Below are 57,671 nucleotides of genomic sequence, written 5' to 3' on the forward strand. Positions count from 1 at the left end.
TCTCTCTGTCAGTGTCGCTCCGTATTTGCGAGTGCAAAAGTAAAACTTTATTTCTTAATGACCAAATGTTTCTAAAGAAAATTTTAAAGTTTTTTAAGTAACCTTAATTCCTTTACCAAACCTCAATCATCCTACTCCTGCGCTCCCTTAATTGGGACTGCAAAGATACAAACTCTTTTTTATCTCGCAACTCTTTTTTAAAAAAAGTTTTAAAGTTTTTTCCGTCTGTTTCCTTTTTGAAGTAATAATGTTTTTGCCCATCTAAAGGCTCTTCTGCGCTACTGATCTACTCTCGTTTTCAGTGGGGCAAAGATAGTAACTTCATACAACGCAAAACAAGTTTATTGAACTTAAATTTTATATCAAATAACCTATTGTGGATAAATTAAAGATTTAACTAATTGTTTTATTTATACTTACATAATTACCAACACTTATCCACAATAGGGAATTGTCTCTTTGAAAGAACTCCGGCAGGGTTTGGGCATAATATAATAGGTATTTTGATATGTGTTAGAGGTACTATTATATATTGCATTGTGCTTTGTAAGTTTGGGCTGAAGCCAATGAAGATATTTAATTCATTTGATTAGACTCAAGAGAATAGAGTGAGGACAGGCCTTCTGCTTATCATATATATTATAATTACAGAGGAGAACAGCTATTGCTTATAACAATCACCCACCATTGTAATATTGGCCCCCTGCCCTAGCCCCGATAGAAACGGTTACCCCGCAACAGGCGATGGACTCTTAGGCTACGCCAGGTAACAGCATTGGCGTGAGGAGTATGAGTGGATAGCGGGAAACAGCTCCTGATAGAGTTAAAGGGTTTGAGAGTGGAAATGGAAAGTTTATATTGACAATAATATGAAATGACTAACTGTTCTCAAAGGAATGATCAGAAAAAACGTCTGACGAATATCTTATAAGCATAGTAGCCTAGGAGACACCCGATGGTATCTGCTACGATATCCAGTGTTTCCATAGATCTGCCTAATCCCATTTCTTCCTGTAGAATTTCGGTAAGGAAGGCATAAAGAAGGATGGTCTGAAAAAAGTATGCAAATTTTATTTTAGGGAATGTGGCAATAAAAAAGAAACCTAAGGCTGCAAATATACTTAAATGCAGAACTTTGTCGATACCGGTGAACATAAACCAATATTCATGGTTTTCTTCTCCGGGCTTGAGAAGCATATAAGTAAGAAATGCCCAATAAATGGGCAAAATCTTACTGAATATTTTTGAAATCTTATCCAATGATCGCTTTGTAATCATCTGCAGAAAGTAACTCTGACTGATCTGCTCCATCAGCAATTTCCAATTTGATAATCCATCCGTCTCCATAAGGATCTGTATTCAACAATTCAGGCTGGTCTTCCAGGTCTGAATTGAATTCAATAACCTTCCCTGAGATAGGCAAGAATAGATCTGAAACAGTCTTTACCGCTTCTACACTTCCGAAAACGTCTCCTCCATTAAGCTCATCGTCTAGAGTATCTACGTCTACATATACGATGTCTCCAAGTTCTCCCTGAGCGAAGTCTGTAATACCGATTGTAGCAACGTTACCTTCGATCCTGATCCATTCGTGATCTTTGGTGTACTTTAATTCTGATGGTGTGTTCATTTTTTAATTTTTATTTTGTACAAATGTATTCAAAAATATAGTAGCTTCAAATATTGGATATAAAAAAAGTCCTTCAAAACTGAAGGACTTTTAGGTTTGTATTATTTTTAGAATCCACCTCCGGATTCACCGAATGTGAATGTGGCTGAAATACCTGCTCTGATCGTAGACAGCGGGAATGCTGTGGAAATCTTATACTTTGAGGTCATCTGTTCGTAGAATACCCTCAGATTCAGATTCTCAGAAACATTGTAGTCTGCTGAAAGTTTGATATTCATCAGTCTTTGCCCTCCTGTCACCTGTGCATCATTCAGCAGGATATTCATAATGGATGTTTTACTGTCTCTTAATGAAATATCTCCTCTGATGTTAAGATCACTTCCTTTTCCTCTTGTTCCTCTTCCTCTGATATTGGCAGTTCCTAATCTGAAGTTTCGTACAATATATCCCAGTCTTACTACATATTCTGTATTGGCATCTTCGGTAAGCGTCTGGTTTACCAATCCCAACACCATCATTCTGGTTCTGTTATACTGTATCCCAAACTGCATATTATTTCTCATGGTAACATCCACTCCAATAAGCGGTGAGAAAGATTCTACATATCCCACCTGTGCAAAGGTATATGGGTTGATTTTATCCCCTGCATTTTTGATTACATTTCCAGCGCCATCTACCGTCTGATAATACCCGTTTGGATTGTCATGATAATCTACATTGCTTTGGATACCCGTTGCAGTATAGGTCGCGGTATAAGCATGTAAGATGTCAAACTTCGTAAACTGTCCGCTGATCATCGGGATATTTTTTAATCCTGAATACGTAATTCTCCAGTTTGGTAATGGGAATCCTGATTTTTTAGGATTGGTCATCGGTGTCACAGATTTTCCTTCCATAGCTGCTCTAAAGGCAGGAATCAAGACATAGGCATTTCCGATGCTATAATGCTGAGCAAATCCATTGTTATCCAATACAGCTCCCGAACCTCCTAACTGTTGAGAAAGTGCTCTTGCATTTTCTCTGATTGCCTGGTAAACTGCCTGTCCATCTTTAAATGACGTACCAAGAAGCATTGTTGTATTAGAATAGGTTGTCAGTTCACTGGCAAATGTAAAGTCAGGATCCGGAACTCCGTTATTGGTATAATTGAATCCTGTATGTGAGAAGTTACTGTTAAAGGTATGCAATACATTAAGGTCAACCCTTAAATCATTCATAGGCATCACCTGTAAGTCTGCTCTCAATTCTTTGGTAGACATTCTTACGTATGGGTCTGTCATGTAATTGGAACCACTTACCCATCCGTTTTCCATTACAGTTCTTCTGATATCAGCCTGCGATCCTAAAAGGAACCCGATTGTTGGTCCTCCCAGTGTCTGTCCGTATCCATACCAGTTCGGAGCTGATATTAGCCCCGGAAGCACTGTTCCGTTCGTTTCATTGTAACTTACATTCAGCTGTTTGAAAGAAGTCAGGAAGAATGCTGCACTTTGAAGTGGAGTAAGTCTGTTTTTAAATTTATATTTCTTATACCTGTATCTGTTCTTCTCCCACTGCTTTGAATATACATTATTCAGAGAGTCCATCTCCTGTCTGCGTTTCTGAAGTTTGGCATTGATGTTTTTGAAATAGCTAAACTGGCCGAAGAACTTAGGAAGATCTGCTGAAGCTGTTGCCTGAATAACGTTTGTATTCTGACCAACAGACCCTAAACTTGCCGGCTGATTCGTGTTAGGATCTACAAATCCAAGCAATGAGGTAGATCTTGCTGCCCAGTTATAAGTAAATCCATATCCTACTTCTGCATCAATGAAATCCAGATAAGGCAGATACTGGAACGGCAGTTTATAATTCAGCTGAGCTCTGTGGTTGTACAATACCGGTCTTCCTGCTCTGAATACGTTTCCGAAGATCGACTTATTATCCATTGAATTTACATCCAGATTATCATTAAGGGTTCTGGTTGCAGAATTGATTTCCAGTTTTAATGATTTTGTGAAATTGAATCCTAATCCGTACTGCCATCCAAAGAAGAAATTTCTGTTTCTAATGGCATCGAAATTACTGTTCATGTCACCATTCAGGATCGCTTCCACATTTCTGAACTCAAGCTCGTTATAATTTCTGTCGATTTCAGTTCTGAAAGAGATTCTTGTAGGTATTGGATTAAAGTTGAATTCCTTCACCCATCTCAGATACTTTGTAGATTTCGCCGTATCACTGATCATTTTGTTGAACGGCTTGATCACCCATGGTTTAAATGTATAGTTGTAATCAATATACCCTCTCAGATACTGTCTGTAGTTTCTTTTGGTATAAATATCTCTGTAATAGTCATCATTATAAACAGCCGTTACAGAAACGTTTTCGATATCATAGAATTTAGGCTTCTTATTTGGATTTACTCTTTCCTTATGCATATTCACAACTCCTATACTTCTCTGCTGAGTATAAGTTCTCGCGACTTTTTTCAGCTGATCTTTATTAGGAGCCTTGCTGAATTCCACATCGGTGTCCAGAGGATTGTATTTCGGATCTTCGATAGTCTGTGAATAAGAATAGTTTAACGGAATTTTCACTCCGGTTTTTTCAGGAAGGAATTTGTCTACATTGATCGCAGTATTAATACTGAATGCTGATTGGGTAGACTGGGTTCTTTCCGCAGGTTTTGAATCGATATTCCCAAAACCAACAGATGTATAGGAAGCATTGGCATTCACGGTTGCCAAATCTCCCATATTAAAGTTTAAGCTGGCATTACCTGCATATCCTCCATCATTCTCAATTTCAGAAAGACGGATTTCGTTAACCCAAAGAACTCTTGTTATAGTAGAGTTTCCTCTTGGATCAGCATTTCTTACCCCAATCATAATCGTGGTAATATTTCCTAAACTTGGTCTACCTTTGATATAAATATTTTTATAGGGCTCCTGATATACAAGGTCTTTTGTTCTTTCAGTAATTTTCACTCCAGACTTATCTCTTCTGATTTTCGCATCTACAAAATTCTGAACATCAAAATCAACTTCATTTTCCATTGGCCAAATCTCCATAGGAGCCGTAGCTGTAGTAGGAGTCATTTTTAAAGATGATTCATATTCATAATAGTTATCCGTAGCATCGCTTCCGAAACGGATAAAGAACTTTGTTTTCTCTTCTATACCAGTAATGGTATTTGATGGATCATGAGCATGTACAAACAGTTTCAGTTTTTTATATCTTCTCATATCCAAAGAGGTATTTTTGAACACCCCTCTTGCCTCTGTATTAAGGTCTTTCACTTTCATGTAAAGTGAAGCTTCATTCTGTCTCTGAGCTCCGGCATTTCCACTTAATACCTGTCTGTCAATTCCAGGAGGCAGTACATATGGAGGCTGGTTCAATGCATTTTCTTCAATATTAACACTTCCTACTTCAAAATTTGGATCTGTGACAATACCTGTTCCCTCTTCTGAACCAGAAACAATTGTACTGGCAATTTTACTGGTATATTTTCTCCAGTCTGATCTTACAAGATCCATTGTTCCGAATCTTAAAGTAGAGGTTTGATCAAATCCTGTCAGCATTAATCTTGCAAATCTCACATTATTCAATACAGCATCTTCGTGCGTTCCTTCAGCTTTATCATAATTCGCCACAGGAATTCTGAACAAATACCATTTAACATCGGAAGTCTGCCCATTTTGGAATGTTGCCTTTACTGTTTTTACATCTACAATATTATTAGACCCAAGTGATAAACTTGGCTGGTCAAGCTTTATAACATATTGGTTATAGTTTTCAGTCTGATCAAGGTTATAATCTTTGTTGATATCTTCAGCATCCGGAGTTTGTGAAGCTACATTCAGAGAGTTTGCTTCTGAGTTTCCTTCAGGGTTTCTGAAGTATTTGTAACGTTCTACAATTGAGGCTGCCTGGCTTCCTGTAAACTTATCAGACATATAAAATACAAAGTCATCTACCGCAGGGTCTGCAATATTGGTCACCGGGTTTACGAATGTATTTCCGAATCTCATGGCTTCCTGATCAGAGGTAAGACCATCATATCCGGCATCCTGTATTCTTCTGTCATCTCCTTCTGTAGAAAATGCATATAAAATCGGAGGCTGTTTTGGCTGAGTTCCCCAGTTTGAATTCGTAGTGGAAGAAGGGGTCCCCGGCGTTGGCAGTCCGTTTTCATACTGCATTTTTCCATCTTTCAGAACATCTTCGGAAACATTTCCTAAATGAAGTAAAAGCTTTGGATCAGTCCCCAATGTTTTACCATCAGCATAAGGATCCATCATCCAGAATTCAACGTATTCAATGTTTGAAGTAACAAAGTTCGGAACACTGATGGATCTCATAATTCCAGCCCATCTGCTTTGTGCCTGTTCAGTTACCGGATTTACGTTGTATGGTCCTTTCTCTTTAGGGAAATAGGAAATATCGAAAGTATTTGTAAAGGTTTGTTCTCCTGCTACGAAATCCCTGTTGTTATAAATTTCGGAATATTGCACCCTTCTGGAAGCGTGATTGGATACAGACTGTGGTGTAATACCTGCAGGAGCTTTTCCTCCGACACCCCAGAATCTTGGATCGATATTATACCATGTCAGTAATCCTCTTCCGTATCCACTTGTTATATCATCATTTGCCGGCACCGTATTAAATGGTGGCAATGTATTTTTTTCCGGTTTTGAAGCTAGGCTCCATGCTGCCGGTTCTTTTAGTGATATTTTAGAAGTTGTCTGTTCAAAATCGTCAATATAAGACTGGTTATTGGTTCCTTTATTTAGTCCTGGTAATAAGTAGGCCGCTTCCATCTTGAAGTTTAAGTTGGATGGAGCTTCGGTTTTTACCATTGGAATTTTATTGGTAAGTCTTGTAAGATAAGGAGCCTGATTGTTGTACATCAGGTTGATCCCTGCCATGGTATTGTTTACTGCTTCCTGCCCGAAATTTACTTTCTGCGTCAATGGAGATTCGGAGTAATTGATTACTGTTCCACCTAAGATAAAGTTTTCACTGAACCTTCTTTCTAAGTTTAACCCTAAGAATCTTTTTCTTTGGGTATTAAATGTCAGTTGGTTTTCCAGTGAAATATTGATCGCCTGTCCGGACTGCTTTACATTTTCATTGATGATGGTCACCGTTCCCAGCATATAGTCTACGGTATAGTCTACACCTTCCGTAAGCTGTACTCCGTTTGCAGCAACTTTCACCGATCCCTGAGGAACATTTACTGCACCCAAAGAAATACCTTGCCCCTGCACGCCTTTATAACGCCCTTCCATGGTATACCTTTGTGAAAGGTTACTTGAGAGCGCCTGTTGTTTCTGTTTAGTATAAAGATCCTGAAATACATATTGAGGATCACTTGTACCCAACTTTGATTCCAGATATTTACCGAAAGGCTGTACTTTGGTAAAGATGACTCTTCCGGTTTCCGGTCTGATAGTAAGACCATTGACAAAGTCGAAGATACCATCTCCTTTACTTCCGTCTTTATTGTTCTGAATATCGCCATTCATATTAAGGCGGTCCCAGTTAAATAATTTCAGTAAGTTCTGATCTTTTACAGGAGTGTCCGGAAGATAGTTTACCTTACCTCCTGTTTTGGGATCTCTGTAATATACGTTAAGGATAAATCCATCCGGCGCTACCTGTCCGGCGTCAATAGAGTAGATATTCTTCATCATCAGATCCCACATCGGAGACTGAGTGTTTACCTTGTTATTTACTCTCAATACTTTAGTTACCAGTACAGGGCTTTCTTCAGAAAATTCCCCTACTTTGTAGACTTTATTACTTCCGTTAACCGTATAAGAGTATGAAACGGCTAAAAGCTGCTGGTCGTTAAGTTTTTGGTTTAATGAAATATATCCAAGTTGCGGCTGAAAAATATATTCATTAGCACTCAGCTTCCTGGCTTTTGTATTGTATATGAACTGTTCTCCGTTGTCATAAGGAGTAGGATCTCCCGGAAGCACTTGTCCCTGGAAAATAGTACCATAATTTTTCCCAGCTTCTCTGGTACCGGCTACTTCTGATACTTTATCATATAATCCGTTCAGAGAGTTATCTGGTAAAGTAGCTCCTCCCGCTGCTTCTCCCAGATCTCTTATACCGATAATGCTTTTCTGGTAAGCCAGGTTACTGTTCCCTTGATCCAATACCCAAACTTCTAATCTGGTGATGTTGATTGTAGAATTAATTTGTGGATAATTAATCAAAGCATCGTCGTACTTATTCAGGAAATAGTGCCCTAAAAAGAAATGCTGATTTTCTTCATAGTCAATAGCATTGACCTTAAAGTTATTCATCACACCACCACCTTGTACTACAATATTTCGAGCTTCACCCTGCTGTTGGGAAAGGACCACTGTTCCGAATGTCTTTCCTAACTGGAATTCTGTTTTCACCCCGAACAATGACTGGGAACCACGGATAAGACTGGTTGAAAGCGGCATGTTTACGTTACCGAATTCAACTCTTTTGATTATTTTATCTTCTCCTCCTTCGTTAGGTTTATCTACATTTCCAAGGCCTTTGCTTTGAAGATCTTTCCAGCTTCCTTTTGCCTGCCAGACAAGGTTCATCCTGTTTTCGAAGGCAAAACCACTCTGGGTATCGTAATTGGCCTTTAACTGTAGATTTTCCCCTACTTTCCCCAATAATCCCAGCTGAATTCTCTGATCTATATCAAAGGTAAAACTGGTTCTGTTTTGCGGCAGGATCATCGGGTTATCTATCTTCTGGTAAAGTCCTGCAAAATCAAGTGATGCATATCCTGAAGGAATAATTTCAATCTTATTACCTCCGAAGATCGTCTCAAATAATTTATTGTTGATCATTACCGAAGGGATAAGCCCCTTTCTTCTGGCATCTGATTTGTCTTTTCTGAAAAGGAGGTTATATTTATCAGATTTCTCTTTATAATAAGCTTTTGTCTGGGTGGCGAGCATATATTCTTTATACTCTTCCGGAGACATTGCTGTAGGAGGACCTGTAATGGTATTTCCGATTTTGGGATATACATAGTACATCCCGGTTTTTATATCGTAATAGGCTTCGTACCTTGTAGGGTCGGCCACTTCATATTGTTTTCTTATGATCGCTGTATCTCTCTGTGTCTGTGCCAAAGCACTGACAGACATCAACAGAAACGACAGGAACAAAAATATGTTAAGATGCTTATTATTCGCCACCAAATGTTAAATGTTTTTTAAGATTTGTTTAACCAACTCTTCTACCGAGATGCTTGGATTTTGTTTTATGATTTTATCCGCCATCTTCTCGCTCATTCGTTTAGGAATCCCTAAAACTTCTAATGCAGATAACGATTCTTCCTTAATTTTATTATCCACCATTACAGAAATATTCGAAGCCGGATCGCTGAATTTCTGCACTTTATCTTTAAGATCCACGATAATTCTTTCAGCCGTTTTTGCACCTATTCCTTTTGCTTTTTGGATCAATGCGCTGTTACTGGAAAGTATGGCAGAGGCAATCTCATCAAGACTAAGTGTCGACAGTAAAATAAGTGCTGAAACAGCCCCCACCCCATTAACACTTATTAACAGATTAAACATTTCTTTTTCTGAACGTGTGTTAAAACCGAAAAGAAGATGGGCATCTTCACGGATGATCTGTTGGATAAATAAAAAGGTCTGCTGATTCAAAACCAGCGTCTGTGAGGTCATCAAACTGATTCCCACGTAGTAACCAACTCCTTGCACATTGATGACAGCGTAGGTAGGCGTAAGTTCCTGAACTGTGCCTTGTAAAGAAAATATCATTATTAATTTTTAAAACTCCCAAATATAGCAATTTAAACTAATTAATGTTTTCATTTGACGTACGAATGATTTTTAACTTAAATTTGAAATGAGAATTCAAGGAATTAACAGAAAAACAAAAGACTCCAAAATATGGAGTCTTTTTACTATCTGAATACTGTTTAAAGTATCATTTTTTAAAATAAAAGAAATGAAAACTGATATACAGTTATACCATAATTTTATGTGTTATTTCTTCTCTCTTCTCTGAGCATCAAGAACAGCAATTGTAGCAAGGTTCACGATTTCGTCTACACTTGAACGCATCTGAAGTACATGTACGGGCTGCTTTAATCCCATTAAGATAGGCCCGATCACCTGGGCAACTTTCATTCCTCTCAGTATCTTGTAAGAAAGGTTGGCACTTTCAAGATTTGGGAAAATGAATGTATTCGCCGGAGTTGTTCCTAATTTTGAGAATGGATAATCACTCAGATGGTCTGCATTCATTGCAAAATCCGGCTGAATTTCACCATCCACAACCATTTTCGGATATTTTTCATGAAGAATTCCTACTGCTTTCGCAACTTTCTTGGAAGTTTCGGAGATGGCAGCAAAATTTTCAAATCCAAGCATTGCGATTCTTGGTTCAATAGCAAAAGATTTTACTGTAAATTCTGCCATTTTAGCAATATTCACCAGGTCTTCTGCTGTTGGGTTCTGATTGATGGAAGTATCTGCAAAGAAGATAGGCTTCTTTTCAGACAGGATCATCATCATAGCCGCTACTTTGTCTACTCCTTTATCTTTTTCAATAACTTCTAAAACAGGACGTAAAACGGAAGTGTAGTTTTTAGAGAACCCAACGATAAGACCATCCGTATCACCATGTCTAAGCATCAAAGGTCCGAAATAATCTCTCTGACGAACATATCTTTTAGCTTTGTACTCGTTCATTCCTTTTCTCTGACGAAGTTTCCAAAGAGTTTCTCTGTATTTTTTTCTGTTTTCTTTCTGATCATCATCACTTGGATCAATGATAGGCACATCCAGAGTAATTCCGTAACGTTCCATCTGCTCCTTGATATATTTTTTATCTCCTAAGAGGCTTGGATAAGCAATTCCTTCTTCATAAAGAATCTGAGCAGCTTTCAACACGTTATACTCTTCAGCATTTCCAAGGGTGATTCTTTTCGGATTGGATTTCGCACGGCTCTGCATCATTCTTACCAGTCTTTCATCCCTTCCCATTCTGTCTAAAAGCTGGTGTTCATATTCTTCAAAATCCGTAATGGTTTTTCTTGCAACACCACTTTCAATAGCTGCTTTAGCAACAGCACTTGATACTTTTGTGATCAGTCTGTTATCAAATGGTTTAGGAATGAAATATTCTCTTCCGAACTGCAAACTCTGAACATTGTAAGCTAAAATTACAGCTTCCGGCACCGGTTCTTTTGCAAGGTCTGCAATCGCATGTACAGCAGCCAGTTTCATTGCTTCGTTAATTCCTGTAGCCTGTACATCTAATGCACCACGGAAGATATAAGGGAAACCTAATACGTTGTTCACCTGGTTAGGATAATCACTTCTTCCTGTTGCCATGATTACATCTTTACGGGTTTCAATGGCAAGGTCATAAGCAATCTCCGGATCAGGATTAGCCAAAGCAAATACAATAGGATTTTCGTTCATGCTTAACAGCATTTCAGGAGTCATTACGTTTCCTTTTGATAATCCAACGAAAACATCAGATCCTTTTACAGCATCTTCCAATGTTTCTATATCAGTCTGAGCGATAAAATCCAGTTTTTCAGGAGTAAGGTTTTCTCTTTTATGGTTAATTACACCTTTACTGTCGCACATCAGGACGTTTTCTTTTTTAAGCCCTAGTGAAATATAAAGTTTGGTACATGCAATAGCTGCAGCACCTGCTCCATTCACCACCATTTTCACATCCTCAATATTCTTATTGGCAATTTGCAAAGAATTGATCAATGCTGCAGCAGAGATAATAGCAGTTCCGTGCTGGTCATCGTGCATCAAAGGAATATTCAATTCCTCTTTCAGTCTTTGTTCTATATAAAAAGCTTCAGGTGCTTTAATATCTTCCAGATTAATTCCCCCGAAAGTAGGCGCAATACCTTTTACGATTTCAATAAATTTATCCGGATCTTTTTCATCAATTTCTATATCAAAAACATTGATGTCTGCAAAGATCTTGAACAAAAGCCCTTTTCCTTCCATTACCGGCTTTGAAGCTTCAGCTCCTATGTCTCCAAGCCCAAGTACAGCAGTACCGTTAGAAATTACTGCAACCAGGTTTCCTTTTCCTGTATAATCATAAACCGTTTCCGGCTTATCATGAATTTCCATACACGGAACCGCTACCCCCGGAGAATATGCCAGAGATAAATCTCTTTGAGAAGAGTGCGGTTTTGATGGGATTACTTCAATTTTTCCTTTGGGTTCTGCTTTATGATAATCCAGTGCGGCCTGGCTAAAGTTCTTTTCGTCACGATTGTTGTTACTTGACATAAAATTTTGTTTTTTGTTAAAGTATATATTTAATGTGGTAATCTACTAAGCTTTCAATTGGTTTCTGTACAACATGTCCCACATTTAAATTAAGTTCTGCAGCTACAGAACGTAGTGTGTTTTCATAATAATAGGCAATAGAACCGATGAAATTAATCTCGGCATCATATGCTTCCTCATAAGGGAGAACCTGGTATTCAAAGAAGTTTTTCATTTCGTCAAAAACCATATCCCTGAAATAAGGATGATCTTTTCTTTCGATTACAAATTTGGTAAAATTTGCCAGATATGCATTAGGTCTTGGAGTATGATACATATTTTTCAACGCATCTTCCACGGTAAGCTGATAATCTGCTTCAAATTCGGCGTGAAGGTCTGAAGGTAATTTTTTCATGAAATATCTGCGTACCAATTGCTTCCCGATAGCACTACCACTTCCCTCATCACCGATCAGGAATCCCAGTGAAGGCAATTCTATCTTCACGTTTTTACCGTCAAAAAAACAGGAATTTGATCCTGTACCAAGAATACAAACGATAGCAGGCTTCCCACTGTAAGCAGCATAGGCAGCGGCCATAAGGTCTTCCTTCACAATAATCTCAGCTTTTCCAAAAACCTTTTTCAATTCTTCTTCTATGGTTTCGCAGTTTTTTTTCACTCCGCATCCTGAACCATAAAAAAATACCTTGGTAATTGAGTTTTTAACGGATATCAGATTGCTATTTTTCTGTATCTCAGGAGCGATAAGTTCTCTGTTGATGAAATTCGGATTGAACCCGATTGTTTCTGTTTTCAGAAAAACTTTCTTAAAGTCATCAAGTATTACCCAATCCGATTTAGTAGAACCACTATCTACAATAGCAACCATATTTTAGATTTTAATTTAAGGGTGCTAAATTATGAATTTATCTTCAATTAGCATTTAAAAACAATCTGGAAGCTGTCTAAAATCATTAATGCTTGATCTGTGTTTTTTTTTCGTTGAACTGTAAAAGCCAATCTTCTATTTCATCTTCCAGATAAGAAGTCTGCAATGCCATTGCATTGATAAAATCGTCAGGTACCGGCTCCCCAGTGGAGTTTTCAAGATTCCACAGTTCATTTGACATATTTTCATATTCAGAATACACTCTTTTGAAGCGGGAATTTTCTTTCTCAAGAGCCTCAATATTTTTCTGTTGAAGCTGGAATTTTCTGTATTTGTTTTGACGTTTCATACAAATATTATTAATAATTGGGTCATAAAATATTGGAGTATATGCGCTTAACCACGCACTACAAGATAGAAAAAACCATCAACACAAGGAGTTGAAAATGAATTTATTATCAGGTCTTTATTACATCATTCTGAATATTAAAATTAGACATATTTTTTATTAAAAAAAATATTTTAACAACTTTTTTCAGTGTTTAACATATAGTTATAAATTTGCATATTCATATTGTGAAGCGATCTAATAGTTGGGGTTATAAAACCGGCATTACCGCTAGAAATCCGGTAAGATGTTTATCTGATGAATGATACGTCATTACAGTACGTCATACAATATGTACAAACATTTAGTTTTTATACTCATTAAATGAAAGAAATACTCTTACGCCAGAAACAGGTTTTGTTCTTCATCATTGCCGGAGGACTGAGTGCCATTGTAGAAATCGGCAGCTTTAAGATTTTCAGCACCTATCTTCCGCATTTCTTTGCCAAGGAGACCAACTTTTATGGGATACATTATCCTCTGAGTAATATTTTTTCTACAAGCTGTGGGATTATTACCAATTATTTTCTGAGTATCTGGTTTGTATTTGAAAGAGGAAAGCATTCAAAGAGAAAGGAGTTTGCTTATTTTATGGTGGTATCTTTTTTTTCGACCCTGCTCAGCTTAGGCTTTTTTCAGGTATTTTACAGTTTCATATTTAAAGATAATATCAATTTATTTTTTTATACCTTAAGCCCGGAAATGATCAGCAAAATTGCAGCAATATTGCTGGTTTCCATTCTGAATTATTCGGTAAAAAAGAAAGTAATTTTTAACGGTTAAGTGGTGACAAAAATATTAAACTATCTCTGGAGATTCTGGCTGCTGCTGTTGGCATTTTTTCTGACCGTTACCATCGGAATCCCGGTCTATATTTTATCTTTTAATAAAAAACATTATAAATATGGCTATAAACTGGTCAGAATATGGTGTTTCGGAATGTTCTACGGAATGGGTTTCAGATACGACCTTATTAAACTTTCTCCCCAGGAAAAAGACAAAAATATACCGTATGTTTTTATCTCCAATCATACCTCCATCATGGATATTATGCTTGTCTGCATTTTGTTTCCTCATCATCCGATATGTTTTGTAGGAAAAAAAGAACTGGTAAAGATTCCTATTTTCGGAACTATATATAAAAGGATATGTGTAATGGTAGACAGGGCGAGTGCAAGAAGCCGTGCCGATGTATACCGCAGATGCGCTGAAAAGATGGAGGAAGGCAATAGTATTGCCATTTTTCCGGAAGGCGGCGTACCTGACGACACTTCCGTGATCCTGGATGATTTTAAGGATGGCGCTTTTATGCTGTCCTCAAAACATCAGTCTCCTATCGCTGTTTATACCTTTATAGGACTTAAGGAAATGTTCCCGTTTGATAATTCAAAAGGCTATCCCGGAAGAGTAAAGGTGTATTTCAATGGAATTATAGAGCCTGCTGATTCGCCAAAAGACCTGAAGGCAGAGGCTTATGCGGAAATAAAAAAAACTTTAATCCAGTATTCCGTTGAAAGTAAATAGCTATATTTGTTTGTGAAATCTATAATAAATATGTCAAATTATTCTAAACAAACCAATTGGGCTCAATTCATTCCGTTGGTTACGGTGTTCTTCTTTTGGGGATTTGTAGCAGCCAGTAATGATATTCTGATCCCGGTTTTTCAAAAAGCCTTCAACTTATCACAAACTGAAAGTATGCTGGTACAGATATGCTTTTATGTCGCATATACTGTAGGTTCCTTAATTTATATGGTCGTATCAAAGAGCCTGAAACAGGACTTGATCAATAAAATCGGGTATAAAAATGGTCTTATTGTAGGACTTTTGATTTCCGCATTGGGAACTCTATTGTTCTACCCTGCAGCCAATATGCATTCTTTCCCTTTAATGATCTCCGGATTATTTATTGTAGGTTTAGGGTTTTCCCTTCAGCAGATTGTTGCCAACCCTCTTGCTATTGAGGTAGGTCCTACGGAAACGGGCTCACAAAGGTTAACCATGGCCGGAGGAATCAATAACTTAGGAACTACTATTGGGCCGCTTATTGTTTCATTTGCCATTTTCGGTTCTGCAAGCGCAGCCAATACAGAAGCAAGCGTTGAAAGCGTAAAAGTGCCTTATCTTATACTAGGAGCAGCTTTTGCTCTTGTCGCTTTAATGCTTAAATTCTCTTCACTTCCTGCTATCACTCCAACAAACACAGAAAATACTGATGATGTAACGCCGGGAGAGCACAGGACTTCTGCATTCCAGTATCCTCAATTGGTTATGGGAATGATCGCTATCTTCGTTTATGTAGGGGTAGAAGTTTCTACAGCAAGTAACCTCCCTGCTTATATGGAAAAAAGTCTTGGATTTGAAACAAAAGAAGTAGCCCCTTATATCTCATTATATTGGGCATCATTAATGATTGGCCGATGGACAGGAGCTGTCGAAGCATTTGATGTGAATGCCGGGTTCAAAAAGATCTTAAGGTTCTTAGCTCCTTATCTGGCGTTTGGTGTATTTTTATTCGTAAATGCTATTGCCAACCACGATCTGTCTCCGTTCTATGTATACGGATTTATCATTATCGCAATGATCATTTGTGATATCTTAAGCAAAGGAAACCCAGCGAGAATGCTTTTAATTTTCTCAGTAGCAGGAATTGCAGCATTACTTATTGGGATGGGAACGACCGGAATGGTATCCGTATATGCATTTACCAGCGTAGGCCTTTTCTGTTCCACTTTATGGCCATGTATTTTTGCACTTGCAATCAACGGGCTTGGAAAACATACCAACCAGGGTTCGGGATATCTTATCATGATGATTATGGGTGGAGGTATTGTAAGCTTTATACAGGGCTATATTGCCGATATCACAAACATTCACTTCAGCTATATCGTAGGAGTTGTTTGTTTTGCTTATCTTGCATTCTATGCGATCCGTGTAAGTGGAATCTTAAAAGCCCAGGGCATTGATCTTGATAAAATATCTAAAGGTGGTGGTCATTAACAGAACAAAAACAATATATAAGAAGAAAAGATTTTGGGCAGGTGTATTACTTGCCCAATTTCTTTTGTTTTATGGTTTCTCAAAATCCAGGATAATGATTTCTTTTTTTGAGAACTTTTTCGAACTACAGAAAGAAATACACCAGATATTATTCAGCTGGGTTCCCTTTTCTGTAGGTGATTTGACGTATATTGTATTAAGCATTTTCCTTTTATATTATTTAACTTCTTTATTCAGGAGGAAGCGAAGGAATGATTCGATGGTGAAAATCCTGATTATCATCAATATTTTTTATTTCATTTATCAGATGTTTTGGGGAATGCTGTATTTCCAGACTCCGATCCTTAAAAAGCTTTCAAGCCAGGATGAGCCTAATGTAGACAAGGCAAAAAAACTGGCTCTTATCTATCTTGAAAAATGTAAGGCAACCCGGCAGGCTGTTCATGAAAATAGGCAGGGAGTTTTTATCATCACCAATCTTTCCTCCATACAAAAGGAAATCCTCAGCCAACAGGCAAAATTACCACCTTATATTTCGGATAAAAAAACCACTCAGATACTGGACATCAAGCCCAGCTTATTCAAAAACATTATGAGTTTTACCGGCATTCTCGGATATTACAATCCATTTACCGCTGAAGCTCAGTATAACTCTGAATTGCCATCTACTTTCATACCTTTCACAACAGCCCACGAAAGTTCTCATCAATTGGGTTTTGCAAGAGAGCAGGAAGCCAATTTTGTGGGATATTTGATAGGAATTAACTCCAGCAATCCGGAGTTGAGATACAGTACAGAATTTTTCACTTTAAAAAGTCTTTTAAGGTTCATTGTAGAAGAAGACCCAGAGTTTGTAAAAGCTATTCTTCATCATTATTCTCCCGCTATGAAAAGGGACCGTGCTTTTGAAAAGAACTTCGTTTACAGTCATCAGGGCTGGCTGGATGATTTCTTTGGATTCACCAATAACCTGTTTCTAAAGAGTAACCAGCAGGAAGGTTCCGTTACTTATTCTTACTTTATAGATCTCCTCTTAAACTACGAAAAATAGATATAAAAAAGAATCGTATCAGGCGATACGATTCTAAAAACACAAATGATGAAAAAAAATTTATTACCTTGACTTGTTCCCTCATTCAAGGCGATGTAAAAGTACGACATATTTTATAAATACAAAAACATTTCTACCCTTTTTTAAAACTTTATGAAAACTTTATGATTTTTTAAGTTTTTTTGAGTTCATTTCATGATATCATAAATCGTATCAAACATAGGTTTTCAATATACAAAACGATGTCAAATCTCATGTAACCTATAAAAAATTTAAAAAATAAAACAATTGTTTAAATAAAAAACATTCTGTTTTTGTTCTTTTTTTGACATTTTAAAAATTGGAGTTATCACTTATATTTTAGGGTATATTTCTACAATTTGCCTTCCAAAATTATATGATATTTTATGGTATAAAATGTCTCCATTTTTTGTTCATTTTTGTTTCTATAAAATGCACTTTACTTTACATTCTCTTTAAAAACTTAAAAAAGATCAATTACTTGATTTTAAATAAACCCAACTACGTAAATATTTTTTTTAACCTGGGATTCTGAAAAATAAAATACTGAGGATCAAATAAAATCTAACAACAACAGTTTATATCTCACTAATAAAGGAAAATTTTTTTTGTATATTTAAAACATCTGTGTATTTTAGATAAAAATATTAATATGATTTTTGACAAACTAATTAACCACCTTAAACTAGATAAACAGGAATTTATTTTCCAGTTCAACTCACACCCCAATTACCCATCAGCATTGGCTTTTAGTGATACACTCAACTTTATGGGGGTGAAAAATGACGCTTATGAACTGGATAAAGAATACTGGGACGAACTTCCTGAAGAATTCATTGCCATTGTTGAAAATTCATTTTCTCTGGTAAAAAAATCAGGAAGTAATTATTCGGTATATTCAGAAAAAGCAAAAACTTTCGGTAAAGAAGAACTTTATAATAAATCAACAGACTTTGTACTACTCTTTGAGAAAACGGAAAATGCAGAGAGTAAGCTGGCATTCAATTTTAAGCCGGTCCTTTACATAATTTTTGCAGCTGTGCTTGCCTATTCTCTTATAAGCCAAACCATCTATGAAGCCATATTCAATCTTCTCTCATTGGCAGGAGTATATATATCTCTGGAAATTTTCAATCAGAAATTCGGAAATACATCTACTGTGATCGGAAGTATATGCGGGGGCGGAGGTACAGCTGCTAGCCAGACGGCCAATTCATGCGATAAGATTATTAAACAGGATAAAACCAGTATTCTGGGCTTAAAGTTTGCCGATTTTTCCCTGATCTATTTTACCGGACTTACAGTTTTAGGTTTATTTTTACCTGCTACAGCCTATATTGTAAAAGGATTCACTTTCGTTTCTGTACTGGCGATAGGATACTCTTTATATATTCAGGCATTTGTAGAAAAAACATTTTGTAGGGTATGCCTGCTGATTATTTCAATTCTTGTCGGTCAAATAGTAATAAGCAGTTTGTTTTTCGAGAATCTGTCTTTCAGCGTGGGAGCACTTTTACTCACTGTTATTCTGTGGGCTCTTGTATTCTCTGCCGTTATTTATTTCAACACTCTTCTTGAACAAAAAGAAGCACTCCAAAAATCGAATGCGAAAAATCTCAGATTCAAAAGAAATTATGAGCTTTTCAAAAACCAGATGGAGCAGAATCCAAAAATAGAATTTCAGGATACTGAAACTTTTGCTGTTGGGAAAAGAGATGCCAAACTTCGTATTTCTATTGTTTCCAACCCATATTGTGGTTTCTGTAAAGATGCTCATAAACTGGTAGAAGATCTTTTGGAGAAATACCCGGATAATATTTCTTTACAAATGAGATTCAATTACAGTCCTGACAGAGCACCTGAAAAATATACACAGCTTATTTCAGACCTAACTCATATTTATCATAACAAACCTGAAAAAGAGTTTTTACATGCGGTAGAAGAATGGTTTGAAACCAAGGATGAAAGTAAAATTAATGTTCTTGCCGGAGGAAATGTAACTTCAGAAAATTTGAATCCATTAGTAGAGATGTCTAAAGAAAACAGTAATGCAGGATTAAGCTTTACCCCTATCTTCATCATCAATGGATATCAGTTCCCTGACAAGTATGATCGTGAAGATATCGTGTTCTTTATTGATGAATTAATAGAGGATGATGAGATTTAATAATTAAATCTTATTCATTTAAAAATTTCACTATCTTAGGAAAAACAAAATAACCATCTGAAAAGATGTAAAAGAGTAGAAAAACGGTGACAAATGGGACTATTTCCAGTGTACCATTTCATTGAATTATAATTGAATTAAAGCAAAAATGTCGCCATTCACTGGCGGCATTTTAATGAGTAGTAGTTTTGAAAAAAAAATTTCCTTTTTATAAGCAGCCAGACACTAAAGACTGCGGTCCAACCTGTCTTAGGATCGTAAGTAAGTATTATGGTAAAAGCATATCGCTGCAGCAGATTCGTAATCTTTCTGAAACAACACGGGAAGGAAGTAGCCTTCTTGGGCTTAGTGATGCTGCAGAAAACCTTGGATTCCGGTCAATGGGAGTCCAGATCGACTTTAATACTCTCAAAGAAGAAGTCCCTTTCCCCTGTGTGGCACACTGGAATAAAAATCACTTTGTCGTTGTTTATAAAATTGATAAAAATAATAAAGTATATATTTCAGATCCCAGTTACGGACTCATCACCTATACACGGGAAGAGTTCATCAGATCATGGATCGGAGAAAATGCCAATGAAAATACAGAAGAAGGAATTGTTCTGATTCTTGAAACAACTCCTGCATTCTTCCAGACTGAATTTGATGCAGAGGAAAGCAAAGCAAGTTTTACTTTTCTTTCCAAATATCTTCTTAAGTACAAATCACTTGTTATTCAGCTGGCTATAGGACTGTTGGGAGGAAGCTTACTTTCCCTGATATTCCCGTTTCTTACCCAAAGTATCGTAGACGTCGGAATTCAGAACCAGGATATCAATTTTATCTACGTGGTTTTACTGGCACAGATCATGCTTTTTCTGGGAAGAATGGGTATTGAGACCATCCGGAGCTGGATTTTACTTCACCTCTCAGCAAGAATTAATATTTCAATCATCTCCGATTTCTTTATCAAACTGATGAGACTCCCGATAAGCTTTTTTGACACGAGAATGACAGGGGATATCATGCAGAGAATCAATGATCATCACAGGATAGAACAGCTTCTGACAAGTTCTTCACTGAACACGCTATTCTCACTGGTGAATCTTATCATCTTCAGTATTGTATTGTTATTTTATGATTACAGACTTTTCCTCGTTTACCTGGTAGGAGCTGTATTGTATATAGGATGGATCAGCTTTTTCCTGAAAAAAAGAAAAGAACTTGATTATAAAAGATTTTCTCAGGTCTCTCAGGAGCAGAGCAAAGTGATCGAGCTTATCAACGGTATGCAGGAAATTAAAATGCATAATGCTGAAAAACAGAAAAGATGGGATTGGGAATTTCTCCAGGTAAAACTATTCAAAATCCGGATAAAATCTCTTTCATTAGAACAATGGCAGTCTGTTGGAGGTAACTTTATCAATCAGATGAAAGACATTCTGGTAAGTTTCCTTTCAGCAAAGCTGGTTTTAAGTGGAAATCTTACCTTAGGGATGATGCTTTCAGTTCAATACATCATCGGCCAGCTGAACAGCCCTCTTTTGCAGCTTATCGACTTTATCAAACAGACACAGGATGCCAAGATATCCCTGGAAAGATTAGGGGAAATTCATGATAAAGATGATGAGGAAGATAAGAATGAGCAGTATGTTACAGATGTTCCGAAGAAAGATATTGAGATCAGAGATATGTCATTCCGATATATCGGATCAGATGTTCCCGTTTTTGAAAATTTAAGCCTTACAATACCTTATCAGCAGACAACGGCTATTGTGGGTGCCAGCGGGAGTGGCAAAACGACACTGTTAAAATTATTGATGAAGTTCTATGACCCTGACCAGGGTGAAATCAAGATTGGAAGCACCAACATGAAAAATATTTCTCCAAGATACTGGAGAGATCATTGCGGGGTCGTAATGCAGGAAGGCTATGTTTTCAATGATACTATTGCCAATAATATCGCGGTGGGTGAAGATCATATTGATAAACAAAAACTGAGACGTGCCGTAGAAATTGCCAATATCAAAGAATTTATAGAAAGTCTTCCATTGAGTTATAATACGAAAATCGGAAATGAGGGAGTCGGAATAAGTGGAGGCCAGAAACAGAGACTTTTTATTGCAAGAGCAGTTTACAAATCTCCTGAATATATTTTATTTGATGAAGCAACATCCGCGTTGGATGCCAATAATGAGAAAGTAATCATGGAAAACCTTGAGCAGTTCTTCAAAGGTAAAACCGCTGTAGTTATCGCTCACAGACTTTCCACTGTAAGACATGCCGATAAAATTATCGTATTGGATCAAGGAAAGGTTGTAGAAGAAGGAAGCCATGCTGAGCTGGTGGACTTAAGAGGCGAATATTACAGGCTCGTAAGAAATCAGCTTGAGCTGGGAAGCTAGCCAATATAAATCATCATAGCGGAATCCGAAAAGCTTACAGAGTAGGAAAAATAAAAACTAGTAATTAATCATGAAAAATCTTAAAAAACTTTCGAGAAAAGATTTGACATTTGTCAGCGGTGGTGTTATCATCCCGGACAATAACTGCTGTGGATCCTGGTGTCTTGGTAGCTGGGTACCATGCCGCATAAAGCATTTTGAATGCCCGCCGGATGCAGACACTTCGCCACCATCATGGTATGACGGGAACTGCCCAATTATTTAAATTATATTCCCCCTGAAATATTGGGGGAAATTTACCTCAGAACAATGAAAGAAGACGTTTTAGACAATATTGAACTCCGCTCAGAAAGCGTACAGGATATTCTTACCCAGCCTCCGCATTGGATGATCCGTTGGGGAAATACCGTTATATTTATTATTCTACTGCTTATCCTTCTGATGAGCTACATTATAAAGTATCCGGAATTTGTACCGGCTCCTATTATTGTAACTTCTCAGAATCCTCCTGAGAAAATAGAAGCAAGGACCAGTTCTAAAATTGAAAAAATATTCATTAAAGATCATCAGGAAGTCAAAAAAAATGATGTTCTAATGGTCATGCAGTCCGCTGCCAATTACAAAGACATTTTGGAATTGAAGAAACTGATAGATTCTATTACTCCTGATAAATTGTACACCTTTCCTATTGCACAGACTTCCAGATTTAAATTGGGTGAGTTACAAGGTGAATATAACAGTTTTGCAAAAGCATTTCAGGATGAAGCTCTTTTTACCAGATTACAACCATATGCTCCGGAAAACCTGGCAGCGAATCAAAGTATTTCTGAATACAGGGGAAGAATAGCAACCTTAAAACAGCAGAAAAACCTGGAGTCTATAAAATATGATCTGACTAAGAAAAATTTTAACAGATCACAGGAACTTTTTAACCAGGGAGTTATTTCAGCTATGGAACTTGAAAATGAAAAAATTAAATTTCTTCAGGCTCAGCAAAACCTTGAAAATATTAAAATCTCTATATCCCAAATGGATGAAGGCATTTCCAATCTGAATAAAACCAAAAGCGGAACCGCCATTAATACAGAAAAAGACAGAATAACCTATTCTTCACAGACTTTACAGCTTCTTGAACAGCTCCGAAAATCTTTAAAACAATGGGAACTGAATTATCTTGTTATATCATCCACCGACGGTGTTGCCAGTTTTCAGCAGTTTTTTGGCGAAAATCAGTTCGTAAAAGTTGGTGAACCCATTCTTTCCATACTTCCTAAAAATAAAGAGCAGCTGGTAGGCAGAATGTCTGTTCCTACAACAAACTCAGGAAAAATAACCCCGGGCGAAAAAGTACTGATTAAACTTGATAATTACCGGTTCCAGGAATATGGCATCATCGAAGGAAAAGTACAGAATATATCTCTGATTCCCGATGAAAAAGGAAACTATTATGTAGATGTTATTTTACCGAAAGGATTAAAAACAAGTTATAATAAAACACTTATATTCGATAAGGAACTGAGGGGCAGTGCGGAGATTGTAACGCAGGATCTTCGACTGATTGAGAGATTCTTCTATCAGATCAGAAAGCTTCTTGGATATCAGGTTTAATGAACCCGTATAAAAAACAAAAGCCGTCTTACAGATTGTAAGACGGCTTTTTATATATTCTGTTTTTTTAATGACTGGTCCTGCAAACATCTTTGCTTGTTGAGATGGATTATTAGGACACTTTCAGTTTGAGTAAAGTATATGATCATGAAGAATCATTTCCTTCAAAAAAAGCTGTATAAAAACGAATACAAGGAAATCAACCCATAAATTCATTAAGAAATAAACTATGAAAGAATGTGAGAAGTTGAGAAGTCAAGGATCTGTCTCAATATTATATTTATGGAATTTAAACTAACGCAAAGTTTTTAGCCTCTTATCTCATATTTTCAAGGGAGCAAAGGATGGAATCAATTTCATTCATTCTTTCTAAGTTAATACATATCCTCTAAGCTTCTTCAGCCACAAAGTCGCACTTCTTAGCTTTCTAAAATAAAACATCTGAATCATTTTTTCTTTGTGATTAAAAAATGACCTGTCAGTTCAATAAAAAGTATAGATTTTGTACTAGTCCTCCACTTTTGCACCTGATCCGAAAATCTTTTGAAATAATTAAAAGATAAAGTGATGACTCTTTTAAAATTAAAAACCGCAATCATTAATTTAATGATTGCGGTTTATCGTAGCGAAGACGGGAATTGAACCCGTGACCTCAGGGTTATGAATCCTGCGCTCTAACCAACTGAGCTACCTCGCCGTTTTGGTGGTGCAAATATAGAAAATATTTCTTTACCTCCAAAATTATTTTAACTTAAAATATTCCAAAACATCTCCAACATGATCTGGCTTGCTGATTATCTTATTGTTAGCATCTAGAATAAAATACGTCGGAGTTGCATGAATATTGTAGGTATCAGTGTAACTGCTGTTCCATCCTCTCAATTCCGAATCATTCACCCATGGAAATGCAGCAATTTTTTTGGTATAAGAATTCTTATCCACATCTAAAGACAGCCCTACAATCTGAATATTTTTTGATTTCAGATCATTATATTTTTCCAGGAGTTTAGGAAGTTCACTTTCACAGTGCGAACATGTGGATGACCAAAACACAACAATCTTTTTATCGGCCTTTATATCGTGTAATGATTTCGCTGTGGTATTAACAGGTGACTGAAACTTATAATTAGGGAAAACAGCCCCCATTTCGATATTTGCATTCGATTTCAATGTAGAAGCAAGCCTGTCAGTGATCGTACACTTAAGATTTTTGGCAAGAGACAAATATTTACTCTTATATTCATCCATCTGGTATACATCAAAAATATCAATCAGTTCTGACAATACAGTCTGCCCTCTTGGAGTCTCTACTTTTAAACGGTCTAACAGCTTATCAACAGAAGCTGTAACATTTGTATTTCCTCCTGAATTAAGATAAGCTACCAAAACCGGTCTCAATAATGATGAGCTTTCAAGCATATCCCCCGATTTGTCCAGAAAGTTGATTATTTCTTCCTGGTCTACTTTTTTAGTGGAATCGGGTGAGTTGGAAATAAACTTGCTGTAATTCGTGTTATAATAAGCAATAAACGGGTGTTGTGCCGCATCAATAGAGCTGGATGCACCGGAAAGTCTCTCAATTTCTGCTTTCAAAGCTTTTCCAAAGTCCGTATTGTCCTTATAATATTCTTTAATCTGTGCTAAAGCTGGCAGAATAAGCTCTTTCTTTTGTGAGCCTTCCTGCTGCTTACTCATAAGATTGTTGGCTTCATCCAGATAGGTTACATCTTTGATTTTATTATTCTGAATATCCAGTTTAAAGTTGACATTTTTATTTTCAGAAATAAAGCTTACTGTATTGTTAGTACCCGGGAAATAAACTTTCATCATTCCCATATAATTACCTGGATATTTAAACGTCCAGGTATTATTCTTACTTTGTTCTTTAGTAACAATGATATCTTTTGAACCGTTTAATGTATATAGAATTGCATCCTGATCTTTAAAATCTGCCGGAGCCTGAATGGTAACAGTGAATTGAGCCTGCAGAGCAAATGCGGCTAAAACCGCAGATAGCGTATAAATCTTTTTCATAGAGTAAAAATAAAAAAACTCCCTGACTAATCAGAGAGTTTAATATTATTTTAATAAAATTTTATGCTTTTACGCTCTTGTACTTTTTCGTAAAGTAAACAATAAGTCCAATTGCTACAATAGCAAGTACATATACATACATATCAATGGGTGCAGGTGCTCCGGTACCATTCCCTCCATTTCCTGATCCTGTTGGAGCTGCTTGTGGTTGTGGCGGAGCAGCATTTGCTAAAGATATAGCAAAAAGAAAAAGAGCTAATACTAGTTTATTAATAGTTTTCATGTGGTTTATTTTAAGATTTTAGTGTTAACAGTTTCTCCCTTATCTGAAACGATTTTTACAACATATGAATTTTTAACTGAGCCATCAAGCTCGATTACAAAATCTCTGGATGCATCAACCGCTTTTTTAGAGATTACCAGTTTACCGCTCATATCATAAACTTGAATATCTGCTTTTTTCCATTTTGGATCGAATCTTACGATGTAATTTGTAACAGATGGATCATATACTACAATTGTTCTGGAAACACTAGTAGCTGTTTTATCTACAGCTAAAGTAATATTACTTGGTTCACCATAATACAAATTAGCTTCTTCATTGGTTACAGGTACAACATCTCCCTGTTTTGCCTGTATCAGATTCCCATTCTCCGCTTTATAGTAGAAACCGATTCCTGAAGATAGCTGATGTGCACCAGCCGGAATCAGTACTGAGTTCTCTCTGATCTCGAACTTATAAGATTTCACCTTATCCAGGTAGTAGTTAACTAACTTAACATTTTTACCCTGGAAGTTATTCTCATTAGCTTCGTTAATATATAACCAGTAGTTGGTATAGTTACTGTCATACCCTCCATTCAATGATTCTTCAAAAGTACCGATGATATTTTTACCTGCTGAAGCCTGAACTGAAGTAGCTGCAGAAATCTGGTGACCTGTTGTTAAAGATGGAGAAACAACATAATATGTTCTGGAAAGTTCATTTCCATTAGCATCCAGACCTATTACACCAAGCTGTTTTACTGAATTGGTTCCCTTGCCACTGGAGGACATTTTAGCTGCATTTACATCATAATTGGTACCTGCTGTTCTTGCCGTTGATTTAAACCTTCTCAGTGTATTAAAATTTAAAGTCTGAGCTGTGTTGTCTCTCAGCTTTATTTTAAATGACTGCATAGGCTTGATTACCACCAGGTCAACATCTCCGATAGCAGGAGCTACTCCATCACCTGTAGGTAAGAAAGTAACCACCTTAGAACCTGTAGCATAAGTAGAACCATTTGGAAGAGTTACAATGGTACCTGGATCATATTCAACTCCCCAGATATTTTTCACAGCATTTCCATCGGATCCAGTAACGCTTTCTGTATATCCAATATTGGCTAAATCCAGATTGGTAAGGAAAGGATTTCCGAATTGATAGAAATTTTGTCCAAATGAACCAGTCCATGGGTTGGTCGTAAACTCAAAACTATCATCAAGATAAGTATTATACTTCTCATTGTACTGGTTTAGAGCATTACCATTAGTTCCGAACACAACATTGGAAGCTCCTACGTTAGATTTTCCTGCATTCTGTAATGTTACAGCACTCGCATATGGAGCATATGGTTTTCCGTTGATATTGAATACGTTTCCTGTTGCAGGAGCACTTGGATTCCAGTCATTATTTTTAATCTTAAGCATATAATAACCTGAAGGATCCCAAGTAGTCGAGGTAGGAGCCAGATTCAAAGTGGTAATAGACACAGCATTAGCATTATCCCATTTAAGAATTGGATTATCATACCTTCCTGTATTGAAAGTTTTTCCAACTTCAGCAGATAATGAATTGAATGCTTTACCAAAGAAAGGCAAAGCAACCTGCTGGAAGTAATTACCGCTGCCGTTACTTGTCGTTCGGTACTCTTTAGTTACAATACCTGTAATGTTGGACTGGGATAGTCCGTCAATGTACAGCTGGCCATACGTAGAAGTAGCAAATGAAGCAGGAGTGTTAAGTCTTAGAATGATATTTCCGCCATCAGTTTTATCAGCGCCGGCAGCATCAATTGTCTTAAAACTATCTGTAGCAGATCCTACAACCATGATATTTCCATGCACGTCCAAAAGGCCATTACCTTTTGTCTGTACACCTCCACCGCTATAAACTAGGGTGCCTTCGCTCACATACATATTAGCATTAGTGTCAACATGACATAGTATCTGCGCCTGAACAGAATAACTAATTGCTAAAAGACCTATAGCAAATAAACTTTTTCTCATTGTATAAATTATTTGTGTGTTAATACAATCTTCACCCGCAAAGGTATTATTATTTTTCTTAAAAAAAAAATATTTTATCTATTAATCAAAACATTATCTTCTGTTAAGACAATCTCTTTCTCCTCTCCGATTGAAAACATATAGTCTTCCAAAACTTTTTCTGTGGTACCTCTGAGCCCTCTCGCTCCGAGTCCTTTTTCGATAGTTTCTTCAACAATTTTTTCAATTGCACCGTCTGTGATTACCAAATTTGTGCCATCCATTTTGAAAAGCTCCACAAACTGATTTACAATTGAATTTTTAGGTTCCTTCATAATTCTTACCAAAGTCTCTTTCGTGAGTTTATCAAGGTAAGTAATGATTGGAAATCTCCCCAAAAGTTCCGGAATTAATCCAAAAGTACGCAGATCAATTGCATTAATATTTGTTAATACATATTCATCCTCATCTACTTTGTTGATCTTTTCGGAGCTGAAACCGATGGCCTGCTTATTCATTCGTCTTTCGATGATCTCTTTGATTCCGTCAAAAGCTCCTCCGGCAATGAACAAAATATTCTGAGTGTTTACCTGAATATATTTCTGATCCGGGTGTTTTCTACCTCCCTGTGGCGGAACATTTACGATACTTCCTTCCAACAGTTTCAGCAATCCCTGCTGTACTCCTTCTCCGGAAACGTCTCTTGTTATACTTGGATTATCTGATTTTCTTGCAATTTTATCAATCTCATCAATGAAAACAATTCCTTTTTCAGCTTTTTCCACATCATAATCTGCCACCATCAGAAGTCTGGAAAGAATACTTTCAACATCTTCGCCTACATATCCGGCTTCCGTCAAAATGGTAGCATCCACGATACAGAAAGGAACATTAAGTTCTCTGGCAATTGTTTTTGCCAGAAGGGTTTTACCTGTTCCGGTCTCCCCGATCATGATAATATTTGATTTTTCCAGCTCCACCTCTCTGTTTTCGTCCTGAGCATGAAGCAATCTTTTATAATGGTTATATACAGCAATTGAAAGCTGTTTCTTGGCCTGATCCTGCCCTATTACGTACTGATCAAGAAATTCTTTGATCTCTTTGGGCTTTTTAAGCTCATCCATAGTGCCTGCAGGGGAATAACCTGTTTTGGATGCACTGTCTTTTACAATGGCATGTGCCTGTTCTATACAATTTTCACAAATAAAACCATTCTGCCCAGAAATCAGCATCTGTACTTCATTTCTTTTTCTGCCACAGAAAGAACATTGGTTGGAATTCATATGATATAATATATATGTATATGTTAAAGAAAATCGTAAAAAATTACTTTTTTACGATTTTCCGGTGGTTAAGAATTAATAATTGAGTGTTGAATCTCAGTATATTCTTCGTTCGTTAATTTTAATCTTTCATTTCTGAAATTCATGTCTTCCATCTTGTTTAAAGGAATCAGATGGATATGTGCATGAGGGACTTCAAGTCCTACTACCGCTACTCCTACTCTTACACATGGAATTGCAGTTTTGATCTTCTTGGCTACCTTCTGGGCAAATCCCCAGAGGTTTTTATATTCTTCACTTTCAAGATCAAAAATCAAATCCACTTCTCTTTTAGGGACAACCAGAGTATGTCCTTTCACTAAAGGCATGGCGTCTAAAAATGCAATAAAGTTTTCGTCTTCAGCAATCTTATAAGAGGGAATTTCGCCATTGATGATTTTCGTGAATATAGTGCTCATTTTATCAGAAGTTTGGTTAGATATTTAGAAACAGAATAGGTATCAGACTATAAAGAAATGTCTAATACTTCGAAAGACAGTTTATTTCCGTTCGGTAAAGTGATTTCAGCAGTTTCGCCAATAGCTTTTCCTAACAGACCTTTTGCGATAGGCGTGTTTACAGAAATTCTACCTGTCTTCAGGTCGCTCTCATTATCCGGTACCAATGTAAATACCTGTTCCTGCTTGGTAGCATTATTTTTAAGTTTCACTGTTGTTAAGATCGAAACTTTTGAAGTATCTAATTGGCTTTCATCTATAATTTTAGAAGTAGATATTACGTCTTTCAGCTTGGAAATTCTCATCTCAAGCATTCCCTGAGCCTCTTTGGCCGCATCATATTCTGCATTTTCCGACAAATCTCCTTTGTCTCTTGCTTCTGCGATCTGCTGAGTAATTTTTGGTCTCTCCACAGTTTCCAACTGTTCCAGCTCAGCTTTCATTTTATCCAGGCCCTCCTTAGTTACATAGCTTGCCATAATTTTCAAAATTTAGTTTTAGTATAAAAAAATAATCCGACATTTGCCGGACAATGTTTTCGTGTTGTAATCGTTTAATTTTTACAAATATATAAAAATTTAAATTGAAATGAAAAAAACTTTTTCAATCTTATCTATTTTCAGTTTATTGATTTTCAGTAATTTAACCATCAACTCCTGTGGAAGCAGAGAAGATACGGTAAACTGCTTTCCCAATACTCCCATCAATGTATCCCTTAATTTAAATCTGCCCGCATATTATGCCTTAAACAATATTAATGGCTGGATTTATGTTAATGAACAACAATCCGGAACAAGAGGTCTGATTATTGTAAGAACGGCCAACGGATTTAAAGTCTATGACCGAAACGCGCCTCATATATGTCCTGATAACAATACAACCCTTGAAGTAAAAGATAATATTGCCATTGTATGTCCACAGGATAATACCAGATGGATTTTAGCGACAGGTCAGCCGGAATCCGGCGCTAAAACATCACTTCCTCCTAAAACGTATCCGTACAGTTATGATGCTGCAAGTAAAACGTTAAATGTTTATTATTAGAATACAAGATGAAAATTGTTATACAAAGAGTTTCTGAAGCCAGTGTACAGGTAGAAGGAAAAGCTGTCGGTGAAATCGGTAAAGGATTAATGCTCCTGACCGGTATAGATGAAAATGATGAAAAAGCTGATGCAGATTGGCTTGTACAGAAAGTTTTAAACCTAAGAATCTTTGGGGATGAAGAAGGTAAGCTTAATCTTTCCGTGAAGGATATTGCAGGAGAAATCCTTTGTATCAGTCAGTTTACATTGATTGCTGATTATAAGAAAGGAAACCGTCCTTCTTTTATAAAAGCAGCAAAACCTGATAAAGCAGTTCCTCTTTTTGATTATTTTAAGAATGAAATAAGCAAATCCGGATTGAAAACGGAAAGCGGAATCTTCGGGGCAGACATGAAAGTATCCCTGATCAATGATGGACCGGTCACTATTGTAATGGATTCGATCACCAAAAGCTAAATCCGGAAAATAAATATAACCATAAAGCAATACGTTTCAATTTTGTTGGAACGTTTTTTTTTGATTGATAAGCATAAAATGTATCAGCCTTTAAATCACAGAGGTTTTTAAAACCTGCGAAGTTTATCCTTCCTAAACGATAAAATTTCCGATGCAGAAGGTGGTGAAAAATTTTTCAATAATAAATTCACAAAAATGTGATTTGTTTTTATTTTATTATTATTTTTGAAGTAAATCAAAACTGATTCACAACCATTTAACAAAATAATATGAAAACAAAAATCAACCTTTTCGCATTGTTTGCGTTCTGCTCTTCCATCTCTTTTGGACAGGACATTCAGCACAAGATGGCTGATGACAAAAATTCAATAATTTATGTATGCTTTTCGAAAGGCATCAACTCTGAAAAAACAGCATTCAGCAGGAACGCTGATCTGGAAAGGTTTTCAAGAGAGAATCACATTTCATTCAGATATGATCTCGATTTTACAGAAGGTAAACTTGATAAAATGGCCAGAAGCAGCAGATCAATCGGGAATTCCACAGAATCTGTGGAAAAACTGAAAAGGATTTATAAAGCCGATATCCCTCTTCAAAACCGTGAATCTACTCAGAAAATCATTCAGACTCTTGAAAAATTCTCTGAAATAGAATATGTATCCGTAATGAGTGCTGATCCTGTTGAACCTCCTTTGATCAATGCTTTTGTGGCGACACCTGATTTAGAAAGTCTGCAGACTTACCTCAACGACAACCCGGGCATCAATGCCAAATACGCCTGGTCCAAAGGGATCACTGGGCAGAACATACGGGTAAGAGATGTGGAATATGGATTCTACAAAACCCATGAAATGCTATCTAATCAGAATTCTATACAACTTGAACCCGGATATTCCCCAAATGCAGGATTAGCGAATAATAATTACCGTGACCACGGAACTGCTGTAGTGAGTATTTTAGGCTCAGTAAAAGACAACATCGGGCTTACAGGAGCGGCTTACAGTACTTCTGAAATAAAAGGATATATGGAATGGACCACTGTAGGATACAACAGAGCTTCTGCGGTGAGCAGATCTATCAATGCGTCTCAGGCCGGAGATATTATCCTTTATGAAATGCAGACCGGAGGAAAAGACGGCCAGTATTGTCCTGCTGAATATGATAAAGTAATCTGGGATCTTACCAAAGCGGCTACTGATTCGGGAATTATCATCATTGCGGCTGCAGGTAATGGTAACCAGAATCTTGATGATCCGTTTTATGCAACATATCTTGCAAGAGGAAACAGCGGTGCAATCATTGTAGGAGCAGGGTCTCCCAATACAACCCATTCAAAATTAAGCTTCAGCACCTACGGAAACAGAGTGGATGTACAGGGCTGGGGAAGCACGGTGATGGCTGCGGGTTATGGATCATACGCGAAATATGATAATGACAACAACAGAATGTATAACTATTTCAGCGGTACAAGTTCTGCTACACCAGTAGTAGCTTCTGCAGCTATTTTAATTCAGTCTTTTTACCGTCAGACTACCGGGCAAAATCTGACACCGACTGCCATGAGGAATCTTTTAATTTCTACGGGAATTCCACAAGGCGGAACGGTAACAGGGCAAAAGATCGGGCCACTTCCTAATGTTAAAAATGCTATACTTCAGCTGGAAAGTAAATTTGCCACACCTGTTAAGACTTTACCTGCGTTAGAGGTTGCAATTTATCCTAACCCATCCAGCAGTTCCATTGCTATTCAAAGTAATGAAAATAAAAAGCTGGATATTGAAATCATCAATCTTCAGGGGCGAACAGTGATTAAAAGCTCTGTCTTATCTCATGAAAAAATTGATATTTCACAACTGCCAGCCGGACAGTACATTATCAATATTAATGAAGGCCAGAGAAGAGTTGTTGAAAAATTAACCAAAATATAGTTTTAAAATTTTTATATCATTTTACTTCACATTAAACCCTCTTTCAGTATTCTGGAAGAGGGTTTTTAATACTAATTTTTTATCTTTTTTATTGTGCAGGAACGCTGTTGAAATTAAGCGCTACCTTAATGTTCATATCTGAAGAAGTCTGATTCCTCAGCTCATAGACCGTTCTTACCGTCAAACCTGAGCTTTTTACAATTTCATCCAGAAATCCTGTGTCATTCAGATCCAGATTTAAGCTGGAGGAGTTGGTGGAGATATTGGATCGCGACGCAACCAATCTTTCTCCCGTTCCGTTGGATGAAACGTAAATTTTAACGGCTTTGAATGCACTAAGATTACCTCCCGAAGGGGATGCTACAGAAATTTTAGCATCTGAAATTCTTACATCTTTAATCTTTGCGTTATTATTACCTCCGAACCATGTCTGTACATTAGTTGCTGTAGCCGTAGAAGAAACTTCTTTATCTGCCGGTACACCGGTAGACACCAAAACATTCGTTGTGTATGGAAATGTATTCTGAACCAGCGACTGTACGGTTCCACAACTTACGAGTACTGCTGAGGCGGCCATTGCTGTTAGAACTATATTTTTCATATTTTAAAATTTAAATTTCAGAAAATAGTTTGCAGAAATTGTACCAAATTGATCGAGTCTTATTCTATGCTTACCGTAAAGCTTCCTTTGGTATTTCCGGAAGCCATATTACTTTTCCCGATAATCAGCCATAGCTCACCCTTTCCAGGGGTTTCATAAGTAATTTCCCTTCCGAAGGGGCCATCATAGTTCCCGTTAGGAAGTCTTATCTGATTGAATCTGATATTGAAATCTTTTTCTTTTGTAGAAATTTTTGCTTTGATATTGGGACGGTCATAATGAGTCAGTTTTAAAACAAGGTCCTGATCATCTTTTGTAAATTCTTCTCCAATAGTAAACGGCAGCTGGTTAGCATCAGCAGTTCTTATAATCTGTCCTTCCTTTTCATCTCTCATTACACCTTTACGAAGAACTTCTTTGGTAGCCGGGGCATTGTTAATAATTGAATCTCTTTTTATCAATGCAGCAGAATCAGTCTTCACAGCCGAGTCCGGCATTTCTGTGACAACTGTAGAATCCTTATCAGGGACATCAGCCACGGCAGATTCTTTTTTACAGGCAACAATAATCAAAGGGATTAACAATAAGCTTTTTTTCATAATAATTAATTTTAAAAACGGGCAACATATATCCTGTTGAGCACTATGAAATGCTAAAACTGTTCCAATCCATGTAATAGTTTATTTTATGTTTGTAATTCTTTTTGCCCATTCGTTCCTGCCCATTTAAATGTAAAGTACATAAAGTTGAGCATCAACCCCATTAAAACAGTAACACCCCATGTCTTGGTGTATTCCATCGGATAGATGAATCTCACTATAATATCAGAGAAGAGACCAAAAGGGTTATTGAGCACATCCCAGCTGTTCCACCTCAGAAACCTCCCAAGGTAAACTCCGAAGCTGCTCATGAAAAGGAAAAAGATTATTAACCCGGTGATCAATTTTTTTTTACCATAATATGAAAGGCGCTGTTCAATATCATTAAGGCTAATAAAACCGCAGATCAATCCTGTCCAGGCATAGGAAAGAATTACAATCAGATCATACCAGATGGGTATTTCATTTCTTGCTTTCAGATGAAAAAGATCAGTAAGAATATAGGGTGAGTTGGGGAAAAACAGAATCCAGATTATGATAATAAAGATCAGTGAGATTCTGCTTCTGATATTAAAAGCAAGAATAAAGGAACTTAATAATAAAGGAATCCATGCCAGAAAAAGATTCCAGTTGAGAAATAAAAAGACTTTAGTATCACTGATATAATATCTGAAAACAGAGAGACTGAAACAGAATGCGGTCATTAATACGAGAAGCATACTGATTTTAAACCTTGAGGATCCAACTAGTTTTTTCATGATCAGTTATTGAATGGTTTGATAATAGAGAATCTTGGAAAGAAAGGTTTTGGATGTTTCATTTTTCACTTTATTCTGTATGGTCTTTTTAAGTTTCTGATCATTTTTTTCATCCGCATATCTCAGGAGTGCCTTATCGCTGAAATTGACAGATGTTAAATGATAATTGACGGCAAAATCTTTTCTTTTCATATTCTGAGAGGTAATAAAACCACCCCAATTAAAATAGCTGCACACTAAAACGGTTCCGTAAACATACCATACCATCGAATTGACAAGAAAAATATTTCTTTTCTTCTTTTGAATTTTAATGAAGGTTAAAGCCAGCCCAATCACTGACAGAAGAAGGAATGCAAAAACACCCAGCCTTTTATAGGTAAACGCATAATTAACGATATACTCATAGTTTTTAAGTGCGGCAGACAGAACAAGAACAGCATTGAGAAAAATCCAAATTTTAGCTAATATTTTTAACAAGCCCGCTTTCGGATCAAAATTAAATCCGGATTTAAAATAAAACATAATCACGAGAATAGCCATTACAATAGACATGATCACTGCGTTTACTCTTTCATGGGTTTCTTCTGACAACTGAACGGGAGTTTTTACCGCTTCATAAAACTGTTCATAATTATATGTAACAATAAAGAAGATCAGTAAAATATTCAGCAGAACAAAAGAGATGACTCCACTCATTCTTTCGGTATCAAGGTCGAGGAAAGAATAGGTAGCCTTTGGAATCCGGGAATCCCCGTTAAACTCGTTGTCCAGAACATGATTGTTTTTATAGATCAGTCTTTCCACAGCATAGTTCCAATAATTGAAGGCAATAAAGAACCCTAAAACAGAAAGACAGAACACCTGCCACAGATTAATATCCAGTTCATAATCTGTGAACAATGCTGCAAAATGATCGCTTCCTGCAGAATAAATTCCAAAGAAGACAGAAACCAGCACCAGCGGAATCAAAATGAAAGCCAGTGTCTTTTGCCATAATCCGGGAACATTTTTTTTAGGCAGCCATTCATCAAAACTAAAAAATCGACAAAATGATGTACAGCAATTCACTACAAAAACCGGAATCAAAAATAGGATCTTCAACCTTCTGTTTTTCGATTTATATCCCAATAAAAGCAATGAACTCCCTACTGCAATAAAAGATGGAAAATCTCCAAACCAGGCAAATGCAATACTGGACAGAATACTTGTTGCAAAAAGGATATACATTGTTCTGGTTTTATTTTTTTCCGGCGTCCTGAACAAAGCCAACATTGCATAAGTGATTCCCAGAATTCCAAGATTCAGCCCTATGTCCTGATCGTAGAAGACAATGACAAATAAAAGGGCCGTAAGAAATATATAATGATGTGTTTTCATGAGGTTAATTATTGAAAAGATTTAAATGAAAAGTTGAATCAATCAGTGCTGGATTAGCAAAAATTAAAGAACAGAGTGAGATATAGAAGAGCAATAGGGATATTAAGCAATAATAGGAGTACAGAGTTTCCATTGCATTTTTTTTCCGATATATCACTCAGATACTCCATGAGTTCATATAGAGTGATCAGCAGATTAGCTACGGCAGCAATCACTACATAATAAAAACCCCATACGATCAGGAAATCTGCCTCCGTTATCCAAAATAACAGCAATAAAGATGTACCTATTAAAAAGGAAATCAGAAATGTCTTTTTTCCTAACAGACTGAATTTTATCTTTCCCATTATCTTTTAAGCTTAATGGAGAACTACCGTCTCTTTCTGTTGAATAAAGTCTTTGATATGTTCATAATTCTGCCAGAGCAGTTCTTCAAAGTCCCAATGATAAAAAGTTCTCATATTCTGACCTTTTTTGTAAGCTTTGATATAAATTTTCACATATTCCGGAAGAATAATTGTTCCTAATACGATTGCAGCCAGAAGGTGTGCATTGAGTTTACCATTTCCAAGGAGCAGATACTGCATGGCAATTTCATCTTCGAAGTTGGTCCCGCAGCCGGTAATCAGATGATGAACATCATGGTTTTCCATTTTGGGAATCATTGAAAAACCATGTTTCCTGTAGAATTCTCCAAGTTTTCGTCCTAAAGAATCTTCCTGGAATTCCAGCAGTTGTTTCTCATTGAACTGCCATTGTCTTTTTTTCTTTTTAAAATATTTTCTGTATAGTTTTTGAGTTTTATCATATACAAAAAGCAGAAACTGAACGCGTATTTTTTTCATAATAGTATTGATATTTATGGATATTAATCGAAATGCCCCAACCCTATAATAGCATACAGACATGCAATGGGAATATTGGCTGTCAAAATGAGTATTGCTATCATACATTCTTTGAATTTTGATCTGTCAATAATACCTTTTATCAAAAATCCCAGGATACATAATAAGTTGACTGGCACTCCAAAAACAATTAACAAATAACCTGCTCCGGCAAACCAGTCATTCTTTGTGATAAGTGCTCCTAAAAGACAGAAAGTTCCCACTGAAAAAAACACTCCGAATATAGCCTTGCCTAGATTTATTATTTCTGAATCTTTCATCGTTATTGAGTTAGCATAATAAACCGAGCTTTAACTTCCCGCAAACGGACTTCCGAAAATTCCTACTGCAAGTTCAAGCCAGATTAATGCGAGAGCCAGTAAAATAAAAATAACGATTAAGACTTTCTGGCCTTGCTTTTTTATTCTGTTTCTGACCAGATTGATGAGAAAAGCTGTTGTAAAAAGCAAGATTCCTGCGATCAGAAAATCTGATCCTGACCAGTTAACTTCCTTCGAAAATAGATTTCCTACCAATGGGATACTGAGTAAAGCCAATGGAAGGGCATAAATTGTTTGTGTTGTTTGTTTTTGTGTCATTATTTTATTTAATTTTAAAAATATAAAGTACTTTGTAATTCAAAGTAAAATTTCAAAAAAATATAGGACTATCGTCCCAATAATTTTTCAAGGCCATCTAAATGCTCAGTAAATGCCTGCCTTCCTTTCTGTGTAACGCGATAAGAGGTTTTAGGTTTCTTCCCGACAAATTCTTTTTTAACTTCTATATATCCTGCTTTTTCCAATGCATTACTGTGGCTGGCAAGATTTCCATCCGTGATTTCCAGCAGTCCTTTCATTTCAGAAAAATCAACCCAGTCGTTCACCATGAGAACAGACATAATGCCTAATCTTACACGGCTTTCAAATTCTTTATTGAGTTGATTTATTTTGATCATTTTATTTTATATCTTTTGTTTTGAAACAGTCAAAATCTGACCATTTTTTATTCTCTTTAGCCCTCTACAATTGCAGAATTATAATTTTTATAATTTTCTTTTGCTTAAACGGGGACAAAAATAAGAATTAAAAAAACTGTTCCTTTCAGAAAACTTTATTATATTATTTAATTCCACCTGCTATTAAAAAATTAGTATTAGCTTCCATATATACACTGCTACAGCACTGATCATTAGAGAAAAAAAAATATCAATAAAGGCCAGTAACCCATAATATCATTTTTTCTTTTAGAATAAAATTCTGTTGTCTCTACCAGATTGAGCTTTTTAACTGCATGTAAGGCTGATAATTCTTTATCAGTATCAAATATTTTCAGATCATCCGTTTTTGTATCTAATAAGAAATATCTATTACCTGTTGTTTTTCCAAAAATTTGTGTTGCATTCTCTTCTATTTTTTCTACCTCAGAAATCACTGTCACTCCATTTTCTTTATTGATACCTGCCTGTTCTGGAACATCGATAAATAGCAATTGATAGTCATTTTTCAAGGGAACATACCATGCATCACCAATTCCCATATCTACTTTTTTATTTTCGGATACAATTGATAAACTGATAATTCCTACAATATAAAAAGTATAAAATATGACAAAAGGACTTATAAATGCAAATATTATTTTTCTTTTCCTATTTTCTTTTTTACTGACAAAATAAGTACATGTACAGCTTAATATAGCAAATATAGAGCTAAGAATAAGCAGCATAAAAAGGTGTATTAATATGACAAGACCAATTCCCATTACTTGTACTTCTTATGCATAATCAATCCATAGATAATATGCAAAACACCAAAACCAATCGCCCAGAATAGCAATCCCCATCCTAAAATGAATAAAGAAATAAGTCCTAAAACAATCTCAAAATATCCCAGATACTTTACGTCCGTTAATGTATACCGTTCTGCTGCCACCAGAGCCAATCCATAAAAAATGAGTGTAGCCGGAGCAATGAAAACGAAAAGATGATGGTAAAGAAGTGCGAGACAAAAAACTCCTCCTGCGACCAAAGGCACAGCGAAGGTAATTAAAAGACGCTTTGTTGTAGCATCCCAGATTTTCAACCCTTTCTTTTTACTTTTATGAGCCGTGAAAATATAACCGCTAAGGACAGCAACCACCAAAATAACGGCCCCAATAAGAACAAGTTCTTTCACCAGAGCAGGACCCAAAATGTTTCTGTCCCCATCAAAATAACTGATTCCTTCTCTCTGAAAAACAAAATACACATATACTGCTCCAATAATTGCTGTCAACCCTGCAACAACTCCTGATAACCCACTTAAAGAAATAAATCTGGAAGACCGCTCCATCATGGAACGGATATGGGATAAGTCTTCGTGATAGTTTTTTGAATCCATAAAAAGAACTTTGAATTACAAAGTTATAATTTATTTTTAATCTCCCAATGATTTACTGTAAAATTTTGAAAATAATTTTCATAACCGATTTTAACACTATAAATTAAAAAATCCGGAGAAAAATTTTGTTTCTCCGGATAGTATGTTGAATGAGAATTATTCTATTTAAAAATTAAGAGGAAAATTATTTCACTCTTAACCTTTCTTTAATGGATTCAATATTTTTCTTGGCAGAATCTTCAAGGATAAGACTGGCACTCATATGAATTCTTGCAGGCATCAGTTCATTGAAGTGTTCCGTCCCCTCCCACGAAACTTTTTTAATTAATGCTAAAGCATCACTGCTTCTTGAAGCTAGTGTCTGTAAAAACTTCTCCAGTTTATCATCCATTTCCTGGATGGTATCTGAAACAGAATGATAAATATTATGCTGTTCAGCCCACTCGGCAGATCTGAAATCAGCATCAATGGCCATTGCGGAGAATTGTGACTTTCCGATTTTTCTTTCTACATAAGGTCCTATTACAAAAGGTCCTATTCCAAGATTAATCTCAGTAAGTGCTAAAGCTGAGTCTTTTGTTGCAAAACAGTAGTCCGCCCCACAAGCAATTCCTACTCCGCCGCCAGTTGTTTTTCCCTGAACTCTAACAACCACGATCTTTCCGCAGTTTCTCATGGCATTTAAAACTTTAGCAAAACCACCGAAAAACTGTGTGGAAGCTTCCAGCTCTTCAATCGCTAAAAGTTCATCAAAGCTTGCTCCTGCGCAGAATGCTTTCTCACCTTCACTTTTTACCAGGATAGCTTTTACCTCATCTTTCGATCCTTCTTCAAGGATGGTTGCTGCAAGTTTTTCTAAAATTGCTCCCGGCAGAGAATTACTTTTAGGGGTTCCGAAACTGATTTCGGCAATATTATTTTTAATTTCTGATGCTACAAATTCGCTCATTTTTATTTTTATTGGATTCTTACAAAAATACGAAATACAGCTCGTTCAGAGAAACTTAAATCCCATATTTTCTTTTTAAGCCAGCATAATTCATGGCATTATTACGTAGAAATACGGAGTTTTCAATTTGGTATTTTCTACTCTAGTACCTCGTAGCTATTAATCGTTCCTTTGGACTAAGAAATAATAACCTATGGCGGAATCTGAAAAGCCTGTAACAGAGTAAGAAATTTAAAACTAAAAACGTATTATCATGGACGAGTACATTGGAATTGTAAAATTATTTGCAGGAAATTTCGCACCCAGAGGCTGGATGTTTTGCGATGGAAGCTTAATCAGTATTTCCAGAAATTCTGCCTTATTCTCTATTTTAGGAACCACTTATGGTGGAGACGGTATCACGACTTTCGCTTTACCCAACTTAAAAGGACGTATGGCTTTAGGGGCAGGAAATGTCAATTCCGGAGAAAATTATCCTTTGGGAATAGTTTCCGGTACTACACAAAATACTCTTTTATCATCAAATCTTCCAAGTATAGGTGCCGGGTTTCAGCTTAAAGTAGCCAATAAGAATGCCAATTCATCTACTCCTACTGCCACCTCAACCATTGCTATTTCAGGAACACAAGTGGGAAGAGATTTCAACGCGGTACCAAGTTTTGTAAATGATGCCAACCCTGATACAACCATTAATCCTCTAAGTATTTCTTATATCGGGCAGAATATCCCGGTAAATAATATGCCGCCTTATCTTGGCTTAAATTATATCATTTGTGTTGAAGGCATTTATCCACCAAGGGATTAATATTCATACTATAACCTAACATTTAAAACAAACATTATGAAAAGCACTACTTTTTTAACCATCTGTAGTCTGCTCATTTCAATTTTCTCATTCGGGCAGACCAGTACAGAATTATTTGAAACGGAATCGAACGGGAGTACAAGCTTCACCGATAATGGAGTCATTTTCAATATCATTTCACATGTAAGTGTCTTTGACATTCAGGCGAATTTTCCGGGAACAGGCTGGAGCGGAACAGCGAATGATAACCGGTACATTGATAATTCCAATGACTCTCAGTTTCCGCCATCATTTAGTATTAAAACTACATCTAATTTATTTAAGGTAAACAGGTTCTGGATGTTCCTGTCATCGTTAAACCTGGATCTGAATGTGGCCGGGACTCTTACAGTAACCGGAAAGCTAAGTGGTGTAACAAAATTTACACAAACCAAAACTACAGGATTTGCAACAGGTTTAGGTACCACAAATGGATATACACTGATTGATCTTACCAACTTAAACGGGCAAAATTATTCAAACATTGTAATTGATGAGCTGCAGATCACTGCAAACGGAGCCTTCCGTTACGTAGGTTTAGATGCTTTTACCTGGGTAAAAGACAGCAATCTTGTATTAGGTACATCAGAAGCTAAAAGCACTCAAAAAAACATGACTGTCTATCCCAATCCAACCAACGGGCCTCTTTCTATCACGACTGAAAAAGCCAGTGAAGCTAAAGTATATAACCTCGATGGTAAACTGCTGAAAACGGTACAAACTCAGAAAGGGAATAATGAAATCAATATTTCAGAGCTTCCAAAAGGAGTTTATATTATCAAAACAGCAACAGAATCTACCAAAGTTATTAAAAACTAAACACCATGAAATTGCACATAAGTTCCATGTTCCCTTAAAGATTCTAATTCATAAATGGCAAATCCCTTTCAATAAAGGGATTTTGTCATTTTTTCAAAGCTAAAATATATTTGTCTATATAAAGCTGTTTTTCTTTTGATTTATACTGCTGAATATATCTTGGATGTTCCAGAACGGTCATAGTATCAAACAATTTTGCTTCTTTGTTTAATTTTGAAATAAAATCTGCATTCTTTTTACCCAGAATAAAAACTTCTGAGGTGTCCAGATTAAGACTGATATGCTTCTTCAGAGATTCGATCATAAAATCTTTTACTGAATTGAATAATTCTTTATCATCATAATAATTGGCATTAAGCCAGCCGGTTTTTGTTTTTCTCACGATAGCCAGCGGAAACGGAGAATTGATATAAACCTCTCTGTAAAACAGGTCTGCACCACCATATTCTTCAATCATATCATACATAAACACAGAAGAAATTTCATGAGTATGGGCGGATTCCATTTTTATTCCGCAGACGTTTTCCAACCTTTTTGTATCAGTAAACGGAATCCCTGTTACCCCTGCTCCATGTCGGCTGGGGTTAATTCCAATCATAAATTTTCTCCGGGATGAATCATCATAGTACTTTTGATAAAATTTCTGCATAACCGTCAATGTTTCGGGATTATCCAAATAGGGATTCAGAACTTCAAATCCTTCAGGAAGAGTTCCTGTATATCTAAGACTTTTATTAAACTCAATGATATGGTCTGCAAAAGTTGTGTTCATGAAATCACTATTTTAAAGCGCTTATTAATGTATGAAAAATAGCCAGAACCCAGGAGTAACTCATATAAATTATTATCAGAAGGAGTTGTATCGCCCTATTTTGGCTTTCATTTTTCGCTGTTAATTTATATTTATTTTTTTATTATATTCGTTTTCAACAAAATAGGATTTTCATTCTATCAAAAACTTTTAACCCATGATCGGAATTATCATTGAGCTTATCATTTCATGGCTTCTCCTTAAATTCATAGCAAAAAGGGATTTCTCTGTTTTAGGATTTAAGCCCAACTCAACAAGACTCATGTACTGGAGCATTGGTTTTCTTTTGGCTGCTGGGATTTGTACTCTGTACCATATTCTGACAACTGCATTCATCAATAACACCTGGATACTGAACAAGCAACTAACATTTTCGGCAGCATTAATGAGCTCATGGTGGGTTCTGAAATCTGTATTATTTGAAGAATTGCTTTTCAGAGGTGCTTTGCTTTATCTTGCTATTGAAAAATGGGGAAGTACTAAAGCGTGTCTTTTTTCTGCTGCCTGCTTCGGTATCTATCACTGGTTTTCTTATAATGCTTTCGGAAATCCTTTTCAGATGGCAATTATTTTTGTAATGACTGCTATCTTTGGATGGATGCTGGCTCTGTCTTTTGCTAAAACAAAATCGCTATACCTTACTATAGGTCTCCACCTGGGTTGGAATTTGTTTAATATTATCATCTTCTCAAATGGACCGCTAGGCAGGCAGCTCTTTGTGAAAGCTAATGAAAGCCATCTGGAAGGCATTCCTTCACTGCTTGTTTTCTTGTTCCAGATATTTGCTTTACCTCTTTTGTTATATGGATATTTCAAACTTAAATCCCGAAAATAAAATAGAAAACGTTTTTTTACAGATACTCTTAATATTCTAAAGGCTTATAGTTTTTAAAAGTCTTATAAAAATCTTCATCATTTCCTTTGAATGGTTTTTCTTCTACAACTCTGAATTTTCCGTCACCTCCTTTCTCTTCTACCACTATTTTATCAGAAACATCTACTCTGGCAAACTCTTCCAGAGCGTCTTTCTTGATTGTAAGAAATACCGTTGTGGTAGAGCCTGTCAAAATTAAAGAATTGATACAGTGTAATTTTTCATTGTAAGTTAAGTTCGGATAGGATTCAGAATTTTTAATGTGTATGAAATCTTTATTATCAGGATCATAAACAAATAATGTCATCACGATATTCCCTCCTCTTCCGGCGATAGCACTTTGATAGGTTATATCATTAAACCCATCATTATTAAAATCACTGATCTGAACATCTAAGCCTGTTACTCCATCTTTATCAAACTTAAAACTGTTTGTAAGTCTCCAGATGTCAATATCTGTTTTTTCACCTTTTATCCACTTTTTTTCCGATTTATAAAACTTAATTGACACAAATACATCGCCATTACCTGTATGTCTGAACTTCTCAAACTCAACTTTAGTTTTTCTTTTTTCTCCAGCATTCAAGCTATCCACAAATTTTTCTTCAGAAAAATAGCCGTCTTTATCTCGCTTAGGATTTCCCGAACAGGACAAAAAGAGTAAAAATAAAAAAGCACAAAAGACAATAGTGATTTTTAAAGATTTCATGATTTTTTTGAATTTATTAAAATATCAATACAATTAAAGCTGGATGGAATTTTTATTATCTGTTACCCTTGACAAGGGTCATGAAAAAGCCCCTCTAATGTAAAACTAAAAGGGCTATAAATTTATATTTTATTTTGAATTAAATCAATCCAAACTGCTGGAAGTGGTGCGTAAAATGCTTTTTGTGCATCAGTTCCCACATTTCTTTGTTCAGTTTTCCGAAAACATAATTCATGTGTTCTGCCTGTGGATTTTCTTTGTAATAAATCACAAACTTTTTCAGGTTGCCCATGAATGACAATTTTGCGGCTTCCAGATTCTTGTGTTTTTGTTCCGGAAGTGAACCGTCCTGCGGAAGGAATGGAGCTGTAAATTCTTTTGGCATTGCTCTGTGGTTGTAAAGAGAATCCTGCCATTTTTCAAGATTTTCTTCCGGAGTAAAGCATTTTTCTGCTTCGGGCTCTCCAAAGCTTACCAATACCGCCTGTTCAAGATGTTCTAACATCTGCTGAGGAGACATTTTTCCCCAAAGTGGAGGTGTACTTTCTGTTAATCCATTCAGTATTTTCTGAACATTTTTCAAATTCAGATCAATGAAAGGGGATTGTTTTGCTACCAATGTTAAGATTGTTGCCACGCAAACTACCTCATCTCTTTGGTTTACAACTTCAACCAGCCATTTTACAACACCTGAAGGAATATTTCTTCCTTTTACTCCTCTGTTTATTTTTTCTTTTGCCGTTAAATAAACAGTAATGGTATCTCCTGCATATACCGGTTTGAAGAAGCTGCAGTCTTCCAATCCGTAATTGGCAATGACAGGTCCTTTTTTACCGGAAACAAATAGTCCTGCTGCTGCTGAAAGAATGAAATATCCGTGAGCTACGGTTTTATCAAAGATAGTACCTGTTAAGCTTGTAGCATCTGTATGCGCGTAGAAGTGATCCCATGAAACATTGGAGAAATTGACGATATCTGCCTCCGTAACGGTTCTTCCTGCGGTTTCTAAAGAGTCTCCCACTTCCACATCTTCAAAATATTTCTGGAAAGGATGTTTGTCTGAGAAGTTTTTCTCTGCTCCCTGCTGATAGATTTTGGTAATTGCTTTCAATACATCTGGTGATCCCTGAATAGCTGTTTTCTGCAGGAAGAAATGAAGACCGCTCAATCCACCCATTTCCTCGCCACCACCTGCTCTACCAGGACCTCCATGCATTAATGTTGGAAGTGGAGAACCGTGGCCTGTACTTTCCTTGGCATTATCTCTGTTCAGTACAAAGATTCTTCCATGCTGGGAAGCCATTTTCCATGAAGTTTCGGCAATAAAGTTCTCATCATGGGAAATGATAGATCCTACTAAGCTTCCTTTTCCTCTTTTTGCCAGTGCAGCTGCTTCTTCAGCATCTTTATATGGCATTAATGTAGATACCGGACCGAAAGCTTCTACGTCATGAGATATATTTTTTTCGAAAGGCTTGTCGTTCAGGAATAGTTTCGGACTCATGAATGCTCCATTTTCATAGTTGGCATCTACCAGTTCATGTTTTCCGTCATAGACAAGTTCGGTTTCTGATTTTAATAGGTTTACTTTTCTCAGAACTTCTTCATATTGCTGCCTTCCCACCAAAGAACCCATTTTGGTTTCCCTGCTTAACGGGTTTCCGATTTTTGTCTGATCCAAAGCTTTAGACAAAGCATTCTGAACATCACCAATTAAGTGCTCAGGAACGATGATTCTTCTGATTGCAGTACATTTCTGTCCTGCTTTTGTAGTCATTTCGTTACGAACTTCTTTGATGAATAGATCGAATTCCGGAGTTCCCGGCTTTGCTTCCAATCCAAGAATAGAACAGTTAAGGGAATCTGCTTCCATATTGAAACGAACCGCATTTCCTGCAATAGAAGGAAGTGATTTTAATTTTCTACCTGTAAGGGCAGAACCTGTGAACAATACAGAATCTCCATCCTGTACATAATCTAAGATATTTCCAGGCTCTCCGCACACTAACTGAACAGCTCCTTCAGGCAATACTCCACTTTCAATCATATCCTGAAATACAGCATTGGTAAGGTAAGATCCGAAAGGAGATGGTTTTACAATAGAAGGTACCCCTGCCAATAAAGATGTGGACAGTTTTTCCAACATTCCCCAAACAGGAAAATTATACGCATTGATTTGTACAGAAACCCCTTCACTAGGTGTTAGAATATGGGTTCCCAAGAAAGTTCCGTTAGCAGAAATCTTCTGAGTGTCTCCATCTACCCAAAATGAAGTATTGGGAAGCATTCTTTTTGCCAGTCCGGAGTAGGTAAAGAATGTTCCGAAACCTCCTTCAATATCCACCCATGAATCCACGTGGGTAGCTCCTGTTTTGTATGATAATTCGTAGTATTTTTTCTTTCTTTCCAACAGGTAAAGTGCCACTTTTTTCAGCATTTCCCCACGGTCGTAGAAAGTCATTGAAGAAAGGTTTTTATATCCTACGGTTCTTCCGTAGTCAAGAGCCTGTTCAAAATTAAGCCCTTCTGTATCGGAAACAGCTACCTGTTCTCCTGTAACGGCATTGTACAAAGGGACTCCGTTTCCGGTACCTTCTACCCATTGTCCGTAGATATAGTTTTTTAACTTTTCCATAAAATATTTACTTTATCAATGCAGCAGTGTAACAGTTTATCAATAATTGTTTGCTATGGATTTATTGTTACATTTTCACATTGGTATATTATTACATTTATTTTTTATTTCGGTTCCTGATAAGGAAACATTTTCACCAGTCCTTCATATAAACTTCTGTGAAGAATGGTTGCGTGATTGTCTGTTTCCATCATTTTATATTCCAATGTCCAGTTTTTCTTTCCTGCTTTTTTCAAAACATCGTAGAAAGCCTCAGCATCTTTTACCATCACCGGGTGTTCTCCTTTTCCTACAGACACATAAACAAATTTTTTCGTATCCGGAGATTTTGAAAGTAATTGAGGCGCCTCTTTTAAAAGACTTTCGTCATCCCACCATAAGCTTGGACTGATGATAAAATAGTTATTGAACATTTCCGGTTTTTTCAAAAGGATTTCTGTTGCCAGAAGCCCTCCTAAAGATTGCCCGAACAAATATTTGTCCGTAGTTTTGAACTGACTTTCCACATAAGGTTTTAATTCTTTTTCCATGAATGTAATAAACTTATCTGAATGTCCTGTTGTAGGATAATCTTTCTGCAGGTCTTTTAAATCTGTATGAAAGGTAAAATCCCTTTTTCGGTCTACATTAGCAACTCCCACCACAATGGTTTCCGGCATGGAATACATCTGATTAAAGAATTGTACTAATCCTGTCACGTGAATAAAGTCTTCATTCATACTTCCGTCTAACAAATAGATCACAGGGTACGATTTTGTTTTATCATATCCCTGTGGAAGGTAAATATTCAACGTTCTGTCTTCATTTAACATTTTAGACTTAAGCGTCCTCACTTCTCCTATTGTAAGCGGTTTTGTAGTAACTGTCTGGGCTGACACCACACTATTCATCGCCAACATTATACTACATGTAAGTGCTATTTTTTTTAGCATATTTATTTTTTATTAAACCAAACGGGTTTTAGAAACCCGTTTGGTTTGATTATCATCAATTATTTTAAAATTCATACTATTTTATATCATCCCAGATACTGTAATCAACAACTTTAGTTGGGATCTGCTGAACATATTCCGTAAACGGCTCACAAGGCAGGATAGCTTCTTTCCCTTCTCTCGCCAATTCCTGATATAATTTCGTTCCTTCTGTTTTCCAATGAATCATTTCATCGGAAACATCGCGGATAATTTTGGCAGGGCTTCCTACAACCAGTTTTCTTGGTTCACATCTGAAATTCGCCGGTACAAAAGCCAATGCCCCAACAATACTTTCGTCACCGATATAGGCTTTGTCCATTACCACGGAATTCATTCCGATCAGACAGTTTTTCCCAATGTGTCCTGAGTGAATGATAGCTCCGTGTCCGATGTGTGCAGATTCTTCCAATATGGTTTCTATATTCGGGAAAACATGCAGGGTACAGTTTTCCTGTACGTTGGCTCCGTCTTTAATGATAATTTTTCCCCAGTCTCCACGGATTACCGCATTGGGACCAATATATACTTCTTCACCAATTTCCACATTCCCGATAATGACTGCTTGCGGATGAATGTAAGCAGATGACTTTATAATGGGACGAATCCCGTGGTATGAATAGATGTTCATAGAATTTTAATTTAATATACCAATTTAGCAATATAACAGTCTAGCAATAGATTCAATATTGTTACCATTGATAACTGTTATATTGTTACATTATTTAAAAAGCTATACTTTTTCAATGACCATTGCATATCCCTGTCCCACACCGATACAAAGGGTACACAATGCATATTTTTTGTCCTGTTTCTGAAGCTCCATGGCAGCAGAACCTACAATTCTTGCTCCGGAAACGCCCAGTGGATGGCCGATTGCAATGGCACCTCCGTTCGGATTTATTCTTGCGTCATCATCTTTCAAACCTAAGCTTCTGGTTACAGCCAGTGCCTGTGCTGCAAATGCTTCATTCAGTTCGATGATATCCATATCTTCAAGCGAAAGGTTTAATCTTTTTAATAGCTTTTGAGTAGCTTCTACCGGTCCGATTCCCATAATTCTTGGTTCAACACCTGCTACAGAAGATCCCAGAATTTTTGCTTTTGGTTTCAATCCATATTTTTTAACCGCTTCTTCGCTTGCTAAAATCAAAGCAGCTGCTCCGTCATTCATTCCGGAAGCGTTTCCTGCGGTTACTGTTCCTTCTTTTCTGAAAGCCGGACGAAGTTTGGCCAGACCTTCCATGGATGAAGAAGGTTTAATAAATTCATCTTTTTCGAAAACGACAGGATCTCCTTTTCTCTGCGGAATTTCAACTTTTACAATTTCTTCTGCCAGTCTTCCGCTTTCCTGAGCTCTTGTCGCTTTCTGCTGAGACCAAAGGGCAAATTTATCCTGATCTTCTCTGTTGATCTGGTGAATATCTGCTAAATTTTCGGCAGTTTCCCCCATTCCGTCAACGCCGTATAATTCTTTCATTTTAGGGTTGATAAAACGCCATCCGAAAGTCGTATCAAACATCTGGCTGTCTCTTCCGAAAGCAGCACTTGGTTTTGACATTACATAAGGAGAACGCGTCATATGTTCTACCCCTCCGGCAATATAAATTTCTCCTTCTCCTGCAGCTATGGAACGGAAAGCGTTTGCCACGGCGGACATTCCTGAAGCACACAGCCTGTTTACAGTTTCTCCACCGATTTTATACGGAAGACCAGCCAGTAAAAGCCCCATTCTTGCAACGTTTCTGTTATCTTCACCAGCCTGATTGGCACAACCGAAAATAACATCTTCAATTTCCTCAACAGGAACTTCAGGATTTCTTCCCACTACTTCTTTGATCACAATAGCAGCCAGATCATCGGCTCTTACTTCTGATAATCCTCCCTGTAATTTTGAGATGGGAGTTCTGACATAGTCTATGATGTATACGTTGTTCATAAATATTTTAATGTAATAATCTAGTAATGTAACAGTGTAACAATACCAGATTTATTTGTTTTTATTTCTTAGTTCTAAAGCCTGTTTTAAAGTATAAGGTTCATATTTAAAGTCTGGTCCGAACATTCTTTTGGCATTTTCTTCAATGGTAGAATCGAAACCTGCTTCTTTTCTTCTATTATTAACATTTTTGAGATCTTGTACCGGCCATACAAAATTGACAAAGACCTGTTTTCCATCTTTATCTTTTGTCATTTCACCTTTTCCTTGTGTTCCATAGATCTGTTCCTTGTCTTGCTGCATCAGGTATCTGTCCTCCATCATAGCAACCCAGGTGAAAGGAATTTCCTTCTTTTTTCCGGCTTCTTTAATGAGAGGCAGATATTTTCCAATTTTTGTTGAATGCTGGATGACATACCAGGCCGCCTGATTGGTAGGTTCTCCTACCAGTGTTTTCCCCGGATAGCCATATTGAGCAATAATATTTTCAATTTTCTGTATGTTCAGACTATCGTGTTCTGCAACCATCTGCCAGCTTTTCTTTTTAAACTCCTCTTTGTCAATATTCAGATCTTTCAACAGCTGCTCCTTTTTCCCGGGAGTGATCTCAGTATCAAAAAGCATTCTGTATCCCTGATCTACCTTCATGATATCATCAAGTTCTTTTTTCAACACTTCGTTCACTTTCTGCTGAGCGTTGATCAAAAGGGTTGAAATCCCGAAAAGTAATACAAATATTTTTTTCATTCTGTTTGATCTGATGTCTGGGTTAGTTTTATAAGTCGGTTACTTTTTTGCCGATTTTATAGACTGTTCCTACAAATTTTGCAATCAGTTCCTGATTTTGATTGGTAATCTGAATGTCATACACTGCTGTTTTCCTTGTATCGTTCACCAAAACACTTTCTGCCCTGAAAACATCTCCTTCTCTCCCTGCTTTGGTAAAATTAATGATACAGTTCAAGGCTACAGCCGCATCTCCGGTATTGTTGGAAGAAAATGCCAGCGCAGAGTCTGCAAATGCAAAGGTAACACCGCCATGAACTGTTTTAAGCCCATTCAGCATATCCTTTTTGATAGGCATTTCTATTAAACAGTAATTTTCTTTTACTTCAATCATCCTGATATTCATCCACTGGGAAAAATAATCCTGATTGAACATATAATCTGCTACTTGTCTTGGATTCATTTCTATTAATTATATGTTTGTTATGTCTTCATACAGCTCATCGGATAGCCTGTCGTAAACATTCATTGTTTTACCCAGAATGATCTGCCCGTATGAAAGATTTTCTGAGTCTGATGAATTTTCAGAGGGATAGGATGCGTTTAAATCAATTCCATTTTCATTAGCCAATCTTTTGATCAGTTCTTTATATTTTTCATTAAACTTTCCCAGCAACTCAAGTCTTTCCTGCTCATCAACAGAGGAGGCTTCCTGAGTTAAATACTGTTTCTCAATTAGAAGCCTGGTTTCCAGCTCAGCCCTGAATTCATCTATATTCATTTTTTAATGTAATAATTTAACAATGTATCAGTGCACCAATGCTTACAAAATAATGGTATACTGATACATTGGTACATTTTTTATAATTTACGGAGCAGTGGGCTTTGTCTGTATCTTTCTTCCTGATATTCTTCGTAAAGATTCTGAAGGGTTTCGGAGATTTTTGCATACCCGATTTCTTTACCCCAGCTTAATAAACCTTTTGGATAGTTGACGCCTTTCTGCATGGCCAGTTCAATATCTTCGTCATTGGCTGCTCCTAATCTTTTCGCTTCAACCGCTTCATTGATCAACATGGAAATGATTCTTAAAAAGATCTGCTGGTATAAAGCATCCTCTTTTTGAGCAACAGGTTTTTCTGCTCCTTCACTGTAATCGTAGAAACCTTTTCCTGTTTTTCTGCCATGAAGTTTTGCTTCAGACATTCTTTGCTGCAATAAAGATGGTTTGTATTTCGGATCGTAGAAATAGTCTTTGTAAACAGTAGTTGTTACGGCAAAGTTTACATCTACCCCGATGAGATCCATCAATTCGAAAGGTCCCATTTTGAAGTTTCCTAAAGTTTTCATGGCATCATCTACCTGTTCCGGTGTTGCGATGTTTTCTTCAACAATTCTTAAGCCTTCCCCATAATAAGGTCTGGCAATTCTGTTGACGATGAATCCGGGAATATCTTTGGCAATAACAGGGGTTTTCCCCCATTCTTTCATGAGGTTGTATATTTTTTCTGCTAATGTTTTTTCTGTTAATAGGGATGGAATAACTTCCACTAAAGGCATCAATGGAGCCGGATTGAAAAAGTGGATTCCGATGAAACGCTCCGGCTTCTTTAGTTCTGCACCAAGAGAGGTGATAGAGATAGATGAGGTATTGGAACTAAGAATACAGCTTTCTGAAACGTAATTTTCGAGCTCTGTAAACACTTTGGTTTTGATCTCTTTGTTTTCGATAATGGCTTCAATGATCAGCTCACAATCTTTGAAATCCTTCAATTCTGTAGCAATGGAAATATTAGCTAAAATTTCAGTCATTTTCTCCGCCGAAATTTTTTGTTTATCCACCAATTTAGTCAGTGTTTTTTCCAGACCTACCGTTGCCGACTCTACTTGTTTTGCGTTGGCGTCATACACCCATACTTTGCATCCGTTCGTTGCGGCTACCTGTGCAATGCCGATTCCCATTGTTCCGGCACCGATAATTCCAATATTTTTCATTTTGTACAATGTAAAATGTACAATGTAAAAAGTATTATCGGTGTACATGGTACATTTTACTTTCTACATTGTACAATCTTTTTATTTTCCTTTATAATTAGGTTTTCTTTTCTGTAAAAAGGCATTTACTCCTTCAATGAAGTCTTCTGTTTCTGCAGCTTCCTGCTGAAGATCTCCTTCCAGTTCAAGCTGTTCTTTCAATGTATTGTTATAAGAATTGGCAAATGCTTTTTTCGTAAGCTTAATGGCTGCTGTCGGCATGTTCGCCATTCTTTCAAGAATTTCCATAGATTTTGGAACGAATTCTTCTTCACCGAAAACTTCTGCTACAAGACCATAAGCTTTAGATTCTTCTGCAGATAATTTTTTACCTGTGAATGCTAAATAATTAGCTAACTGTCGCCCCAATAGTTTTGGTAAGAAATACGTTCCTCCTGTATCAGGAATCAAGCCGATATTTGAAAATGCCTGAGCAAAATATGCTTTCTCGTTAGCTAAAACGAAGTCAGAGATCAAAGCCAACATAGCCCCAGCTCCTACCGCTGGACCGTTGACTAAAGCAATAACCGGTTTTTTGCAGCGGGTAACTTCCAAAACCAAAGGGTTGTAATAATCTACCACAATTTTTCTGATGATGTCGTGATCATGATGTTCTTTTCCTACCACGAAAGCTTCATCCAGATTCTGTCCTGAGCAGAATGCTCTTCCTCTTCCGGAAATGGCAACACATCTTACCGTTTCGTCTTCGCTGCATTCTTTGACAAAATCCCTAAGATCTGCTAAAGCAGGCTTTGTAAGGGCGTTCATGGTTTCCGGTTGATTAAGATAGGCGATTTTAAGCTTTCCGTCAAAATGCGTTTCAATATCGAGTTGTGTATACATAGTTTTATTATTTTATTATTTAACAACGCACTAATTTAACAATATAAATTAACGTAACCGTCTAATAATTTAACATTCTAACAATTCCTTCGTTATGCTTTGCATAGCCGTAAAATTAGTTACGGATGGATGAATAACTCATCAATGACATTTAAAATAATCAAACGGCTCCAGGCAGTCTAAACACTGATAAGATGCCTTACACAAGGTAGATCCAAATCTGCTGATCTGCTTGGTATGTTCAGAACCACAACGCGGACATTTTTTCGGTTTCCCGATGTGATGTTCGTCTGCACCTTTTTCCGGAGGGGTAATTCCGTACACACGGAGTTTTTCCCTCGCTTCATCAGTAATCCAGTCTGTTGTCCAGATCGGAAACATCTTGGTTACCACTTTCGCATCCCATCCGTTTTCTTTCATCATTTTGACAATATCCTCCTCAATGGTAAACATCGCAGGACAGGCAGAATAAGTAGGTGTAATGATCACTTCACAGGTATTTTCACCTGTAACCTGTGCCTCTCTTACAATTCCTAATTCCACAATATCAATGACCGGAATTTCCGGATCGGGAATTGTTTTTAATAAATCTAAAAGCTGATTCATATCTTATTTTTTATCAGAATCAAGAATTGCTTTCATTGCATTCTGATAATCCAAATTATCTGTTATGCCGTTGTGATACTGATCTTTTAATACAATCAGACGATCACCTTTTTTAAAGTTATTTTTAAGTTTTAAAGAGGCTTTATAGTTAATAACCTCATCTTTATCACCGTGAAAAATAACGACTGGTGACTGAACGGTTTTTAAATATTCACAAGTCTCAAAATTATATTTCAGTAAAAACTTCGGAAGGAATGAAAATTTCTGATTCATTTCATCTTTCATACTGTAATACGGTGCCTGTAAAATCAATAATCCTGCATTATGCATGGAAGCTAATTTTGCAGCTAATCCTGTTCCTACAGAATATCCTAAAATAATAATCTTATTCTCAGGATATCTTTTCAAAAGCTCTTTATAAGCAGTATCAACATCCGAAAAAAGCTGGTCCTTACTGCTAATTTTATCTTCACTTTTTCCATAGCCTCTGTAATCAAGTATAAACGTATCATAGTTCATACCTTGATATAATGGAGCTACTGCTCCCCAATCTTTAACTGACCCTCCATTTCCATGAAGATAAAAGATGACTCCTTTTGGGTTTTGTGCTTTAAATAATACAGCATTTAAATTCTTATTATCTTTTGTTCTGATCGTTACTTCTTCAAAATCATTATCAAATTTAAATTTGTAATTTTCCGGTAGTTTTTCCGGATAAAAAATAATTTTCTCCTGATAGAAATAAAGCCCAATACATAATATCACATATACCGCAAGGAAAAAAGCCAATATTCCCAGAAGCAATTTCTTCATGACTTTTTACCACGTACATCCAGGATATGCTCTCTGCATATACTGAAGCTCACAAAGGATATATCCGAAATACTCTGTATGGTATCCTGTTCTGGATTTTGGCTGCATGAAAGGATTTGATGGATATTCCAACCCGAAATCTGCAAAATCTTTCTTTGTAATAACAAGAAATTTTTCATAAAGGGCATCTGTATCCGGAGCAATATTTAAAGCAACCAGATCACCCTCACCTTCTGTTTTCGCAAAAAGGCCTTTCGTATATTCCCAGATATTTTCAACAGCTTTTACCAAACGGGATTTACTTTCTTCTGTTCCCTGAGCAAAAATTTTCATCCAGGAAGCAGCATGAGTATAGTGATATCTTACTTCTTTTAATGACTTTTGAGCAATAGCTGCCAATTCTTCATTAGCAGAATTTGATAAAGCCTCATACATCAGTTTCTGATACACTGCAAAAACGTAAACTTTCAGAATCGTCTGAGCATAATCTTCATTGGGAAGTTCTGTCCAGTGTGCGTTCAGATATTCATGTTCATATCTTAAAAATGCAATATCGTCTTCACTTTTCCCGTTATCGATCACTCTTGAAGCGTAAACGTAAAAGTTATTCGCCTGCCCAAGTTCGTCCAGCGCAATATTCGTTAATGCAATATCTTCTTCCAAGTAAGGACCTTCACCGCACCATGCAGACAAACGCTGTCCCATAATGAAACTGTCGTCTGCTAGTTTTAATAAATAATTATATAATGGGTTCATTGTTTAGTAGATTTCAGATTTCAGATGCTAGATTTCAGATTGACAAAAAAGTCCAGTATCTGAGATCTCACATCTTGAAGTCTTTATTAATTACATATTTTTTACATCGTTGGGAATCTCGTAGAAAGTTGGATGACGGTATAGCTTGTCATCAGCCGGATCAAAGAAAGCTTCTTTATCCACTCCTTCAGAAGTCACGATGTATTTACTTGGAACTACCCAAACAGAAGTTCCTTCTTTTCTTCTTGTATAAACGTCTCTGGCATTCTGCAAAGCCATTTCTGCTGTTGGTGCCTGCACAACTCCTACGTGTTTGTGGGATAATCCCGGTTTAGTCTGAATAAACACTTCCCACATATCTAAATTTGCCATAGTCAAATTAATTTAACAATGTATCAATGTACCAGTTTAACAATGAGATGCTTCGACAGGCTCAGCATGACAATGATTGTTACATTTCTACATTGGTATATTGTTACATTATTATATTACTTCTTTTTGTTGTTTTTCTGCAAATGCGATCGCTGCTTCTTTTACCCAGGCATTTTCTCTCTGCGCTTTTCGTTTCGTTTCGATACGCTTTTTATTGCAGGGGCCGTTTCCTTTTAAGATTTCCATGAATTCATCCCAGGGAAGTTCTCCGAAATCGTAATGCTGTCTTTCTTCATTCCATTTCAGATCTTTGTCTGGAATCGTCAGCCCTAAGAATTCAGCCTGAGAGACCGTAACATCAATAAATCTCTGACGAAGACTGTCGTTACTTTCTCTTTTTACTCTGTAATTCATAGAGATTTTAGAGTTTGGCGAGCTGTCATCATTAGGTCCGAACATCATTAGAGCCGGCCACCAGAAACGGTTTAATGAAGCCTGAGCCATTTCTTTCTGCTGTTTCGTTCCACGGCAAAGTGCCATCAGGATTTCATATCCCTGTCTCTGGTGGAAAGATTCTTCTTTACAGATTTTCACCATCGCTCTTGAATAAGGACCGTAAGAATTCCCCATCAGCATTACCTGGTTCATGATAGCAGCACCGTCTACCAGCCAGCCTATAGCTCCGATATCGGCCCAGCTTAAGGTAGGATAGTTGAAGATACTTGAATATTTTGCTTTTCCTTCCAACATATCGTCGTAAGTAGCATCTCTGTCTGCCCTGATGCTTCCGTCTCCTAAAGTTTCAGTGGCGGAATAAAGGTATAAACCATGTCCTGCTTCATCCTGAACTTTTGCCAAAAGAGCCATTTTTCTTCTCAATGAAGGAGCTCTGGAAATCCAGTTGGCTTCCGGCAGCATTCCTACGATTTCAGAATGGGCGTGCTGTGAAATCTGACGAACCAATAGTTTCCTGTAATCATCAGGCATTACATCTTTTGGTTCTACTTTATTTTCTTCGTGAACGTATTGAACAAATTTTTCTAAGTCCATAATTTTTTCAATTTAACAATGTGTTAATCTAGCAATGTACCAATGATTGTTATATTGGTAAATTGTTATATTGTTACATTAATTTTTAAACATCATAATTAAGCATCACCACATTGGTTGTCGGGTGACATTGGCAGGTAAGAACGTAGCCTCTCGCTACTTCTTCTTCGGTAAGCGCATAGTTTTTCTCCATGAAAACTTCTCCTTCCAAAACTTCCGCTTTACACGTACAGCAAACCCCTCCTTTACATGCAAAAGGCACAGGTAGATTGTCTTTCAATGCTTTATCTAAGATACTCTCTTTTTTGGAATTAAGGTGGAACGAATATTCATCATCATCAATGATTACGGTCACCATACTTTCAATATTGGCAATGGCCTTGAATTCATCGCTCATCTCCTCGGTATTCTCTTCATCAG

Annotated in this window: 54 protein-coding genes and 1 tRNA gene (1 of these 55 running past the window's edge); 13 read left to right on the forward strand and 42 right to left on the reverse strand. The window is 36.7% G+C overall.

What is annotated here, in order from left to right; all coding sequences use genetic code 11:
• Nucleotides 1-900: 900 nt before the first annotated feature.
• The 7 genes from CRS_RS21900 to CRS_RS21930 form a co-directional block, all read right to left on the reverse strand.
• On the reverse strand, nt 901-1,278 hold the full coding sequence (locus tag CRS_RS21900; protein ID WP_142726080.1) for a VanZ family protein: 378 nt from the start codon (nt 1,276-1,278) through the stop codon (nt 901-903).
• A complete protein-coding gene (gene gcvH, locus CRS_RS21905) occupies nt 1,253-1,630 on the reverse strand; it encodes a glycine cleavage system protein GcvH (protein WP_142726081.1) in 378 nt (125 codons plus the stop codon). The genes CRS_RS21900 and gcvH overlap by 26 nt, the downstream gene beginning before the upstream one ends.
• 107 nt (nt 1,631-1,737) lie before the next feature.
• Nucleotides 1,738-8,769, reverse strand: coding sequence for a cell surface protein SprA (gene sprA, locus CRS_RS21910; protein ID WP_142726178.1), 7,032 nt, complete (start codon nt 8,767-8,769; stop codon nt 1,738-1,740).
• A 57-nt stretch (nt 8,770-8,826) separates the two neighbouring features.
• Nucleotides 8,827-9,411: a Holliday junction branch migration protein RuvA gene (gene ruvA, locus CRS_RS21915; RefSeq protein WP_142726082.1), complete on the reverse strand. Its 585-nt coding sequence runs from the start codon at nt 9,409-9,411 to the stop codon at nt 8,827-8,829.
• 228 nt (nt 9,412-9,639) lie between these two features.
• On the reverse strand, nt 9,640-11,925 hold the full coding sequence (locus tag CRS_RS21920; RefSeq protein ID WP_142726083.1) for an NADP-dependent malic enzyme: 2,286 nt from the start codon (nt 11,923-11,925) through the stop codon (nt 9,640-9,642).
• Between the two features lie 16 nt (nt 11,926-11,941).
• Complete coding sequence (locus tag CRS_RS21925; RefSeq protein ID WP_142726084.1) at nt 11,942-12,793, reverse strand: ATPase; 852 nt, start codon at nt 12,791-12,793, stop codon at nt 11,942-11,944.
• An 85-nt stretch (nt 12,794-12,878) separates the two neighbouring features.
• A complete protein-coding gene (locus tag CRS_RS21930) occupies nt 12,879-13,142 on the reverse strand; it encodes a hypothetical protein (protein ID WP_142726085.1) in 264 nt (87 codons plus the stop codon).
• A gap of 363 nt (nt 13,143-13,505) precedes the next feature.
• Between CRS_RS21930 and CRS_RS21935 the strand changes: the two genes are divergently transcribed.
• The 7 genes from CRS_RS21935 to CRS_RS21965 all read left to right on the forward strand — a co-directional run bounded on the left by CRS_RS21935 (nt 13,506) and on the right by CRS_RS21965 (nt 23,412).
• Nucleotides 13,506-13,964: a GtrA family protein gene (locus CRS_RS21935; protein ID WP_142726086.1), complete on the forward strand. Its 459-nt coding sequence runs from the start codon at nt 13,506-13,508 to the stop codon at nt 13,962-13,964.
• A 3-nt stretch (nt 13,965-13,967) separates the two neighbouring features.
• Nucleotides 13,968-14,705, forward strand: a complete 738-nt coding sequence (locus CRS_RS21940; protein WP_142726087.1) for a 1-acyl-sn-glycerol-3-phosphate acyltransferase — start codon at nt 13,968-13,970, stop codon at nt 14,703-14,705.
• Nucleotides 14,706-14,735: 30 nt separating this feature from the next.
• Nucleotides 14,736-16,181, forward strand: a complete 1,446-nt coding sequence (locus CRS_RS21945) for an MFS transporter (RefSeq protein WP_142726088.1) — start codon at nt 14,736-14,738, stop codon at nt 16,179-16,181.
• 91 nt (nt 16,182-16,272) lie between these two features.
• Nucleotides 16,273-17,232: a DUF3810 domain-containing protein gene (locus CRS_RS21950; RefSeq protein WP_228451326.1), complete on the forward strand. Its 960-nt coding sequence runs from the start codon at nt 16,273-16,275 to the stop codon at nt 17,230-17,232.
• 673 nt (nt 17,233-17,905) lie between these two features.
• Nucleotides 17,906-19,420, forward strand: a complete 1,515-nt coding sequence (locus CRS_RS21955; protein WP_142726090.1) for a thioredoxin domain-containing protein — start codon at nt 17,906-17,908, stop codon at nt 19,418-19,420.
• Between the two features lie 188 nt (nt 19,421-19,608).
• Nucleotides 19,609-21,804 carry a peptidase domain-containing ABC transporter gene (locus CRS_RS21960; RefSeq protein ID WP_142726091.1) on the forward strand — a complete coding sequence of 732 codons (2,196 nt, stop codon included), beginning with the start codon at nt 19,609-19,611 and terminating at the stop codon, nt 21,802-21,804.
• A 309-nt stretch (nt 21,805-22,113) separates the two neighbouring features.
• Nucleotides 22,114-23,412 carry an HlyD family secretion protein gene (locus tag CRS_RS21965; RefSeq protein WP_142726092.1) on the forward strand — a complete coding sequence of 433 codons (1,299 nt, stop codon included), beginning with the start codon at nt 22,114-22,116 and terminating at the stop codon, nt 23,410-23,412.
• A gap of 623 nt (nt 23,413-24,035) precedes the next feature.
• Here CRS_RS21965 and CRS_RS21970 read toward each other — a convergent pair.
• From CRS_RS21970 to greA, 7 genes are all read right to left on the reverse strand, one after another.
• A tRNA-Met gene (locus tag CRS_RS21970) sits at nt 24,036-24,109 on the reverse strand.
• Nucleotides 24,110-24,153: 44 nt separating this feature from the next.
• Nucleotides 24,154-25,446, reverse strand: a complete 1,293-nt coding sequence (locus CRS_RS21975; RefSeq protein ID WP_142726093.1) for a TlpA disulfide reductase family protein — start codon at nt 25,444-25,446, stop codon at nt 24,154-24,156.
• Nucleotides 25,447-25,507: 61 nt separating this feature from the next.
• Entirely contained in the window at nt 25,508-25,729 is a 222-nt protein-coding gene (locus CRS_RS21980; protein ID WP_142726094.1) for a signal peptidase, read from the reverse strand.
• 5 nt (nt 25,730-25,734) lie between these two features.
• Nucleotides 25,735-27,714, reverse strand: a complete 1,980-nt coding sequence (locus tag CRS_RS21985) for a T9SS type A sorting domain-containing protein (RefSeq protein WP_142726095.1) — start codon at nt 27,712-27,714, stop codon at nt 25,735-25,737.
• A gap of 74 nt (nt 27,715-27,788) precedes the next feature.
• A complete protein-coding gene (clpX, locus tag CRS_RS21990; protein WP_142726096.1) occupies nt 27,789-28,976 on the reverse strand; it encodes an ATP-dependent Clp protease ATP-binding subunit ClpX in 1,188 nt (395 codons plus the stop codon).
• 68 nt (nt 28,977-29,044) lie between these two features.
• Nucleotides 29,045-29,434 (reverse strand): HIT family protein, encoded by a 390-nt coding sequence (locus CRS_RS21995; protein ID WP_142726097.1) that lies wholly within the window; start codon nt 29,432-29,434, stop codon nt 29,045-29,047.
• A 47-nt stretch (nt 29,435-29,481) separates the two neighbouring features.
• Nucleotides 29,482-29,952, reverse strand: coding sequence for a transcription elongation factor GreA (greA, locus tag CRS_RS22000; protein ID WP_142726098.1), 471 nt, complete (start codon nt 29,950-29,952; stop codon nt 29,482-29,484).
• 109 nt (nt 29,953-30,061) lie between these two features.
• On the opposite strand from greA, the gene CRS_RS22005 reads away from it, so the two are divergent.
• The 3 genes from CRS_RS22005 to CRS_RS22015 all read left to right on the forward strand — a co-directional run bounded on the left by CRS_RS22005 (nt 30,062) and on the right by CRS_RS22015 (nt 32,903).
• Nucleotides 30,062-30,517 (forward strand): hypothetical protein, encoded by a 456-nt coding sequence (locus tag CRS_RS22005; RefSeq protein ID WP_142726099.1) that lies wholly within the window; start codon nt 30,062-30,064, stop codon nt 30,515-30,517.
• A gap of 8 nt (nt 30,518-30,525) precedes the next feature.
• Nucleotides 30,526-30,975: a D-aminoacyl-tRNA deacylase gene (gene dtd, locus CRS_RS22010; RefSeq protein ID WP_142726100.1), complete on the forward strand. Its 450-nt coding sequence runs from the start codon at nt 30,526-30,528 to the stop codon at nt 30,973-30,975.
• A 269-nt stretch (nt 30,976-31,244) separates the two neighbouring features.
• Nucleotides 31,245-32,903, forward strand: a complete 1,659-nt coding sequence (locus CRS_RS22015) for a S8/S53 family peptidase (protein ID WP_142726101.1) — start codon at nt 31,245-31,247, stop codon at nt 32,901-32,903.
• A gap of 88 nt (nt 32,904-32,991) precedes the next feature.
• Here CRS_RS22015 and CRS_RS22020 read toward each other — a convergent pair whose 3' ends face one another.
• The 11 genes from CRS_RS22020 to CRS_RS22070 form a co-directional block, all read right to left on the reverse strand.
• The gene (locus CRS_RS22020) at nt 32,992-33,504 is read right to left on the reverse strand and encodes a hypothetical protein (protein ID WP_142726102.1); all 513 of its coding nucleotides are present in this window, start codon (nt 33,502-33,504) and stop codon (nt 32,992-32,994) included.
• A 59-nt stretch (nt 33,505-33,563) separates the two neighbouring features.
• Complete coding sequence (locus tag CRS_RS22025) at nt 33,564-34,103, reverse strand: hypothetical protein (protein WP_142726103.1); 540 nt, start codon at nt 34,101-34,103, stop codon at nt 33,564-33,566.
• An 86-nt stretch (nt 34,104-34,189) separates the two neighbouring features.
• On the reverse strand, nt 34,190-34,861 hold the full coding sequence (locus CRS_RS22030) for a DUF1361 domain-containing protein (protein ID WP_142726104.1): 672 nt from the start codon (nt 34,859-34,861) through the stop codon (nt 34,190-34,192).
• A 6-nt stretch (nt 34,862-34,867) separates the two neighbouring features.
• The gene (locus CRS_RS22035; RefSeq protein WP_142726105.1) at nt 34,868-36,238 is read right to left on the reverse strand and encodes a DUF4173 domain-containing protein; all 1,371 of its coding nucleotides are present in this window, start codon (nt 36,236-36,238) and stop codon (nt 34,868-34,870) included.
• Between the two features lie 359 nt (nt 36,239-36,597).
• Complete coding sequence (locus CRS_RS22040) at nt 36,598-37,083, reverse strand: Coq4 family protein (RefSeq protein WP_142726106.1); 486 nt, start codon at nt 37,081-37,083, stop codon at nt 36,598-36,600.
• Between the two features lie 23 nt (nt 37,084-37,106).
• Nucleotides 37,107-37,403 carry a hypothetical protein gene (locus CRS_RS22045; protein WP_142726107.1) on the reverse strand — a complete coding sequence of 99 codons (297 nt, stop codon included), beginning with the start codon at nt 37,401-37,403 and terminating at the stop codon, nt 37,107-37,109.
• A 30-nt stretch (nt 37,404-37,433) separates the two neighbouring features.
• A complete protein-coding gene (locus tag CRS_RS22050; protein WP_228451323.1) occupies nt 37,434-37,721 on the reverse strand; it encodes a hypothetical protein in 288 nt (95 codons plus the stop codon).
• 68 nt (nt 37,722-37,789) lie between these two features.
• Entirely contained in the window at nt 37,790-38,080 is a 291-nt protein-coding gene (locus CRS_RS22055; protein WP_142726109.1) for a transcriptional regulator, read from the reverse strand.
• A gap of 233 nt (nt 38,081-38,313) precedes the next feature.
• Nucleotides 38,314-38,847: a hypothetical protein gene (locus CRS_RS22060; protein WP_142726110.1), complete on the reverse strand. Its 534-nt coding sequence runs from the start codon at nt 38,845-38,847 to the stop codon at nt 38,314-38,316.
• A 35-nt stretch (nt 38,848-38,882) separates the two neighbouring features.
• The gene (locus tag CRS_RS22065; protein WP_142726111.1) at nt 38,883-39,500 is read right to left on the reverse strand and encodes a hypothetical protein; all 618 of its coding nucleotides are present in this window, start codon (nt 39,498-39,500) and stop codon (nt 38,883-38,885) included.
• Nucleotides 39,501-39,684: 184 nt separating this feature from the next.
• Nucleotides 39,685-40,449 (reverse strand): enoyl-CoA hydratase/isomerase family protein, encoded by a 765-nt coding sequence (locus CRS_RS22070; protein WP_142726112.1) that lies wholly within the window; start codon nt 40,447-40,449, stop codon nt 39,685-39,687.
• Between the two features lie 253 nt (nt 40,450-40,702).
• On the opposite strand from CRS_RS22070, the gene CRS_RS22075 reads away from it, so the two are divergent.
• Both CRS_RS22075 and CRS_RS22080 read left to right on the forward strand, forming a co-directional pair.
• Nucleotides 40,703-41,254, forward strand: a complete 552-nt coding sequence (locus CRS_RS22075; protein WP_142726113.1) for a phage tail protein — start codon at nt 40,703-40,705, stop codon at nt 41,252-41,254.
• A 36-nt stretch (nt 41,255-41,290) separates the two neighbouring features.
• Complete coding sequence (locus CRS_RS22080; RefSeq protein ID WP_142726114.1) at nt 41,291-42,112, forward strand: T9SS type A sorting domain-containing protein; 822 nt, start codon at nt 41,291-41,293, stop codon at nt 42,110-42,112.
• A gap of 85 nt (nt 42,113-42,197) precedes the next feature.
• Here CRS_RS22080 and CRS_RS22085 read toward each other — a convergent pair whose 3' ends face one another.
• Nucleotides 42,198-42,884 carry an SMUG2 DNA glycosylase family protein gene (locus CRS_RS22085; RefSeq protein ID WP_142726115.1) on the reverse strand — a complete coding sequence of 229 codons (687 nt, stop codon included), beginning with the start codon at nt 42,882-42,884 and terminating at the stop codon, nt 42,198-42,200.
• Between the two features lie 196 nt (nt 42,885-43,080).
• Between CRS_RS22085 and CRS_RS22090 the strand changes: the two genes are divergently transcribed.
• Nucleotides 43,081-43,758, forward strand: a complete 678-nt coding sequence (locus CRS_RS22090; RefSeq protein ID WP_142726116.1) for a CPBP family intramembrane glutamic endopeptidase — start codon at nt 43,081-43,083, stop codon at nt 43,756-43,758.
• 28 nt (nt 43,759-43,786) lie between these two features.
• Here CRS_RS22090 and CRS_RS22095 read toward each other — a convergent pair whose 3' ends face one another.
• The 16 genes from CRS_RS22095 to CRS_RS22170 all read right to left on the reverse strand — a co-directional run.
• On the reverse strand, nt 43,787-44,506 hold the full coding sequence (locus CRS_RS22095) for a hypothetical protein (RefSeq protein WP_142726117.1): 720 nt from the start codon (nt 44,504-44,506) through the stop codon (nt 43,787-43,789).
• Nucleotides 44,507-44,645: 139 nt separating this feature from the next.
• A complete protein-coding gene (gene paaZ / locus CRS_RS22100) occupies nt 44,646-47,141 on the reverse strand; it encodes a phenylacetic acid degradation bifunctional protein PaaZ (protein ID WP_142726118.1) in 2,496 nt (831 codons plus the stop codon).
• Between the two features lie 104 nt (nt 47,142-47,245).
• Nucleotides 47,246-48,073, reverse strand: coding sequence for an alpha/beta hydrolase (locus CRS_RS22105; RefSeq protein WP_142726119.1), 828 nt, complete (start codon nt 48,071-48,073; stop codon nt 47,246-47,248).
• Between the two features lie 76 nt (nt 48,074-48,149).
• The gene (locus CRS_RS22110) at nt 48,150-48,743 is read right to left on the reverse strand and encodes a transferase hexapeptide repeat family protein (RefSeq protein WP_142726120.1); all 594 of its coding nucleotides are present in this window, start codon (nt 48,741-48,743) and stop codon (nt 48,150-48,152) included.
• A gap of 102 nt (nt 48,744-48,845) precedes the next feature.
• Nucleotides 48,846-50,051 (reverse strand): 3-oxoadipyl-CoA thiolase, encoded by a 1,206-nt coding sequence (gene pcaF, locus CRS_RS22115; RefSeq protein WP_142726121.1) that lies wholly within the window; start codon nt 50,049-50,051, stop codon nt 48,846-48,848.
• Between the two features lie 51 nt (nt 50,052-50,102).
• Nucleotides 50,103-50,798, reverse strand: a complete 696-nt coding sequence (locus tag CRS_RS22120; protein WP_142726122.1) for a DUF6624 domain-containing protein — start codon at nt 50,796-50,798, stop codon at nt 50,103-50,105.
• A 28-nt stretch (nt 50,799-50,826) separates the two neighbouring features.
• Nucleotides 50,827-51,240, reverse strand: a complete 414-nt coding sequence (locus CRS_RS22125; RefSeq protein WP_142726123.1) for a PaaI family thioesterase — start codon at nt 51,238-51,240, stop codon at nt 50,827-50,829.
• Between the two features lie 9 nt (nt 51,241-51,249).
• The gene (locus CRS_RS22130) at nt 51,250-51,558 is read right to left on the reverse strand and encodes a hypothetical protein (protein ID WP_142726124.1); all 309 of its coding nucleotides are present in this window, start codon (nt 51,556-51,558) and stop codon (nt 51,250-51,252) included.
• Nucleotides 51,559-51,638: 80 nt separating this feature from the next.
• Complete coding sequence (locus CRS_RS22135) at nt 51,639-52,772, reverse strand: 3-hydroxyacyl-CoA dehydrogenase NAD-binding domain-containing protein (protein ID WP_142726125.1); 1,134 nt, start codon at nt 52,770-52,772, stop codon at nt 51,639-51,641.
• A gap of 81 nt (nt 52,773-52,853) precedes the next feature.
• Nucleotides 52,854-53,654, reverse strand: coding sequence for an enoyl-CoA hydratase/isomerase family protein (locus CRS_RS22140; RefSeq protein ID WP_142726126.1), 801 nt, complete (start codon nt 53,652-53,654; stop codon nt 52,854-52,856).
• A gap of 141 nt (nt 53,655-53,795) precedes the next feature.
• Complete coding sequence (gene paaD / locus CRS_RS22145; RefSeq protein ID WP_142726127.1) at nt 53,796-54,260, reverse strand: 1,2-phenylacetyl-CoA epoxidase subunit PaaD; 465 nt, start codon at nt 54,258-54,260, stop codon at nt 53,796-53,798.
• Between the two features lie 3 nt (nt 54,261-54,263).
• Complete coding sequence (locus CRS_RS22150; RefSeq protein WP_142726128.1) at nt 54,264-55,073, reverse strand: alpha/beta hydrolase; 810 nt, start codon at nt 55,071-55,073, stop codon at nt 54,264-54,266.
• Between the two features lie 6 nt (nt 55,074-55,079).
• The gene (gene paaC / locus CRS_RS22155; protein ID WP_142726129.1) at nt 55,080-55,829 is read right to left on the reverse strand and encodes a 1,2-phenylacetyl-CoA epoxidase subunit PaaC; all 750 of its coding nucleotides are present in this window, start codon (nt 55,827-55,829) and stop codon (nt 55,080-55,082) included.
• Nucleotides 55,830-55,919: 90 nt separating this feature from the next.
• On the reverse strand, nt 55,920-56,201 hold the full coding sequence (gene paaB, locus CRS_RS22160; RefSeq protein ID WP_027373980.1) for a 1,2-phenylacetyl-CoA epoxidase subunit PaaB: 282 nt from the start codon (nt 56,199-56,201) through the stop codon (nt 55,920-55,922).
• A gap of 111 nt (nt 56,202-56,312) precedes the next feature.
• A complete protein-coding gene (paaA, locus tag CRS_RS22165; protein ID WP_142726130.1) occupies nt 56,313-57,251 on the reverse strand; it encodes a 1,2-phenylacetyl-CoA epoxidase subunit PaaA in 939 nt (312 codons plus the stop codon).
• Between the two features lie 85 nt (nt 57,252-57,336).
• A protein-coding gene (locus CRS_RS22170) for a 2Fe-2S iron-sulfur cluster-binding protein (protein ID WP_142726131.1) crosses the window boundary here: on the reverse strand, nt 57,337-57,671 show its 3' end. The gene runs 751 nt beyond the window's last position; the window shows 335 of its 1,086 coding nt (coding positions 752-1,086); its start codon lies beyond the right edge, outside the window; the stop codon is at nt 57,337-57,339.

The sequence above is a fragment of the Chryseobacterium sp. ON_d1 genome (assembly GCF_006829085.1).
In the GTDB taxonomy this organism is placed as follows: Bacteria; Bacteroidota; Bacteroidia; order Flavobacteriales; family Weeksellaceae; genus Chryseobacterium.

What these genes read in the sequence shown, in the direction of transcription:
- CRS_RS21985 (WP_142726095.1), bottom strand. Translation starts at nt 27,714, where the DNA reads ATGAGAAAAAGTTTATTTGCTATAGGTCTTTTAGCAATTAGTTATTCT.
- CRS_RS22005 (WP_142726099.1), top strand. Translation starts at nt 30,062, where the DNA reads ATGAAAAAAACTTTTTCAATCTTATCTATTTTCAGTTTATTGATTTTC.
- CRS_RS22125 (WP_142726123.1), bottom strand. Translation starts at nt 51,240, where the DNA reads ATGAATCCAAGACAAGTAGCAGATTATATGTTCAATCAGGATTATTTT.
- clpX (WP_142726096.1), bottom strand. Translation starts at nt 28,976, where the DNA reads ATGAATTCCAACCAATGTTCTTTCTGTGGCAGAAAAAGAAATGAAGTA.
- paaZ (WP_142726118.1), bottom strand. Translation starts at nt 47,141, where the DNA reads ATGGAAAAGTTAAAAAACTATATCTACGGACAATGGGTAGAAGGTACC.
- CRS_RS22050 (WP_228451323.1), bottom strand. Translation starts at nt 37,721, where the DNA reads ATGACACAAAAACAAACAACACAAACAATTTATGCCCTTCCATTGGCT.
- CRS_RS22040 (WP_142726106.1), bottom strand. Translation starts at nt 37,083, where the DNA reads ATGAAAAAAATACGCGTTCAGTTTCTGCTTTTTGTATATGATAAAACT.
- greA (WP_142726098.1), bottom strand. Translation starts at nt 29,952, where the DNA reads ATGGCAAGCTATGTAACTAAGGAGGGCCTGGATAAAATGAAAGCTGAG.
- CRS_RS22105 (WP_142726119.1), bottom strand. Translation starts at nt 48,073, where the DNA reads ATGCTAAAAAAAATAGCACTTACATGTAGTATAATGTTGGCGATGAAT.
- paaC (WP_142726129.1), bottom strand. Translation starts at nt 55,829, where the DNA reads ATGAACCCATTATATAATTATTTATTAAAACTAGCAGACGACAGTTTC.
- CRS_RS22110 (WP_142726120.1), bottom strand. Translation starts at nt 48,743, where the DNA reads ATGAACATCTATTCATACCACGGGATTCGTCCCATTATAAAGTCATCT.
- CRS_RS22065 (WP_142726111.1), bottom strand. Translation starts at nt 39,500, where the DNA reads ATGGATTCAAAAAACTATCACGAAGACTTATCCCATATCCGTTCCATG.
- CRS_RS22095 (WP_142726117.1), bottom strand. Translation starts at nt 44,506, where the DNA reads ATGAAATCTTTAAAAATCACTATTGTCTTTTGTGCTTTTTTATTTTTA.
- CRS_RS21945 (WP_142726088.1), top strand. Translation starts at nt 14,736, where the DNA reads ATGTCAAATTATTCTAAACAAACCAATTGGGCTCAATTCATTCCGTTG.
- CRS_RS21925 (WP_142726084.1), bottom strand. Translation starts at nt 12,793, where the DNA reads ATGGTTGCTATTGTAGATAGTGGTTCTACTAAATCGGATTGGGTAATA.
- gcvH (WP_142726081.1), bottom strand. Translation starts at nt 1,630, where the DNA reads ATGAACACACCATCAGAATTAAAGTACACCAAAGATCACGAATGGATC.
- CRS_RS22150 (WP_142726128.1), bottom strand. Translation starts at nt 55,073, where the DNA reads ATGAAGAAATTGCTTCTGGGAATATTGGCTTTTTTCCTTGCGGTATAT.
- CRS_RS21975 (WP_142726093.1), bottom strand. Translation starts at nt 25,446, where the DNA reads ATGAAAAAGATTTATACGCTATCTGCGGTTTTAGCCGCATTTGCTCTG.
- sprA (WP_142726178.1), bottom strand. Translation starts at nt 8,769, where the DNA reads ATGTCTGTCAGTGCTTTGGCACAGACACAGAGAGATACAGCGATCATA.
- CRS_RS22130 (WP_142726124.1), bottom strand. Translation starts at nt 51,558, where the DNA reads ATGAATATAGATGAATTCAGGGCTGAGCTGGAAACCAGGCTTCTAATT.
- CRS_RS22030 (WP_142726104.1), bottom strand. Translation starts at nt 34,861, where the DNA reads ATGAAAAAACTAGTTGGATCCTCAAGGTTTAAAATCAGTATGCTTCTC.
- CRS_RS21935 (WP_142726086.1), top strand. Translation starts at nt 13,506, where the DNA reads ATGAAAGAAATACTCTTACGCCAGAAACAGGTTTTGTTCTTCATCATT.
- CRS_RS22015 (WP_142726101.1), top strand. Translation starts at nt 31,245, where the DNA reads ATGAAAACAAAAATCAACCTTTTCGCATTGTTTGCGTTCTGCTCTTCC.
- CRS_RS22075 (WP_142726113.1), top strand. Translation starts at nt 40,703, where the DNA reads ATGGACGAGTACATTGGAATTGTAAAATTATTTGCAGGAAATTTCGCA.
- CRS_RS22135 (WP_142726125.1), bottom strand. Translation starts at nt 52,772, where the DNA reads ATGAAAAATATTGGAATTATCGGTGCCGGAACAATGGGAATCGGCATT.
- CRS_RS22055 (WP_142726109.1), bottom strand. Translation starts at nt 38,080, where the DNA reads ATGATCAAAATAAATCAACTCAATAAAGAATTTGAAAGCCGTGTAAGA.
- pcaF (WP_142726121.1), bottom strand. Translation starts at nt 50,051, where the DNA reads ATGAACAACGTATACATCATAGACTATGTCAGAACTCCCATCTCAAAA.
- CRS_RS21955 (WP_142726090.1), top strand. Translation starts at nt 17,906, where the DNA reads ATGATTTTTGACAAACTAATTAACCACCTTAAACTAGATAAACAGGAA.
- CRS_RS22120 (WP_142726122.1), bottom strand. Translation starts at nt 50,798, where the DNA reads ATGAAAAAAATATTTGTATTACTTTTCGGGATTTCAACCCTTTTGATC.
- CRS_RS22070 (WP_142726112.1), bottom strand. Translation starts at nt 40,449, where the DNA reads ATGAGCGAATTTGTAGCATCAGAAATTAAAAATAATATTGCCGAAATC.
- paaB (WP_027373980.1), bottom strand. Translation starts at nt 56,201, where the DNA reads ATGGCAAATTTAGATATGTGGGAAGTGTTTATTCAGACTAAACCGGGA.
- CRS_RS22090 (WP_142726116.1), top strand. Translation starts at nt 43,081, where the DNA reads ATGATCGGAATTATCATTGAGCTTATCATTTCATGGCTTCTCCTTAAA.
- CRS_RS21930 (WP_142726085.1), bottom strand. Translation starts at nt 13,142, where the DNA reads ATGAAACGTCAAAACAAATACAGAAAATTCCAGCTTCAACAGAAAAAT.
- CRS_RS21995 (WP_142726097.1), bottom strand. Translation starts at nt 29,434, where the DNA reads ATGAGCACTATATTCACGAAAATCATCAATGGCGAAATTCCCTCTTAT.
- CRS_RS22025 (WP_142726103.1), bottom strand. Translation starts at nt 34,103, where the DNA reads ATGAAAAAAAGCTTATTGTTAATCCCTTTGATTATTGTTGCCTGTAAA.
- CRS_RS22045 (WP_142726107.1), bottom strand. Translation starts at nt 37,403, where the DNA reads ATGAAAGATTCAGAAATAATAAATCTAGGCAAGGCTATATTCGGAGTG.
- dtd (WP_142726100.1), top strand. Translation starts at nt 30,526, where the DNA reads ATGAAAATTGTTATACAAAGAGTTTCTGAAGCCAGTGTACAGGTAGAA.
- CRS_RS21980 (WP_142726094.1), bottom strand. Translation starts at nt 25,729, where the DNA reads ATGAAAACTATTAATAAACTAGTATTAGCTCTTTTTCTTTTTGCTATA.
- CRS_RS21965 (WP_142726092.1), top strand. Translation starts at nt 22,114, where the DNA reads ATGAAAGAAGACGTTTTAGACAATATTGAACTCCGCTCAGAAAGCGTA.
- CRS_RS22085 (WP_142726115.1), bottom strand. Translation starts at nt 42,884, where the DNA reads ATGAACACAACTTTTGCAGACCATATCATTGAGTTTAATAAAAGTCTT.
- CRS_RS22020 (WP_142726102.1), bottom strand. Translation starts at nt 33,504, where the DNA reads ATGAAAAATATAGTTCTAACAGCAATGGCCGCCTCAGCAGTACTCGTA.
- CRS_RS22035 (WP_142726105.1), bottom strand. Translation starts at nt 36,238, where the DNA reads ATGAAAACACATCATTATATATTTCTTACGGCCCTTTTATTTGTCATT.
- CRS_RS22140 (WP_142726126.1), bottom strand. Translation starts at nt 53,654, where the DNA reads ATGTATACACAACTCGATATTGAAACGCATTTTGACGGAAAGCTTAAA.
- ruvA (WP_142726082.1), bottom strand. Translation starts at nt 9,411, where the DNA reads ATGATATTTTCTTTACAAGGCACAGTTCAGGAACTTACGCCTACCTAC.
- paaA (WP_142726130.1), bottom strand. Translation starts at nt 57,251, where the DNA reads ATGGACTTAGAAAAATTTGTTCAATACGTTCACGAAGAAAATAAAGTA.
- CRS_RS22060 (WP_142726110.1), bottom strand. Translation starts at nt 38,847, where the DNA reads ATGCTGCTTATTCTTAGCTCTATATTTGCTATATTAAGCTGTACATGT.
- paaD (WP_142726127.1), bottom strand. Translation starts at nt 54,260, where the DNA reads ATGAATCAGCTTTTAGATTTATTAAAAACAATTCCCGATCCGGAAATT.
- CRS_RS21900 (WP_142726080.1), bottom strand. Translation starts at nt 1,278, where the DNA reads ATGATTACAAAGCGATCATTGGATAAGATTTCAAAAATATTCAGTAAG.
- CRS_RS21920 (WP_142726083.1), bottom strand. Translation starts at nt 11,925, where the DNA reads ATGTCAAGTAACAACAATCGTGACGAAAAGAACTTTAGCCAGGCCGCA.
- CRS_RS22080 (WP_142726114.1), top strand. Translation starts at nt 41,291, where the DNA reads ATGAAAAGCACTACTTTTTTAACCATCTGTAGTCTGCTCATTTCAATT.